At 42.9% G+C, this 57,671-nt stretch carries 54 protein-coding genes and 1 tRNA gene (2 of these 55 running past the window's edge); 29 read left to right on the top strand and 26 right to left on the bottom strand.

Annotated features, from left to right (window positions below; all coding sequences use genetic code 11):
• Positions 1-470: the 3' portion of a fumarylacetoacetate hydrolase family protein gene (locus tag MNR06_RS10510; RefSeq protein WP_243535803.1), read on the top strand. It extends 511 nt beyond the left edge of the window; 470 of the gene's 981 nt are visible here — the last part of the coding sequence; its start codon lies beyond the left edge, outside the window; it ends in the stop codon at positions 468-470.
• 73 nt (positions 471-543) lie between these two features.
• Here the strand turns inward: MNR06_RS10510 and MNR06_RS10505 are convergent, their stop codons facing one another.
• Positions 544-1,092: a superoxide dismutase family protein gene (locus tag MNR06_RS10505; RefSeq protein WP_243535801.1), complete on the bottom strand. Its 549-nt coding sequence runs from the start codon at positions 1,090-1,092 to the stop codon at positions 544-546.
• Between the two features lie 316 nt (positions 1,093-1,408).
• Between MNR06_RS10505 and MNR06_RS10500 the strand changes: the two genes are divergently transcribed.
• The 3 genes from MNR06_RS10500 to pbpC are packed head-to-tail and all read left to right on the top strand — an operon-like array spanning position 1,409 to position 9,376.
• Entirely contained in the window at positions 1,409-1,870 is a 462-nt protein-coding gene (locus MNR06_RS10500) for a Dps family protein (protein ID WP_243535799.1), read from the top strand.
• A 58-nt stretch (positions 1,871-1,928) separates the two neighbouring features.
• On the top strand, positions 1,929-7,361 hold the full coding sequence (locus MNR06_RS10495; protein WP_243535797.1) for an alpha-2-macroglobulin family protein: 5,433 nt from the start codon (positions 1,929-1,931) through the stop codon (positions 7,359-7,361).
• Positions 7,358-9,376: a penicillin-binding protein 1C gene (pbpC, locus tag MNR06_RS10490; protein ID WP_243535795.1), complete on the top strand. Its 2,019-nt coding sequence runs from the start codon at positions 7,358-7,360 to the stop codon at positions 9,374-9,376. The genes MNR06_RS10495 and pbpC overlap by 4 nt, the downstream gene beginning before the upstream one ends.
• Here pbpC and MNR06_RS10485 read toward each other — a convergent pair whose 3' ends face one another.
• The 5 genes from MNR06_RS10485 to MNR06_RS10465 all read right to left on the bottom strand — a co-directional run bounded on the left by MNR06_RS10485 (position 9,377) and on the right by MNR06_RS10465 (position 14,585).
• The gene (locus MNR06_RS10485) at positions 9,377-9,784 is read right to left on the bottom strand and encodes an OsmC family protein (RefSeq protein WP_243535793.1); all 408 of its coding nucleotides are present in this window, start codon (positions 9,782-9,784) and stop codon (positions 9,377-9,379) included.
• A gap of 16 nt (positions 9,785-9,800) precedes the next feature.
• Positions 9,801-10,301 carry a response regulator gene (locus MNR06_RS10480; protein ID WP_243535790.1) on the bottom strand — a complete coding sequence of 167 codons (501 nt, stop codon included), beginning with the start codon at positions 10,299-10,301 and terminating at the stop codon, positions 9,801-9,803.
• A gap of 14 nt (positions 10,302-10,315) precedes the next feature.
• Complete coding sequence (locus MNR06_RS10475) at positions 10,316-13,708, bottom strand: hybrid sensor histidine kinase/response regulator (RefSeq protein ID WP_243535788.1); 3,393 nt, start codon at positions 13,706-13,708, stop codon at positions 10,316-10,318.
• 10 nt (positions 13,709-13,718) lie between these two features.
• Positions 13,719-14,024: an Hpt domain-containing protein gene (locus MNR06_RS10470; protein WP_243535786.1), complete on the bottom strand. Its 306-nt coding sequence runs from the start codon at positions 14,022-14,024 to the stop codon at positions 13,719-13,721.
• A gap of 177 nt (positions 14,025-14,201) precedes the next feature.
• Positions 14,202-14,585 (bottom strand): cell wall hydrolase, encoded by a 384-nt coding sequence (locus MNR06_RS10465; protein WP_243535784.1) that lies wholly within the window; start codon positions 14,583-14,585, stop codon positions 14,202-14,204.
• 133 nt (positions 14,586-14,718) lie between these two features.
• Between MNR06_RS10465 and MNR06_RS10460 the strand changes: the two genes are divergently transcribed.
• From MNR06_RS10460 to MNR06_RS10440, 5 genes are all read left to right on the top strand, one after another.
• Positions 14,719-15,702: an NAD(P)H-quinone oxidoreductase gene (locus tag MNR06_RS10460; protein ID WP_243535782.1), complete on the top strand. Its 984-nt coding sequence runs from the start codon at positions 14,719-14,721 to the stop codon at positions 15,700-15,702.
• A gap of 77 nt (positions 15,703-15,779) precedes the next feature.
• Complete coding sequence (locus tag MNR06_RS10455; protein WP_243535779.1) at positions 15,780-16,280, top strand: redoxin domain-containing protein; 501 nt, start codon at positions 15,780-15,782, stop codon at positions 16,278-16,280.
• Positions 16,281-16,297: 17 nt separating this feature from the next.
• Positions 16,298-16,840 (top strand): DsbA family protein, encoded by a 543-nt coding sequence (locus MNR06_RS10450; protein ID WP_243535777.1) that lies wholly within the window; start codon positions 16,298-16,300, stop codon positions 16,838-16,840.
• Between the two features lie 128 nt (positions 16,841-16,968).
• Positions 16,969-17,661 (top strand): hypothetical protein, encoded by a 693-nt coding sequence (locus tag MNR06_RS10445; protein WP_243535774.1) that lies wholly within the window; start codon positions 16,969-16,971, stop codon positions 17,659-17,661.
• A 221-nt stretch (positions 17,662-17,882) separates the two neighbouring features.
• Complete coding sequence (locus tag MNR06_RS10440; protein ID WP_243535773.1) at positions 17,883-19,235, top strand: DEAD/DEAH box helicase; 1,353 nt, start codon at positions 17,883-17,885, stop codon at positions 19,233-19,235.
• Between the two features lie 34 nt (positions 19,236-19,269).
• On the opposite strand, the gene MNR06_RS10435 is transcribed toward MNR06_RS10440, so the two are convergent.
• From MNR06_RS10435 to MNR06_RS10420, 4 genes are all read right to left on the bottom strand, one after another.
• On the bottom strand, positions 19,270-20,184 hold the full coding sequence (locus MNR06_RS10435; protein WP_243535771.1) for an acyltransferase domain-containing protein: 915 nt from the start codon (positions 20,182-20,184) through the stop codon (positions 19,270-19,272).
• A complete protein-coding gene (locus MNR06_RS10430) occupies positions 20,184-21,521 on the bottom strand; it encodes a ferritin-like domain-containing protein (RefSeq protein ID WP_243535769.1) in 1,338 nt (445 codons plus the stop codon). The genes MNR06_RS10435 and MNR06_RS10430 overlap by 1 nt, the downstream gene beginning before the upstream one ends.
• Before the next feature lie 172 nt (positions 21,522-21,693).
• Positions 21,694-22,710: a hypothetical protein gene (locus tag MNR06_RS10425; protein ID WP_243535767.1), complete on the bottom strand. Its 1,017-nt coding sequence runs from the start codon at positions 22,708-22,710 to the stop codon at positions 21,694-21,696.
• A 79-nt stretch (positions 22,711-22,789) separates the two neighbouring features.
• Positions 22,790-23,353 (bottom strand): dihydrofolate reductase family protein, encoded by a 564-nt coding sequence (locus MNR06_RS10420; protein WP_243535765.1) that lies wholly within the window; start codon positions 23,351-23,353, stop codon positions 22,790-22,792.
• Positions 23,354-23,690: 337 nt separating this feature from the next.
• Between MNR06_RS10420 and MNR06_RS10415 the strand changes: the two genes are divergently transcribed.
• Positions 23,691-24,119 (top strand): Hsp20/alpha crystallin family protein, encoded by a 429-nt coding sequence (locus MNR06_RS10415; RefSeq protein ID WP_243535763.1) that lies wholly within the window; start codon positions 23,691-23,693, stop codon positions 24,117-24,119.
• 84 nt (positions 24,120-24,203) lie between these two features.
• On the opposite strand, the gene MNR06_RS10410 is transcribed toward MNR06_RS10415, so the two are convergent.
• The gene (locus MNR06_RS10410) at positions 24,204-24,482 is read right to left on the bottom strand and encodes a hypothetical protein (protein WP_243535761.1); all 279 of its coding nucleotides are present in this window, start codon (positions 24,480-24,482) and stop codon (positions 24,204-24,206) included.
• Complete coding sequence (locus MNR06_RS10405) at positions 24,466-24,603, bottom strand: SRPBCC family protein (protein ID WP_243535759.1); 138 nt, start codon at positions 24,601-24,603, stop codon at positions 24,466-24,468. The genes MNR06_RS10410 and MNR06_RS10405 overlap by 17 nt, the downstream gene beginning before the upstream one ends.
• Before the next feature lie 206 nt (positions 24,604-24,809).
• Between MNR06_RS10405 and MNR06_RS10400 the strand changes: the two genes are divergently transcribed.
• Both MNR06_RS10400 and MNR06_RS10395 read left to right on the top strand, forming a co-directional pair.
• Positions 24,810-25,436 carry a hypothetical protein gene (locus tag MNR06_RS10400; RefSeq protein ID WP_243535758.1) on the top strand — a complete coding sequence of 209 codons (627 nt, stop codon included), beginning with the start codon at positions 24,810-24,812 and terminating at the stop codon, positions 25,434-25,436.
• 66 nt (positions 25,437-25,502) lie between these two features.
• Positions 25,503-25,592: transfer RNA gene (locus tag MNR06_RS10395), tRNA-Ser, on the top strand.
• A 66-nt stretch (positions 25,593-25,658) separates the two neighbouring features.
• Here the strand turns inward: MNR06_RS10395 and MNR06_RS10390 are convergent.
• Positions 25,659-27,032 (bottom strand): cellulase family glycosylhydrolase, encoded by a 1,374-nt coding sequence (locus MNR06_RS10390; protein WP_243535756.1) that lies wholly within the window; start codon positions 27,030-27,032, stop codon positions 25,659-25,661.
• Positions 27,033-27,204: 172 nt separating this feature from the next.
• Between MNR06_RS10390 and MNR06_RS10385 the strand changes: the two genes are divergently transcribed.
• A complete protein-coding gene (locus MNR06_RS10385) occupies positions 27,205-27,558 on the top strand; it encodes an ArsC/Spx/MgsR family protein (protein ID WP_243535754.1) in 354 nt (117 codons plus the stop codon).
• On the opposite strand, the gene MNR06_RS10380 is transcribed toward MNR06_RS10385, so the two are convergent.
• Positions 27,555-28,310 (bottom strand): substrate-binding periplasmic protein, encoded by a 756-nt coding sequence (locus MNR06_RS10380; protein ID WP_243535753.1) that lies wholly within the window; start codon positions 28,308-28,310, stop codon positions 27,555-27,557. The two genes, MNR06_RS10385 and MNR06_RS10380, sit on opposite strands and share 4 nt — an antisense overlap.
• A gap of 6 nt (positions 28,311-28,316) precedes the next feature.
• The gene (locus tag MNR06_RS10375) at positions 28,317-29,546 is read right to left on the bottom strand and encodes a DEAD/DEAH box helicase (protein ID WP_243535751.1); all 1,230 of its coding nucleotides are present in this window, start codon (positions 29,544-29,546) and stop codon (positions 28,317-28,319) included.
• Between the two features lie 183 nt (positions 29,547-29,729).
• Here MNR06_RS10375 and MNR06_RS10370 point away from each other — a divergent pair, with 183 nt between their 5' ends.
• Positions 29,730-31,025, top strand: a complete 1,296-nt coding sequence (locus MNR06_RS10370; RefSeq protein ID WP_243535749.1) for a DEAD/DEAH box helicase — start codon at positions 29,730-29,732, stop codon at positions 31,023-31,025.
• Here MNR06_RS10370 and MNR06_RS10365 read toward each other — a convergent pair.
• The 6 genes from MNR06_RS10365 to MNR06_RS16750 form a co-directional block, all read right to left on the bottom strand.
• Positions 31,014-31,514 (bottom strand): hypothetical protein, encoded by a 501-nt coding sequence (locus MNR06_RS10365; protein ID WP_243535747.1) that lies wholly within the window; start codon positions 31,512-31,514, stop codon positions 31,014-31,016. The two genes, MNR06_RS10370 and MNR06_RS10365, sit on opposite strands and share 12 nt — an antisense overlap.
• On the bottom strand, positions 31,511-32,620 hold the full coding sequence (locus MNR06_RS10360) for a 3-oxoacyl-[acyl-carrier-protein] synthase III C-terminal domain-containing protein (protein ID WP_243535745.1): 1,110 nt from the start codon (positions 32,618-32,620) through the stop codon (positions 31,511-31,513). Before MNR06_RS10360 ends, MNR06_RS10365 begins: the two co-directional genes overlap by 4 nt.
• A 114-nt stretch (positions 32,621-32,734) precedes the next feature.
• The gene (locus MNR06_RS10355) at positions 32,735-34,042 is read right to left on the bottom strand and encodes an AmpG family muropeptide MFS transporter (protein ID WP_407933221.1); all 1,308 of its coding nucleotides are present in this window, start codon (positions 34,040-34,042) and stop codon (positions 32,735-32,737) included.
• Between the two features lie 35 nt (positions 34,043-34,077).
• A complete protein-coding gene (locus MNR06_RS10350) occupies positions 34,078-35,715 on the bottom strand; it encodes an amidohydrolase family protein (RefSeq protein WP_243535742.1) in 1,638 nt (545 codons plus the stop codon).
• A gap of 21 nt (positions 35,716-35,736) precedes the next feature.
• Positions 35,737-36,192 (bottom strand): GNAT family N-acetyltransferase, encoded by a 456-nt coding sequence (locus tag MNR06_RS10345; protein WP_243535740.1) that lies wholly within the window; start codon positions 36,190-36,192, stop codon positions 35,737-35,739.
• Positions 36,189-36,674: an HNH endonuclease gene (locus MNR06_RS16750; RefSeq protein WP_407933220.1), complete on the bottom strand. Its 486-nt coding sequence runs from the start codon at positions 36,672-36,674 to the stop codon at positions 36,189-36,191. Before MNR06_RS16750 ends, MNR06_RS10345 begins: the two co-directional genes overlap by 4 nt.
• 214 nt (positions 36,675-36,888) lie before the next feature.
• Between MNR06_RS16750 and MNR06_RS10340 the strand changes: the two genes are divergently transcribed.
• From MNR06_RS10340 to MNR06_RS10305, 8 genes are all read left to right on the top strand, one after another.
• The gene (locus MNR06_RS10340; protein WP_243535738.1) at positions 36,889-37,362 is read left to right on the top strand and encodes an FKBP-type peptidyl-prolyl cis-trans isomerase; all 474 of its coding nucleotides are present in this window, start codon (positions 36,889-36,891) and stop codon (positions 37,360-37,362) included.
• A 174-nt stretch (positions 37,363-37,536) separates the two neighbouring features.
• Complete coding sequence (locus tag MNR06_RS10335; RefSeq protein WP_243535736.1) at positions 37,537-38,022, top strand: YajQ family cyclic di-GMP-binding protein; 486 nt, start codon at positions 37,537-37,539, stop codon at positions 38,020-38,022.
• Positions 38,023-38,155: 133 nt separating this feature from the next.
• Positions 38,156-38,512 (top strand): RNA recognition motif domain-containing protein, encoded by a 357-nt coding sequence (locus tag MNR06_RS10330; RefSeq protein WP_243535734.1) that lies wholly within the window; start codon positions 38,156-38,158, stop codon positions 38,510-38,512.
• An 81-nt stretch (positions 38,513-38,593) separates the two neighbouring features.
• On the top strand, positions 38,594-39,193 hold the full coding sequence (locus MNR06_RS10325; RefSeq protein ID WP_243535732.1) for an arylesterase: 600 nt from the start codon (positions 38,594-38,596) through the stop codon (positions 39,191-39,193).
• Positions 39,190-39,855, top strand: coding sequence for an ABC transporter ATP-binding protein (locus MNR06_RS10320; protein ID WP_243535730.1), 666 nt, complete (start codon positions 39,190-39,192; stop codon positions 39,853-39,855). The genes MNR06_RS10325 and MNR06_RS10320 overlap by 4 nt, the downstream gene beginning before the upstream one ends.
• Positions 39,855-42,398, top strand: a complete 2,544-nt coding sequence (locus tag MNR06_RS10315) for an ABC transporter permease (protein ID WP_243535727.1) — start codon at positions 39,855-39,857, stop codon at positions 42,396-42,398. Before MNR06_RS10320 ends, MNR06_RS10315 begins: the two co-directional genes overlap by 1 nt.
• Positions 42,398-43,411: an L-threonylcarbamoyladenylate synthase gene (locus tag MNR06_RS10310; RefSeq protein WP_243535725.1), complete on the top strand. Its 1,014-nt coding sequence runs from the start codon at positions 42,398-42,400 to the stop codon at positions 43,409-43,411. Before MNR06_RS10315 ends, MNR06_RS10310 begins: the two co-directional genes overlap by 1 nt.
• A 102-nt stretch (positions 43,412-43,513) precedes the next feature.
• Positions 43,514-44,389 carry a GNAT family N-acetyltransferase gene (locus MNR06_RS10305; protein ID WP_243535723.1) on the top strand — a complete coding sequence of 292 codons (876 nt, stop codon included), beginning with the start codon at positions 43,514-43,516 and terminating at the stop codon, positions 44,387-44,389.
• Between the two features lie 37 nt (positions 44,390-44,426).
• Here the strand turns inward: MNR06_RS10305 and MNR06_RS10300 are convergent, their stop codons facing one another.
• Together MNR06_RS10300 and MNR06_RS10295 are read right to left on the bottom strand one after the other, a co-directional pair.
• Positions 44,427-47,207, bottom strand: coding sequence for a hypothetical protein (locus MNR06_RS10300; RefSeq protein WP_243535721.1), 2,781 nt, complete (start codon positions 47,205-47,207; stop codon positions 44,427-44,429).
• A gap of 9 nt (positions 47,208-47,216) precedes the next feature.
• Positions 47,217-48,548 (bottom strand): hypothetical protein, encoded by a 1,332-nt coding sequence (locus MNR06_RS10295; protein WP_243535719.1) that lies wholly within the window; start codon positions 48,546-48,548, stop codon positions 47,217-47,219.
• A 254-nt stretch (positions 48,549-48,802) separates the two neighbouring features.
• Here MNR06_RS10295 and ku point away from each other — a divergent pair, with 254 nt between their 5' ends.
• The 5 genes from ku (at position 48,803) to dinB (ending at position 54,899) form a co-directional block, all read left to right on the top strand.
• Entirely contained in the window at positions 48,803-49,702 is a 900-nt protein-coding gene (gene ku / locus MNR06_RS10290; RefSeq protein ID WP_243535717.1) for a non-homologous end joining protein Ku, read from the top strand.
• The gene (ligD, locus tag MNR06_RS10285; protein ID WP_243535715.1) at positions 49,702-52,194 is read left to right on the top strand and encodes a DNA ligase D; all 2,493 of its coding nucleotides are present in this window, start codon (positions 49,702-49,704) and stop codon (positions 52,192-52,194) included. Before ku ends, ligD begins: the two co-directional genes overlap by 1 nt.
• A gap of 167 nt (positions 52,195-52,361) precedes the next feature.
• Positions 52,362-52,919, top strand: a complete 558-nt coding sequence (locus MNR06_RS10280; protein WP_243535713.1) for a hypothetical protein — start codon at positions 52,362-52,364, stop codon at positions 52,917-52,919.
• Between the two features lie 205 nt (positions 52,920-53,124).
• Positions 53,125-53,796 carry a lysophospholipid acyltransferase family protein gene (locus MNR06_RS10275; RefSeq protein ID WP_243535711.1) on the top strand — a complete coding sequence of 224 codons (672 nt, stop codon included), beginning with the start codon at positions 53,125-53,127 and terminating at the stop codon, positions 53,794-53,796.
• Between the two features lie 32 nt (positions 53,797-53,828).
• Positions 53,829-54,899 carry a DNA polymerase IV gene (gene dinB / locus MNR06_RS10270; RefSeq protein WP_243535709.1) on the top strand — a complete coding sequence of 357 codons (1,071 nt, stop codon included), beginning with the start codon at positions 53,829-53,831 and terminating at the stop codon, positions 54,897-54,899.
• A 342-nt stretch (positions 54,900-55,241) separates the two neighbouring features.
• Here the strand turns inward: dinB and MNR06_RS10265 are convergent, their stop codons facing one another.
• Positions 55,242-56,081, bottom strand: a complete 840-nt coding sequence (locus MNR06_RS10265) for a substrate-binding periplasmic protein (RefSeq protein WP_243535707.1) — start codon at positions 56,079-56,081, stop codon at positions 55,242-55,244.
• 214 nt (positions 56,082-56,295) lie between these two features.
• On the opposite strand from MNR06_RS10265, the gene MNR06_RS10260 reads away from it, so the two are divergent.
• On the top strand, positions 56,296-56,511 hold the full coding sequence (locus MNR06_RS10260; protein ID WP_243535706.1) for a hypothetical protein: 216 nt from the start codon (positions 56,296-56,298) through the stop codon (positions 56,509-56,511).
• Entirely contained in the window at positions 56,492-56,773 is a 282-nt protein-coding gene (locus MNR06_RS10255) for a hypothetical protein (protein WP_243535704.1), read from the top strand. Before MNR06_RS10260 ends, MNR06_RS10255 begins: the two co-directional genes overlap by 20 nt.
• Here MNR06_RS10255 and MNR06_RS10250 read toward each other — a convergent pair.
• Positions 56,770-57,129, bottom strand: a complete 360-nt coding sequence (locus MNR06_RS10250; protein ID WP_243535702.1) for an arsenate reductase family protein — start codon at positions 57,127-57,129, stop codon at positions 56,770-56,772. The two genes, MNR06_RS10255 and MNR06_RS10250, sit on opposite strands and share 4 nt — an antisense overlap.
• Positions 57,122-57,671 carry the 3' portion of an agmatinase family protein gene (locus MNR06_RS10245; RefSeq protein ID WP_243535701.1) on the bottom strand. It continues 506 nt past the right edge of the window, so 550 of the gene's 1,056 nt are visible here — the last part of the coding sequence; the start codon falls outside the window, past its right edge; its stop codon occupies positions 57,122-57,124. Before MNR06_RS10245 ends, MNR06_RS10250 begins: the two co-directional genes overlap by 8 nt.

The following is a 57,671-nucleotide window of genomic DNA, read 5'->3' as shown; positions in this document are numbered from 1 at the left end:
ATGACGTTTCTTTACGTGGCTTGATTCCTGAAGAATTGGCGGCAGGCTTTGGTTTCTTTCAAAGTAAACCGGCTTCAGCACTTTCACCATTTGCAGTGACTAGTGATGAATTAGGTGATGCGCTTAAAGAAGGAAGAATTCATTTACCATTGCACGTGAAATACAACGGAGAATTCTTTGGTAAAGCCAACGCAGGTGCGATGCACTTTCACTTTGGCCATTTGATTTCCCACGCAGCTAAAACTAGAAACTTAGCAGCGGGTTCGATCATTGGTAGCGGAACTGTTTCAAATGACAAACATGAAAACGGATCAAGCTGCTTAGCTGAAAAACGCATGATTGAACAAATCGAAACTGGCGCTATTAAAACTCCATTTATGAAAAACGGGGACACCGTTGAAATGGAAATGTTTAATATTCAGGGGCAAAGCATCTTTGGAAGAATCTTCCAGAAGGTGAAGTCGGTTTAAAGGTTTCTTGAGATTTTAAAAAAAAAGGCGGTGCTAGTTGCTCCGCCTTTTTTATTTTCTGTGTTATCGCAAATTAAAGTGCTTCGATCACACCGCAAGCGATTCTTGCGCCAGAGTTTCCAGCTGGCTGAGATTTCAAATCATCTTTATCTTTATGGATGACTATTGCTTTTCCAATGATGCTATTAGCGCCTGACATAGAAAGACCTTCTGCTGTCATATTAGTTTTAGCTTTCTTCTTTGTATCCGCGACGATATTTCCTAGGTCGCCAACGTGGCGATTATCACCGTGAACGTCACCATGATTAGCTGAAGTCGGATTAAAGTGGCCACCCGCAGATGAAAAATCTGGCTTTGAGCAATCGCCCACTTCATGGATATGGAAACCATGGGGACCCGCTTTTAGACCTTCAATATTTGTCTCAATCTTTGTGGAATTATTTTCAGTCGTAAAGTGAACAATACCTTTTACTTTGTATCCTGGTGCCGGTTTTAAAACAGCTTGAGCTTTGGTTGGAACAACAGCAGCAGGTTCAACGGGTGCAGGTTCCGCTGATTGTTTTTTCATTTGCGCGCAACCAACACTTAACAAAACCAGGGCCGATAAAATCAACTTCTTCATACGTACTCCTTGATGTGGATTGTGATTTTCTACACACGAGTATCCGGGAAGCTTTAGTGTTTGTCAGGAACTTATTAGTCACCTAGATAATCGAATAGTCCCACAATGATAAAAGTGATCAGGTAAAAATAAAGGACTACGCGGCCAACGCGTATTTTTGCGGCTAGTAGGGCTCGGGTCGCTAACGTCGTCACAACTACCTCCTTATGGGGGCAACTGATTAGAGCTGCAAGATATGTTAATTATCTCACAGCTAGCCAGACCTCACTAATAGATTTTAACTATTTCTTATATAGCTTAATCCTGTGGAGGACAGATGCAAACCAGCTTCAACAATAGTTTTGATAAAACTGTGCAAACGCTTAGCCGAACTCTTTCTGAAGAATATGTTCTTATGTTAAAAACCCAAAATTTTCATTGGAACATCGAAGGTCCATTGTTCTTTTCTATGCACAGCTTGTTAGGTCACCAGTACAAGAGTCTAGGTGAAAAAGTAGATAGCATTGCTGAAACCATTCGCTCTTATGGAAGTAAGGCTCCGGGCAGTTTCAGGGATTTTTTAAAAACAGCATTGATCGATGAAGCTCCGTCAGACCCAATTACGCCTCATCAAATGATTGAAATTTTGAATAAAGACCACTTAGCACTAGCTACTCGAATTAAAGAACATCGGGAAGAGGCCGAAAAAACTGGCGACGTACATGCCATTGTTATTTACGAAGACCTTATCTCGTTCCACGAGAAGGCTTCGTGGATGATCCGAAGTCATAGGGCATAAAGAGATGACATATCGCTAGCAGGCCGAGGAAGCTTGAAGGTATTAAAGGAGTTTCTTCATGCTTCACTTTCTTGGCCTTCTTTTTATTGCGCCGTTATTTGCTCAAGAAAAAATTCAAGTCAGAAACTTTAGTCCACAGGGCTACGTCAAGTCAGTAGAGCAGGTACGTATTGAGTTTGCGCAGCCCATGGTTCAATTTGGTGATCTGCAGCTTGCAGCACCGGCGCAAAGTGAATGCTTTAAAAAAGGCCAAGGCCGTTGGTTAGATACAAAAAATTGGGTTTTCGATTTTACCGATGCTTTGCCGGGTGGGCTTCTGTGCAGTGTTAAAGTTGCAGGACAAACTTACCAATTTAACACCGGTGGTCCGAGTGTTAAGGATACCTTTCCTCGCCAATATCGCGCTGTTGAAACTGATCAAAGTTTTATCTTGATGGTCGATGCTGCCGCTAAAGAAGATTCCATCAAAGACAATGTTTACTTTGTTATCGAAGGACTGGGTGACAAAATCCCTGTCGAAGTGATTGATGGTCGGGAAAAAGAAAAGATCGTCGAAGCAGCAAAAGAAGAATTCAAATACGATAGCGAAGCCTTGGTCGGCGAAACGGTCGTTGTGAAAGCCAAAAGGACTTTTCCTGCTGGCGGCCGCGTAAGTCTTGTATGGGGAAAAGGTGTCCAGGCGCAAAGTGGTGCGGCAAGCCCGAAGGATGAAACTTTTGAATTTGAAGTCGCTGAAGCCTTTAAAGCTGAATTTTCTTGCCAACGGGAAGCTGTGGGAAAGCCGTGCATTCCGCTATTAGATATGAGCTTTCAGTTTAATTCTTCAGTTGCTTTGACAGAGGCACAAAAGATTTATCTTCAAGCATCTGATGGCAAGAAATTTCCAGCACAGATCAGTCCTGATGAAGTGAAGGTTTCTTATTTAACATTTAAGGGGCCTTTTGCAGCCAACTCTAGTTACGTTTTGCATATTCCAGGTAAATTGAAAGATGAAGATGGCAGAGCACTTACTAATCAGAATCAGTTTCCTTTAAAGGTTAAAACGGGTGTGAATCCGCCGCTACTGAAGTTTGCTGCGAACTTTGGTGTTGTCGAAGCTGGACCAGAAGCCGCCCTAGCTGTGACCTTAAGAAGAGTCGAAAAAAGTTTAATTAATAAATTCACCGGTGTTACTGGGAAATTTGATGCTTCTAAATTTAAGAACATCGTAAAGATTCTGAATGAAGTGCAAAGATCACCGGATAGCTCCGTTCGTTCAGAGATTCTAAAGACTGCTAAGGCTCAATCCATAGTTATTCAAAAACCGTTGAATCCTTCAGAAACTGAAGTCGTCGGCATCCCTTTAAAGCAAAATGGTTTTTATTTCTTAGAAGTGCAAAGCCCCGTATTGGGAACTGCGCTGCTTGATGAAAAGAAACCGTACTTCGTAAGAACCACGGCTTTAGTTTCCTCGATGGCGGTCCATTTAAAGTATTCTGAAAATGAGGCCTGGGTTTGGGTTACTAAACTTAAGACAGCAGAGGTCGTGCCGAATTCTACAGTGCGTATTTTTGATGTGAATGGCAGTGAAGTTCTTAAAGGTACAACCAATTCCCAGGGTTTAGCATACTTTCGGTTTAAGCAGCCGCTAAAGGATTGGAAGCGCAAGGATGATGCTTATTACTATGACGGCTTCTTTGCGGTCGCGGAAAAAGAAAATGATTTTAGTTTTGCCCATTCATCATGGACCCAAGGGATCGAAACATGGCGCTATCAATTGGGCTATGCTGAAAGTACAGATAAATATATCGCCCATGGAATTTTAGATCGTACTTTATTTAAACCTGAAGAAACTTTGTCGGCAAAATTAGTATTGCGCAGATCCGACAGGGCTCAACTACAAATACCTTCATCAAAAGAATATCCTGGCACTATTAATATTTCCCACGATTCAGGTCTGCAAAGTTTTAAGCAGCCATTAAAATGGAATGAAAAAAATGGCACCGCGGTTTTCAGCTTCCAGTTACCAGCAGGCGCAAAGATGGGCCGTTGGAGTTTATCTTTGCAAAAGGATAAAAACGAATCGATCCCCGTGGGTGGGTTTTCTGTAGAAAGCTTCCGAGTTCCTTTAATTCAAATAAGCCTTCTTTCACAGAAACCCCTTTTTGTCTTAGATAAATCTGTCCCGCTAGAAGTGACTGGAAAATATTTTGCTGGCGGACCTGCATCGGATCTAAAAGCCAAATTGCGCTGGAGTGTAGAGCCTAGTTATTTTGAACCTGAATCTGACGACTATGTTGAATATAGCTTCGCCAATGGTGTTGTAAAAGAAGGTTTATTCAGAACCGGTGAAGACGAAAGTGCCCGCTATATCGTACAAAGTGGAACGCAAGAGTTAAAACTTTCTGACACAGGTTCGGCAAAGGTAAACCTTAAAGATCTAAAGTATGGTTCTAGCCCACAAAGATTACGCAGCGAGATTGAATATAAAGATCCTAATGGCGAAATTCAAAATGTGATTCGCTCTTTTATGATGTGGCCATCAAGTGTGGTTTTGGGCATCAAAGCTAAATCGTGGTGGACTCGACCGGACAATGTTGAGTTCGGTATTGTGGCCATGGATCTGCAGCAAAAACCTTTAGCGAAGCAAAAGGTTGCAGTGGATCTTTTCACCAGTCGTTATTACTCCCACAGAAAAAGATTGGTCGGTGGGTTTTACGCTTTTGAAGACTTTAGAGAGTTTAAAAAAGTAGGCGAGCTTTGTGAAGGTGAAACAGATTCCAAGGGTGTCTTTAACTGCGTCGGTAAATCCAAAGTGGCTGGTTCTGTTATTGCGGTTGTTCGATCTAAGGATAAAGAAGGTCGTGATAGTTATGCGAATGTGAATCATTGGATCATTAAAGAAGGAAGCCCGCAGTGGTTTGGATCTGATGACCATGACCGTGCGGATCTAATTCCGTTTAAAAAATCCTATGAAGCAGGGGAAGTTGCTGAGTTTCAACTGCGAACACCATTTGCTAAAAGTAAAGTACTTGTGACCATTGAGCGGGAAGGTGTGCTGCATACCCAGATTGTGGACGTAAAAGGTGATAAACCGGTTATCAAAGTTCCTATCAAGGCAGAATATGCACCGAATGTGGTGGTTTCCGCCTTTGCCATTCGTGAAAGAATTGATGAACCCCTGCCAACGGCTTTGGTTGATTTAGGCAAACCCGCTTTAAAATTAGGGATGGCGGCAATCAAGGTGGGGACAAAAGATAACACCTTAAGCGTTCAAGTTCAGACGGATAAGAAAGCTTACAAGGTCAGGGAAAAAGTTTCTGTTACAATCTCAGTAAAAGACTCTTTGAACAAACCTGCAACAGGTGAAGTTGCCGTTGTCGCGGTTGATGAAGGACTCTTGGAACTTCGTGATAACCAAAGTTGGGATTTATTAACAGCGATGATGAAACCTCGTCCTCATCAAGTGACTACGGCTTCTGGCCAAACTCTGGTGATCGGTAAACGCCACTTCGGATTAAAGGCACTACCCATCGGCGGTGACGGCGGTGGAGCATTAAGAAGAGAACTTTTTGATACTCTTCTTTATTGGAATCCCCAAGTGAAGCTAGATAAAAATGGACAAGTCCAAGTCGTAGTTCCGCTAAATGATTCAACGACAAGTTTTAGATTCGTAGCTGTGGCTTTAGATGGCGCTGATAAATTCGGACATGGTTTTACTTCAATTCAATCTTCCCAAGACATCATGATTGTCCCTGGGTTAGGAGGAATAGCAAGATTAGGAGATGTTTTTAAAGCCGGATTTGCCGTGCGCAATAATACCGCGCAAATTCATAGCATAAATCTAAAGTTAAAAGTAAATGGTGCTGAGACTTCATATCCTGCTCAGAAAGTCGACCTTAAATCCGGTGAATCCAAAGAAATCTTCTGGGAAATCAAGGTGAATACAAATCGTCTTGAGTATGTTGTTAGCGCAGTAGGTACTAATGGCAAAACTCTGGATGAGGTAAAAAAAGTTCAGAAGGTTTTACCGGTCTATATACCGCGTGTGTTACAGACCCAGATGGGATTATGGCCGGAATTTACGTCGCTTAATATTGAAGAGCCTGCGAAGGCTGTGACGGGGCAGTCATCAGTGTTGGTAGAGCTACAAAACTCAATCGGACTTAGCAAGGAATCCCAGAAGGATTTCTGGAAAAACTATCCTTACACTTGCTTAGAACAACAAGTTTCAAAATCTGTGTCCCTAGCAGATAAAAAGCTGTGGCAGAAAATCGAGGATAAGCTTAGCACCTATATAGACGCTAACGGACTTCTTCGCTATTTCCCTAACGATCAAACCATGGGGAGTGTCGCTTTAACTTCATATATTTTAGCAATTAGTCACGAAGCAGGATTTAAACTAAGTCAGGAAAACGAAACCCGTCTGCTTGACGGTATTTCCGCTTACGCCCAAGGCCGAACCCGCGAAGAGGTAAAAGCAGTTTCGTTAGACGAACCACTAAAAAAGGTTTCTGCGTTTGAGGTCTTATCAAGATATGGGAAGTTAAAACCTGACTTGCTGACTTCTATCAATGAACAACTGGGACAGTGGCCTCTATACACATTGATAGAATGGTATCAAATCCACTTAAGAGAAAAATCAATACAGAACAGAGGGAAAAAACTTAACGATATCACTCAACAAATTCGTAGCCGACTTATTGTTACCTCGAAAAAAGTTCAGATTAAAAATGATAAGCGTGAAGCGATGGCCTGGTTGATGCGTGATTCGCAATCAGCCCTGTTAAGACTGATACTTGCTGCTGACTTAGAACAATGGAAAACCGACTTGCCTCGCCTTTACACGGCAGCGTTGTCTGAACAGAAACAAGGGGCGTGGTTATTAACAACTTCAAATGCCTGGGGAGTTCTAGCCAATAAACGGTTCCAAACAGCATTCGCAAAAGAAAAAGTGGAAGGTGCCGTTATCGTACAACTAGGAAGTGAAACAAAAACTCACGCTTGGACTGAACCGATGGGGACGTTTGAACTTCCGTTAAAAGAAAAGAAATCAAATCTTGTTCTGGCTCAGAAGGGACCAGGGGCACCATGGATTACCGTCTCGATGAAGGCCGCTGTTCCTATATCTGAAAAAGTATTCGCAGGACTGCAATTAGAAAAAACCATAACCGCAATAGAACAAAAAAGGCCAGGCTCATGGAGCATCGGTGATGTTGCCCAAGTGAAAATCAAGGTGAAGTCCGCAACCACCCATCCTTGGTTAGTGCTTGAAGATCCGATTCCAGCAGGTGCTAGTGTCCTGACTTCTTCGCTAGCTTCGGCGGTGGAAAGAATGGAAACAGGTGTGCGGTTTTATGAAGAATGGTTTAGCGGTGAGCAAGTTTACGAATACACTTTGCGCTTTAACCAATCAGGCATGTACCAACTGCCAGCCACCCATGCTGAGGTTATGTATAGCCCAGATATTTTTGCGGATCTGCCAGAAACAACATGGACGGTGAGTGAGTGAAATTAAGAACAAAGTGGGTGCTTAGCTTTATAATTCCGTCGCTGATTTTTTCAGCGGGGGTTTTTGTTGCCCAGGCACCCGCAGTTCCTGAATATGACCTCATCAAAACTCGCCATAAAGGTTCAGAGTTATGGTTAAAGGATCGCAACGGTCATTTATTGCATCAGATGCGAGTTGATAACCAGGAGCGTTCATTCACGTGGATGTCTTTAAAGCAAGCATCCCCTGCGTTGATAAATTCAGTTTTTGAGTCAGAAGACAAAAATTTTATCCACCATAGCGGCGTTGATTACAAAGCTCTAGTGGCCAGTCTTTATCAAAGAGTGTTTAAACGCTCGTCCCGCGGTGGTAGTACGATTTCAATGCAGCTTCTAAAGCTGCTATCTAAAAACCGAAACTATTATTCAGGGATTACAGGCAAGATTCGTCAGGTTCGAGATGCTTATAACCTTGAACAGTCTTGGTCTAAAGACGAAATCCTGGAAGCCTATTTAAATCTAATTCCATTAAGAGGAGAAAATCGTGGGATCGCTGCGACTTCATGGGCTTTATATCAAAAATCTCCAGGCTCATTAACTTTGACGGAGGCTACTGCCCTTGCCGTGCTTATCAGATCGCCAAACGCTGATCAAACAGTATGGGTGCGCAGGGCATGTCAGCAACGCCCGACAAACTGTGAGCAATTTAAAAATGTTATTCCAGAATTGGTTCGAAAAAGTTCTGCAGGAAGCAAGTACCAATCTGCTCTGCACTTAGCACAAAGACTTAATAAGACCTTCCAAGCCGGAGAAGTCAAAACAACCATCCACGGTGATCTGCAAACCTACATTCAAGAATTAATTCAATCCCATGTCTCATCGCTTAAAAAACAAAACGTGAATGAAGCCGCAGCTATTGTTATTGAAAATGAAACCGGTGAAGTGTGGGCCTATGTCGGTGGCAGTGGTCTTTCCCCTGAACACAAATACGTCGATGGCATTCAAGCATTACGGCAAGCAGGTTCGACGCTAAAGCCTTTCCTGTACGCCACTGCTTTCGAAAAAGGTTTAATTACGCCGGACTCTTGGATTGAAGATTCAGCTGTCGATATCGTTTTTGAACGCGGAGTTTATAAACCGCAAAATCACGATCGCAAATATTATGGCTGGGTGAAGGCAAAAGTCGCTTTAGCCTCATCTCTGAATGTCCCGGCAGTGAAAGTCTTTAAACTTTTAAATGACGAAAGCTTTTGGGAAAATCTAAAGGCTTTAAACTTTCGGTCATTGCAGAATCCCGATTATTACGGCCCCGCTTTAGCGTTAGGCGTAGCGGATATCACTTTAGAAGATTTAGCCCAAGCCTATAGAGCCCTTGCCCGTAACGGTCTTTACAGCGATCTTAAATTTACAAGCTCTGCAGAAAAGAACGTTTCTTCTAGGGTCTTCACCGAAAGTACAACCAGTCAGGTAACAGAGATCCTAAGCCATTCAGAAAATCGCGTTCTAGGTTTTGGATTAGATTCAAGTCTGTCAGCTAACGGGGCCGCAGTAAAAACCGGAACTAGTAAAGACATGCGTGATAATTGGTGTGTTGGTTACAACCCACGCTTCACCGTGGCTGTATGGGTAGGTAACTTTACAGGTGAGCCTATGTGGAACGTCATGGGTGTTACCGGCGCGGCACCCATTTGGCAAAAGATCATGCAGCATCTGGATGAAAGGTTTCCTTCCACTGAAAAGAATCTTTCGTTTCAGCAGAAACCTTCAGAGACAAATCCACAGACTTATCCTCGCGCCAAAATCCTATATCCCCAAGATGGAATGATCTTAGCTTTAGATCCTGGAATACCAAATGAAAACCAAAAAGTCCCTTTAGTGATTGAATCCGTAGGAAAAGAAAAACTGTTCTGGAAAATCAACGGGAAGAAAATTTCAGCAAACTCAAGGCAGTTGTGGGAGCCCCAAAAGGGGCGACACGTATTTGAACTTATCAAAGACAATCAAACTTTAGAAAGCGTGACTGTCCTGGTGAAGTGATTAGATGTCGTAGTGGAACAAAACCGGCATTTGCAGGTCTGGATGCAGACTTAATTTCACCGGGCAGTTTAAAGCAATGTCCTCTAATTTTTTGCGATAATCCTGAGGAATGGATTGGGGCATGTGCAGAACCACGTTAAGCTTTGCAACTTTGCGTGGAGCCGTGCTCATTTCTTTTTCTACAGTCACCCAAGCGTTCTTAAGATTCACGCCATCTTTTTCCGCAGCAATCGCCATCACGGTAAGCATACAACTGCCAGTAGCAGCCCCTAAAAGATCTGTCGGAGAAAACGCTTCACCCTTACCATTATTATCTTTAGGTGCATCTGTTGAGATTTGCGCATTAGAAGGGCCATGGGTGAGTTCGCAGTGCTTTTCACCCTGATATACTGCAGTCATTTTAACCATTAATTAGCTCCGGAGACTAAGAGGACATTTCCTCGATGATTTTACGTAATCTCATCTCGGAAGATTTAGACATATCCGCATAGATTTTACGTAAGTGAGTGGATCGAACAGGATCGTTTTTGGAAGCTTTCATTTCGCGACCAAATTTCAAAGCCGCACAAACGCTTTCAATAACTAACTTTCTTTTTGAGTCTTTAGTGATGAAGTCAAAGGCGCCAAGAGAAAGAGCTTCTAATGCTCTAGAGTGGTCACCATGGGCCGTTAACACCACAAACGGAGTCATCTGCCCCAAAGAGCGAACGTAAGCTAAAAACTTAAGTCCATTCATTTGTGGCATTTCAATGTCAGATAAGATGGTATCAAATTCTTGATTCTTTACGATCTCAAGTGCGGCGGCTCCGTTTTCGGCTTCAACGATTTCGTCTACGAACTCTTTTAGGAAATGTTTTAACAGCTCGCGGATATCAGAATCGTCTTCTACGATAAGTAGTCGGCTTTTCTCTTCTGGGGCTGCCATAAAACTCCTTAGGGTTAGGCAAAATTATTGATCACTTTTAACAGTGTATCCTTTTTAAAAGGCTTCGCAATATGATCGTCACAGCCTGCTCTTAAAGATTTTTGTCGATCTTCAGAAAGTGCATGGGCAGTAAGGGCAACAATTGGAATCGGCGGTTTGTTATTTGCTTTTTCCCAATTGCGGATCGCTTCCGTTGCCGCATAACCGTCCATTTCAGGCATTTGTACGTCCATAAAGACAATATCAAACTGCTCTGACTTTACCTTATCAACCGCCATAAGTCCATTTTCTGCTTCAACTATTTCAAACGGCTCGTTCTTTAAATAATGAATGAAAAGAGTGCGGTTGTCCTCGGTATCGTCTGCCACAAGGATGCGAATTTTTTTGCCTGGGGTACGGATTTTTTTAGGCGGTGGAGTTTCCGTTTCTGGCTTTTCCTGATGCAGAGGCTTATTAGTCACAGGGTGATAAACTTGTTCGCGGTATGGAATAGTCAGGAAGAACGTCGTTCCGGCGCTCTCTTGGCTTTTAAACCAGATCTGGCCACCCATAAGTTCCACGAGGCTCTTAGAAATCGCCAACCCCAAGCCTGTTCCGCCAAAGCGACGTGTAATGGAACTGTCGGCCTGACTGAATTTCTGGAAGATCAACTGCTGTTTATTTGCCGGGATACCCACGCCCGAATCGCTCACGCTGATAAGCAGACTGTCTTTGCGTGATGGGCTTTTTTCCACGGCCACGCGAATATAGCCGCTTTCCGTGAATTTTAACGAGTTTCCGACGATATTAATTAAAACCTGACGCAGTTTTGTAGGGTCACCCATTAGGAAAGGAGTTAAATTCGGCGCGATAGAGAAAGAATAATTGAGTCCTTTTTCTAGCGCTCTAGGTTTCATCATTTCTTCCACATCGAACATAAGTTTCTTAAGATCGAATGGAATGTTTTCAATAGATACTTCGCCGGCCTCAATTTTTGATAGGTCCAAAATGTCATTGATAAGCGCCATCAGTACTTCACCAGCTTTACAGAAAATGGTGACGTAATACTGTTGGTCGGCGTCTAGCTTTGTTTCTTTTAAAAGTTCCGCCATACCCATGATGGCATTCATCGGCGTTCTGATTTCGTGACTCATGCGAGCCAGGAATTCAGACTTCGCTTGCGATGATTTCAATGCATCATTCTTCGCTGCTACCAGGGCTTGTTCCACGCGGCGAATGTCGTTGATATTTTGAATGGTACCGTAAGTTGAAATCGGATTTCCGTATTCATCATATTCAGTACGCGCCAGCATTCGCACCCAGATCACTTCACCGTTGGCTTTACGGCGAATTCGGAAGTCTAAACTCATGTGCGTGCGATTTTTCTGGGCCTCCTTAAATGCAATATCTAGTAAAGGAAGATCATCAGAATAAACTAAGCTGCGGAATAAATCGTAGGTGGCCTGCTTGTTTTGATTTACACCTAAAATGTTATAAGTCTCTTCGGTCCAGAAGGATTTATCCGCCATAATATTCCAGCGGAAAGAACCCGTCTTAGAAAGTTCCTGGGATTGTTTAAGCAATTGTTCATTAAGCTCAATAGTATGTTCTAACTGCTTTTTCCAAGTCACATCGCGGCCGGCAATAACAATGTATTTAGAATTCTTATCGCCGATCATCGACCAGTGAATCTCAAAGGGAAGTCTTTCCCCAGAAAGTTTTTTGAATTCACCTTCGAAGGGTTGCGAACTTACTTCTTCGCCTTTTAAGGCTGAAATGAAAGAAACAAAATCAGCATCGATCCATAATTTCAAATCTGAATTTTTCAAAAGGTTCTGGGGCATTTCTAAAACTTTTGCCGCCGAAGAATTCACTTCAGAGATCTGCAATAACGGCTCACCTGAAGATTCAACATCCGATTGTGCCGCAGTCACAATCAATACTGGCACGTCGACATTTTGAAACACGGTGCGCAGGAATTCCATTGTTTGGTGGGTGTTTTTAAAATCTTCAAGGGACGTGTTGTAGTTGGAAATGATATTCTTGAATCTGCCTTTTTTAGGAACTTCAAGGCGAGCACTAAAGTCTTTGTTTTTAAATTTTTCTAAAGCTTCATTAAGGCTTAGCATCGGCGCAAACATTCTGCGCGACATTTGCACCGCGACCACTACTGAAATACCCAGCAAGGCGATTCCCAGAGCCATGACCGGATAGATTTTTTCGCGCACGGGATTTAAATATTCACTTTGGTTGATCTTGGCAATAACCACCCAAGAGGTGCCGCCGGGAAGATCAATTTTCTTGGCTGAAAGCTCTACGCGGTTATTCAAATAATCGTTGTCGATTTCTTCAGCGCTGCCTTTGCTTAGGTAGCGGTCGATTTTCTGACGGGGATGACTCATAAGCAGCGCTGTTGTTTTCGCTTTACGAATTGCAGCCGCAGACGCTGTTTGGTCAGAAAGCTTCGGATATTTTTTAAAGAAACTTTGGGAGTTTTCTATGAACAGGCGCGAAGTGTTTCGCATCAAACCTTCTGGGCCGTAGACAACAACCTCTCCGCTTTTTTGCAGGCCTAAAGTTTTCCAAACTTCTTCGTTGCTAAGAACTCCATCAATGCGGCTGACAGAGATTTGAAAAAGAAGTGTTCCCAAAAATCGATTGGAAGAAAATATGGGTGCCGCAAGAAATGCTTCAGGCTTTGGCCAGAAATAAACCAGCGGAGCAAAATCAAAAAACTTAGTTTCACCTGGTTGTGCAGCCAGCGACCAACGGTAGGCCTGCGCCATTCTGGTATTTGCAAACAAGCCAGCCCCAAGATGAGCACCCAGATTCAAAGACTTCTTTACGGTGAACGCGACATTGCCTTCACGGTCTAAAAGAATCAGATCAGAAATTTTAGTTTTTTCAGTCAGGCCGTTTAGAAAACCTTGGATGTCAGCCACATTTCTAAAATAAGAAAGCGCCGGAGCGCCTTTAGGGAGTGAAACTTTATTGATCGGAATACTTTCCACCGTTGCCGCACGGATGTATTGGGACTGCAGGAAAAGCGAAAGGTTCGACATTTGCGCCGTCGCTTTATTAAGCTCGGCATAATTCAAGGCTTGATAGTTATTTAAAACATTCGCGCGCCAGTCACTTTCACGGCTGTGTTTGCTTAACCAGTTCTTAATTTCCAACTGAGCAGAAGGATATCTTTCTAAAAAATTCTTGATGACTGGGGATTCAGTGAAGGTGATTAAAGTCGAATTTAGGTAATCAACGTCTTTAAGAATCTCTTGAGCTTTAATATTTCTGGCGCGGCGCAGACGTTCAATGGAGTTTTCTTCGAGGGTCGAAGCACCGATCTGGAATCCAATTGCTGAAGCTAGGAGGAGCGTGCCTAGCACCAATGTGGCAGTAAATAGAAAAAGGCGGCTCCGTTGTGACATGAACAGTTATTTACATAGTAACGTAGTGAATATCGACACTTAAAAAGTGAATGCGCATCTTTTTCACTAGGTCTTTTAGAGGAGAGCTGTCGCCAGCTTTCGCAGACTGTTCCATTTGCGCAGCAAGGTCGCTAAGCTCGTTAAAACCGTAGCCAGCCGCTGCGCCTTTAATCTTGTGTGCTAGTTGAGAAATAGCGGTCAGGTCGTTCTTCTCAACGAGTTCTTCAAGGGTCGCGATATCTTTTTTGCGATTCTCGACGAACTGGGGAATTAGATCCTGCAAGTCAGCATCGATTTCAACTTTCACTCTAGACATTTCCATGCACTCCTTATGCTTGAAATCTACTGGAGTTTACAATTCATTTTAGTTTATTGAAGTATTTATTGCATACTTTTAATCGGACTGGGAAGTCCTCGTCATTTTTTGGTTTTTTTCACTTATTTTTAACAAACCTGAAGCTTAAATGTTCTTAAAAACCGTGGAAAAGATCAGCTATTTAAGTTCGACACACACTAGGGCAAATTTATCGGACCCTTTGCTATAGGTGGCAGAAAACTCCGCCAGGCCTTGCGAATGGGAAAGCTGGGCATCAACCCGCACTGTGGGGGAATACCACATCTGAATAAAAGTATCTCGTTCCCATAAGGGAATTTGGTAAATCTTGGTTGCGGTGCTTTCGACGACAATAAAGTTTTGGATTAGATCAACTTTGCCTAACTCCATATTGTCGGTGGGACTAAAAAACTTTTTCATGCGCACCGATGAAAAACCATGGCTGTCATTGGCAAAACGGCAGGTGTAGACAGAGCTTTCATCACTCCATGCATTTACGGCAAAAAATAAAATTGAAATACTTAAACGTCTCCACAGTGCCATCTATTCCTTATCGCTGATTAGCACAGAGACTTAAGGTTTTCTTGCTGGTCATTGGACTAGAACTATGTAGAAGTATTCGTTGAATGACCCAAGGGTTCCATGAACCATAAAGTCTCGTCGTGAAGGAGTCAGTATGTTAGCAGTTGAAGTCAGTTCGCCCGGAGGACCCGAGGTTTTAAAAATCGTCGAACGTCCTCGTCCCGAACCCGGTCCTAAAGAAGTTGTGATTGAAGTTCATGCTGCTGGCGTTAACCGTCCTGACTGCGCGCAAAGGCAAGGTACTTATCCTCCGCCACCGGGCGCTTCAGACATTCTTGGCTTAGAAGTTTCAGGAAGGATTGTGGCGATAGGAAAAGAAGTGAAGCGCTGGAAGGTCGGCGATTTCATTTGTGCATTAGTAAATGGCGGAGGTTATGCCGAATACGTCGCCGTTCCTGAGGGACAATGTTTGCCGATTCCTGATGATATGGATCTTGTGCAAGCAGCTGCCTTGCCGGAAACTTTTTTCACTGTGTGGACCAATGTTTTTGAAAGTGCCGGATTAAAAAACGGAGAAAGCATTTTGATTCATGGTGGTTCTGGAGGAATTGGCACTACGGCGATTCAACTTGCCCATGCTTTTGGTGCAAAAGTTTTTACGACGGTAGGAAAAGAAGAGTCTGTGGCGCAATGTAAAGAGTTGGGCGCCAATGTCGTCATCGAATACAAAAAAGAAGATTTCGTCACCGTTATTAAAGACCAAACTGCCGGTAAAGGGGTCGACGTTATCCTTGATATGGTGGGTGGGGAATACTTTCGCCGCAACCTAACTTGTTTAAGTCTTAAGGGTCGCCTGGTGCAAATTGCAACGATTCAAGGCGCTGCGGTGGAACTTGATTTAAGAGTGATGATGGCAAAGCGTTTGACCTTGATGGGTTCAACTTTGCGCCCACGATCTTCCGAAGAAAAAACAAAAATCGCGGATTCACTTCTGCAAAGAGTGTGGCCCCTGTTAAATGATGGAAGATTACAACCAGTGATATACAAAACCTTTCCCCTTAGTCAGGTAAAAGAGGCCCATGAACTGATGGAATCCAGTGCACACACTGGAAAGATTGTATTATTAGTGAAGAAATAATTTCTTATTCTTCGCTCTGTAATGAACATTTAAACTTCCAACATCGGTTCACAAAAATCTAAAACTGGAATGTGCACATGCATACCGCCGAAAGATACGGTCACGGATATACCACTATTCTTTCTCCAGGAAATCAGGCACCGGATTTCTGTTTAGCCTCTGCTCCGGATCAGAAGCTCTGCTTGAAAGATCTTTTAGGCAAACCTTTGGTGTTGGTTTTTTATCCCGCAGATTGGAGTCCTCAGTGCGAGGACTTGGATGTATGTGAAAACATTCTTCAGCAACTTCAAGAGTGCGACTCTGCACTGGTGGCTATTTCACTCGATGCACCTTGGTCCCACTTAGCATTTAGTAATGAAAGGAAACTACACTTTCCGCTACTGGCTGATTTTCAGCCTAAAGGAGAGGTTGCGAGAAAATACGGGATTTACGACGAGAATAATGGCGTTTGTGACCGGGCAATCTTTGTGATTGATCAAGAAGGTGTGATTTCGTGGAGCTATTTGGCACCTGAAGGCATTAAAATCAAAGCTGATGCAATTTTGAATGCGGTGGATGCCCTGAACCGTCGAGATTAAATTCGAAGGAGAAACTCATGAGATTGAATTCTTCAGTGAGCGAAAAAGATCATTATCGCGGCCCCCTTCATGCTCCTATTATCTTGGTCGAATATGGTGATTTCCAATGTCCCTATAGTGCTAAAGCCTTTTATGAAATTGAAAATGTTTTAAAGGAACTTAAGGGCAGCATTTGTTATTCGTTTCGGTATTTTCCGGTTCAAGGTTTACATCGTCACGCAATCATCGGGGCTATGGCTGCTGAAGCGGCTAGCCGCCAAGGAATGTTTTGGCCAATGCACCATATGTTGTTTCAAAACTTCGATACCATTGATGAACAAAGTATAAATAAATTCGCGCAAATGATTGGCCTTGATATGGAACTGTTTCAAGGGGACATGGCCAACCCTGATTTAATGAAACGAATTGAACGTGATTACAGGGACGGCGTAAAAAGCGGAGTCATCAATACGCCCACGCTATTTTTAAATGGTGACTGGTTTGACCATCCCACCAACCATCATGAGCTCGTATTAGCTGCAGAAGAGCTGATGCAGACATCCAGAAGAAAGCATTTTTAGCACATCCGTGCTGTCGATCTTTTTGACATCCATGAAAACCTTTTCGAGCCGTGTGATTTGTTCAACGGCGTCCGAACAAAATCTGTTATACCTGGTTTCATTCAGATTTAACTTAACAAGGAACGGGTATGAAAGCGAATAAGTCGGCTCTTGCTTTAGCGGTTTGTGTGGCGGTTCTTTCTTTAGGTACAGTGGCTAACGCCAAAGCGGTAAAAACCCGCACTGAAAAAGTAAATTGTTCGTTTAAAACTACCAGCGATATCGTTCTTGAAGACGGCACTTCTTATACAGAAATCAATGACAGTAAAACCACGGTTCGCAGAACAGTTGTAGAGCTTGGTGAAGGTAAAGAAAAGGTTTCGACTTCGGGTGAAACGACTGTTGTGATTTATAAAGCCCAAGGAGAAAACAAGGAACTGAGTGGTAAGTACGCTTATAGCTACACAAGTTTAACGGATAAAAAAGTTTCCAAGTTGGGTGAAGGCTATAAGAAAACTTCTGTGAAAGTAAAAACCATTCAAACCGGTAAAGACGGCTATCAATTTGAAAGTGCCGACGGAAAAAGTGACACTCGCACCAGTGAATTTTCAAACGTAAAAATTGAAGAAGTTAAAGGTAAAGAGTCCCGCGAAGTATCAGTAAAACATAATAACTCTTACCTGCCGATCCGTGATTACGTGACTGTTGAAGAAAAACGTAAAGACGGCGTGACAGTGACGACGACGACTTTGAAAACTCCGTACACGGATGATTACGGCGTTAAGTACACTGTTAAAGAAGACGTACAAGTGTGCGAGACGGTCGTAGAACTTCGCAACTAGAATTACCCTTGTTCTAGCGAAAAGCCCTGCCTATGGCGGGGCTTTTTTATTTCTGCATGACAACCAAAAGATTCCTCACTAGATTATGTAAATATGAACCGATTTATAGCAGAATCCTGGCGCTGGTTGTTTTTGATTTCCACGTTTGCTTTAGCGATATTTCTTATCATTCGTTCGTAAAAGGCTTACCTCGATAGGGTGGATGTGTTAGATCCTTCCCTATGAAATTTCAAACCTCTACTTTACGTCAGAATAGCTTTCAGGAAATGTCATTAGCTCCGGTGCTGTTAACAGCTCTTGGAAAAATGGCTATAAAAAAACCAACGCCGGTTCAGGCAGAGGTTATTCCCGTCAGCTTACAAGGATCTGACCTAGTGGCTGTTGCGCAAACGGGAAGTGGCAAGACGTTGGCTTTTGCGCTTTCGTTGCTTACCACACTTCATAAAAAGCCTGAGGCACGCGCTTTGGTGCTAGCACCTAGTCGCGAGATGGCTCAGCAGATCTATAAGGTTTTCCTAGAGCTTTGTGTTGAGATGCCGGTTTCAGTTTGTCTTGCTATTGGCGGTAGTACGGGTTCAAAACAAGCAAATCAGCTTAAGAAAAATCCTCGTCTTATTGTAGCAACTCCCGGTCGTCTGAATGATCACCTGACAGGAAATAAACTTTTACTTCAAGGTGTTGAGATCGTTGTGATCGATGAAGCAGACCGTATGTTGGATATGGGTTTTGCCCCACAACTTAAATTCATTCAAAATACTTTGCGTGGGAATACTCAGACATTGATGTTTTCAGCAAGTTTCGGCCAGGCTGTCGAATCTATTGCCCAGTTATTTATGAAATCCAATGCTTTTATGATTCGTTCAGGAAAAGCAGAAGAGCCAGTTACGAGTCTTAAGCAAAAAGTAGTGTTCCTAGATCGGACGATGAAAAACGATCACATCCTAGATGAGCTTAATGCTACTAAAGGTGGAGTTATCGTTTTCACTGGAAGCCAGGAAAGTTGTGAAGGTCTTGGGGCTCATTTAAAAGAATACGGTTATGAAACTGATTTGATTCATGGCGGACTTTCGCAAGGACAACGCAACCGCGTGGTGCGTGAGTTTCGCGAAGGCGATATTCGCGTCTTAGTTGCGACGGATCTTTTAGCTCGGGGACTTGATGTGCCTCACGTTGATCACGTTATTAACTTTGATTTACCTTTTCAGTCAGAAGACTTCCTTCACAGAATCGGAAGAACAGCGCGCGCGGGCCGTTCAGGCCAGGCAATTACATTTGTAACTCCTTCTGATCATCGCATGTATCAAAAGATTAAAGCTTATTTGCAAGGCGCTGATGAAGTTAAGCTTGATGCTAAGTTCACCTTTATTGATCGTTCAAAGAAGTTTGCTCGTGGTGGTAAACCTGAAGATAAAAAAGACTTTCGAAAAGGTTCTGCTCCTAAAGCGGGTAAGCCAGAATACAAACCCAAATCTGGTAAATCTCCGTTAGCAGGAAAGACATTCGCTAAAAATAGTCCCCACAAAAAATCGAGTGGGCACGGTAAATCCGGATCTGGGTTTTTAAAGAAAAGATAAAGAAAAGGCTCTAGCGAAACTAGAGCCTTTTTTATTACGCTAAAATTTCAAAAGCTTCTTTTGTTTCAACTTGCACAGGAATATCGCGCATTAAGCCCGACAAACTTCGGCAAGGGCCGATGTTAATGAACTGTTTAATGTTCTTATCATTTACTAACTGTTGCACCGCTTGTGACCAATGAATAGGGCGAGTGATGCTTAATAGGAATTCCTGCTTAATAAGTTCGGGATCTTCCAATGGTTGGGTGCTTAGGCTTGAGAAAACCGAAATCTTCGGTTTAAACGCTTTCACTTCATGAAAATCACTTTCAACCGCTTGCACGTAAGGCAAGATGTAACGAGAGTGCGCAGGGTATTCTAGAATAGTGATAACATTCCAGTTCTTTTCCTTCGCGCGCTCTTCAACCTTGTTAAGGTCAGCATAGCGGCCACCAATGTTTAAAAATCTTGGTGTAAGACAAGAAACATCCACAGCGGTTTCATCAAACCACGCAAAGTCCTCTGCACCGAAAACTTCGCCCTTTGGTGCTAGAACACCGATGTTTTTACCGATTTGGTCGATACCATCGATTCTTTGCGTGAACCAGATGTGATTAAAAACGGCGTCTTCAAAAGCATATGCTCCTGCGAATACAGCGCGAGCTAGGTCACCCAGTGAACAACCCATAACCCAATCAGGTTCACCGACTTTATCTTTTAATCTTTGCGCTACGCCTGACTGAATAGAACAGATAGCCACAGCAGCTAAACTGATGTTTTTTAAAGAATAGATTTCTTCAGCGGGCAGCTCTAGGAATTCTTTAAAATCAAATTTCTTATTAAAGCGGTCACTAATGACGTTTTCAGCGCGGGCAAAGTAATCCTGCACCTCTGGAAGGTGAAGGAATCGCGCGCGATCTGATTTTCGCATCAACGAATTTAACCCAGGAAAAATAAAAGCAACGGACATTATTGCAGCTCCATAACTGGGGAAGATGCCAAAGTCGGTGTTGAGTTTACTTGGTTTTCTACAACTTTATATGGAGGAACGAAACTTCCTGCTGCCTCGGCTTCAACAATTAAATGAACGCCTTGCGCGCAGAATTTTTCAAACTGTTCTTCTTCGATCTGTTTTACGAACTTCAGAATTTCAGGATCGAAGTAGTTTTTCTCTGTCAGGTTGTTATTCACCATTTTTGTATGTTCAGCTTCATCGTTAAGGATGACAGCGATGGTGTGGGCTAGGCTCATGTTATCAGTAGTGCGTTGAATTTCAGAGTAGTGTTTAAATACTCTCATCTCTAAGCCCCAAGCGCCGTAAAGATAAAGCATTTCAGGCTCTTTGATTTCTTTCATAAGCGCACTGAAATAACCTAGCAGATATCTGTTGGAAGCGCGGATCATCGACTTTTCAAGCTGTTTATAGACGTCCGTTTTTGAATACACGCGGCGATCCAAAAGGATGCAACGTTGTAACATCTGTGTATGACGGATTTCATCATCAACGTGTTCTTGCATAGAAGGCGGTTGCGGGATGTTGCGATCGTTGAAGATTCTTTGCATGTGTCGTGCAGCGGTTTCTTCGCCGTTAGCTAAAGCATAAGTCCAAGCGTATGTTGCATAAGGACGGTCCGAGATCATCGCTACTAGCTGCGAACTTGGTTTTAGATCAGCTAAGTTCTTTTCATCGGCGTCGATGAATTCTTGTACCAAGTCAGTCATTCTAAGAACCATTTTTAAGCACATGTCTTTTTCAATGGCTTGAAGCTGTTGCAAAGAAATTTGATCTTCAGCTGGTAAAGAATCGCGGAACTTTCTTCCTAAAGCGATATGGGCATTTTCTTCAGACAAAACTTGTTTCATGGCCTCGCGGATTTTTGGATCGCGGGTGCCATCGATATACACTGAATAAATTTGGAAAGGGAACTGTTCGATAGTGATAGCGCCGTGAACATAAGCTGTGAATCGAGATGAAGCTTGAACCAATACTGGATTGGCGAAATATCCCATCACGAAGGACTCAGCGATGTTGCTAAGTCTTTGGCGAAGCAGGCGATAAGATTCGTTTAACGGCTCTGCATGGGGACGTAAGTTTAAGATCACATCACGGTGACGGTATTCATCATCAGCGTGGTTTTGAATCTCTGGAATGTATTCTTTTGGGGTCGACTTAGAGATGTTACCCATGATTTGTTCTGCCGCTAAATGCTCCATATGTGAAAGCGTATTTAACCATGCAGATTCCAAGTGGGGAGTTTGAACTACGAGCGAAATAAGATTTGCGATTGAATCAGTAAAGCTTGCCATGGCATATACCTAGCACGCCTAAATAGGTCCTCAAAGAAGGGCCTGCGAATTACCGTAAAATTCAAAAAAGACAGCGAAATCACTGTAAAATTGACATAAAAATCGGTGCCTGTGTGTTAATCGCAAAGTGGTTAACCGGCTCAGGATTCATGAACTGTCGCGGAATACGGTATTAAAAGTACAGCGTCGTTGAAAGAGAAAACTCTCGTAACAGGTAGTAATTGTAAAGTGCGCCAAGCATGATGTTCTTCGTAACGCCGAAACGGACTCCGCCAAAGTATTCAATTTTGACGCTTTTATTCTCCATCTGTTTGGTTTCATAGTTATAAGCCATGGTTGGAGATTCCTCCACTCGTTGAGACAGAGTGAAGATGGCTCTTTTCGTAGATAAAGTCGCAGTGTAAGTTTGCACTGTTGCAAACGCCGGTTCGACATAATCTGGAACTAGGACTTTTAGATTTGAATAATCTAAAGACAATGAATGCAGGAATAAACCCAGATTGTAAGTGTGAACCTGGTACTTGACGACGTCATAAGCATTTCCGCCAAAGCCATCATCATAGGACATTGCACTTTGATCGTTATAAACTGAATATCCAAACGAGAAAGCCCCAAGCGAACCATTCAGACCACCACCGCCCGTAGTACCGTAGCTGATCTTATTGTAGCGAGCCATCACACCAAGGTTTACAGAGTAATTGTTAAGACCTGAACCCGTTTTTTCTAAAAGATTGAAGGCTGTTGCCAAAGTGATCTTGTTATTTGGGAACTTTTCACGCTCTGTTTTGCGGTCTTGAGTTTGAAAGGAATATTCAAAACCCGGTTGGCCGAAAAAGGTATCTTCACTGTTTGACGGGGAAATTGCAGCACCGAAGCGCCCTGTCCCGCGAACGAACGAAAGGTCCCCTTCGCTTTTAAAAAAAATCGATTCGATACCATAACCTTTTTCCGTGGGAACTGCCGCAGGATTGATCTTAACTTTCGATCCAGTGCTTGGGGCTCCACCGTCTCCGCCACTGCTTCCGCGAGATGAGCTGTCACATTGATTGATCAACTGACAACGTACATCTGGAATACCAGCTTTTGCCGATAACGGAGTGATAGAAAAAAAGAAAGCCAGCACCGCCAGCCCAAGAATGGATTTTTTATGGTGAATCACAAAGAAAGGATAACTAGAATTTGATAACAAGAAAACTCTGGGCTGCTAACTTTAAAAATTCTGTCAAAAGAGCCGGATTTTGGGCCAAGCCCTAAGTCCGGGTTGGCGTTTACGATGGGGAATAAGACAGAAAAACATTCCCATTCTTGAATGTGCGCGAGTTTGTCAGCTTTAGATTAAGGATTTTTTGTAAACCTTCAAACTGAGTTCTTCCTGAGCCTAAAACAACGGGTATAACTACGACTGAGTAGTCATCGATTAAGCCAGCTTCAGAAAGTTGGGAAATAATCGAGCCGCTTCCTAGAATTGTTATATCAATTCCATCTTGGTTTTTAAGTTTGCGAACTTCCTCAACCAAATCACCTTTTACAAGTCGGCTGTTATTCCATGTGACATCAGAAAGAGTTTTAGAGAAAACTATTTTCTCCATTCTATTCATTCCATCAGCTATTTCCGGCATCATTTTTTTTGCTTCTTCTGTAGGCCAAAAACTTTCCATCATCTGAAAAGTTTTTCTTCCGAATAATAGTGTGCCACCGCCTCCAGCATTCCCTTTTACAAAGTTATCAAAGTCTTCATCAGGGGGTGCACAGTGGGCCCAACTCATGTCCGAATTTTTGTCAGTAAAATAGCCATCTAAAGAAATTGAATTGAAAGCAGAGACTTTGCGCATCAGGACCTTCCTATGGGGTTAGTATCAAATTTAAACGGACCGTTGTCCACGCTCTGCAAAAAAAGCAAAGAAGAAAATTTTTAAAAAAAATTTTTGACGTCGCCTTGACACTTTTTATTTCGAACAGATCTTTAGATCATGAAAGGGGACGTACATATGAAGTACAGGCGTAATTCACTGCAATCAAAAGTTGCCAATACTCTTCATAGGTTCATCGTTATGATGGGTTTTATGGCTCTTTTCACTCTGTTCATAAGAAGTTAAATCAGAAGTAACATTGACAATTTAAATAAAGATAACAAGTTCAATTATGAAATCTCATTGAAGGAGGTTTGAAATGAGAACATTAGCAACCTATTGGCCAACAAGAACTCTGTCTTCTAATCTTTTAGGAGAAATGGACAGACTCTTCACACAGCCGGTCTATGATGAAAGATCATTCTCTCCGGTTTGTGAAATTTCCGAAGCAGAAGAGCACTATTTATTAAGTGTTGATTTGCCGGGAATGAAAAAAAGCGACATTAAAATTGAGTTGGTAGATAAACTTTTAACCATCTCAGGAGAACGTAAGCGCGAAGTTTCTGAAAAAAAAGAAACAGTACAACGTTACGAAAAATCCTATGGCTTCTTCAAACGCAGCTTCACAATTCCGTCTTCAGTAGACGCAGAAAAAGTCGAAGCCCGTTATGAAGATGGAGTGTTAGAACTATTTATTCCAAAAGCTGCTTCCGCAAAACCCCGCCAAATTGAAATTCAAACTGCCTAACCTTTCCCGTCCTAAAATTGTGACTCTCCTCCAGAAAGCCCCGTGCCGTCCCGCCGGGGCTTTCGCCTTTTTTGGCTGAGAGCTTTATTTTTCTAGAATTGATTTTAGCTTCTGCAAGTCTGCTTTCACTGCCGAGGCATCTTTTTCATAATCGATATCAGAAACTTTTGGCAGGCGGTAAAGTGTAAAGATAACTTCGCTACCATCGCCATTTTTTACGACCCGTAGGGGGTTGTGATTTACGTCGCCATTTGGAAGAGTCACATCGTGATCAAGCACGCCGAACTTATTTTTCTCTGTGAACTTTACTTTAACACTTCCCATCGGTGAATCTGCTATCCAGTAATCACCAGATTTGGTCATTTTTAGATTTGCTTAAGCCCTCAGCCCATTTCGGCATGTTTTCAGGATTGGCAGTGAATTCATAAACTTCGCTTGGCGAGCGGTTGATGGAAGTTGTGATTTGCCGGGAAGGGTAAGTCATAGTCTGTCCTTTGCGCGCAGAGGCACCGGCCAAGTTAAACAGTATTAAGAAAGGTAAGATTAAAAATGATTTCACAGCATGAGGCTGGAGTGTTTTGAAGATTCAGTCAAGGTGGCGCGTGTTCTGTTGTCTTTTCATTGATCTGTTGAAATTGGATTATTGCTATCGGCAAATCTGTGTATCATCAAAAAAACGGGAGTACGTAAGTGAAAAAATTGATCAGCTTCGTTTTTATTTTAGTTTTGCTTTTTCAAAGTGTAAGTAGCGCCAATTTTTCTGATGAGGGTATGAGCCGCGAAACACTTGTTGATTCTTTAAAAAAGAACACCAGCTTGAATCAGGAACAAATCGATCAACTCATTCTATCTTTGCAACAAGCTTTCAAAGTTGAACCTGGCGAAAAAATTCCCGTAAGAGGTTATCTTTACGCTGCCGGAATGAACGGAGCTTTATTATTCGATCACGACGTCTGGCTTTTCGATGCGGTCTTGTCCATTCCTGGAGTCAGCGAGCCCGTAAAAGTTCCAGAACTTTTCCTATGTGATTTTCATAACGGCGGTCTTAAGTTCGAAGTTGCCTACAAGTGGATGTTTTCATTCATCCCTAGTGGCGTAACCGTGAATGAACTGCACGGCGCCTTGTATGGACGGGGACTGGGGTTAGTGGCAGAAGCCTTCTTAGGTCTTGAAGGCTCATGGTTACCAGCAAAGAATCGTCCCCACGATCTTTTCCACATCGCCATTAAATTAGGTTTCGGCGGCGGAGTCGTCTTCCCAAAAATGGAATTCAAACTGCGAAACATCACTGGAAACGCCTCCACGGTCCGTTACTGAAGGACTGCTTGATTTGCCACAATGCACTATGCTATGTTGGCTGTTCTTTAAAACGTTCCTGTTTGCGGAGAGGTGGCCGAGTGGCTGATGGCGCACGCTTGGAAAGCGTGTTTAGGTTAATCCCTAACGAGAGTTCGAATCTCTCTCTCTCCGCCAATTTCCAAAAAAAAGTGCCAAAGCTTTCGCCTTGGCACCTAGTTGATTGTCTCTGATTAACTTAATTTACTGAGCTAGCAAATCCCTAACAAATACACCCATGCCGCCAGGGCCGGGTTTTAGTGTCCAATCGGAATTGAACATTCGCGGGCCCCACAGGATATCGAAGCTCCATACTGTCCAACTTAATCCACGGTTTCTCATCCACGTTTCGAAGTTTTGACCGTAAGTGATGTCGCCACCTTCTGTACCGCCTGATTCAAATCCCCACTCTGTGATGAATAAAGGATATTTATCAGCAACGGCACCGTAACGAGAATCCCACATCGAAATTGTTTGATTCGCATACACGTGCGCTACGTAAACAATGTTTTTACCTAGAACCGGATCAGTAGCAGCTCCTGCGATGTGTGATGACCAGTATGGACCACCAACAAGTAACAAGTTGTTTGGTGCATAACTGCGGATCAAGTTCGCGATTGGCTGAGCAATCGTTGTACGCCAAGTAGACCAGTTGTCTGGATAGATTGGCTCATTGAACATTTCGTAAATCACGTAAGGATTGTTCGCAAACTTCGGCGCCATGTATTTCCAGAATGCTTCCACTTTGGAATAAAGCGTGTCGTAGTTGCTAACATAGTGAAGGTCGATGATAACGTAGATGCCTTTGTTAGTAAGCTCAGTCACCAACGGCGCGATATGGTTATTGAAGTATTTATCCCAACCATTCGTAGCACTGAAGAAACCTTCGTTTGGATACGCTGGATCCCCAGGAAGAATCGGCAAACGAATAACTTTAGCTTTGTATGTGTCTGTAGCTAAGTTCGCAACACTGCGAGCAGAAACTCCAGGACGCTCCCACGTTTTTAAATTTAAGTGCTCTGGATCGGCGATGTTCACACCTTTCAGAATCACTGTCTGTCCATTTGCATTTACGATTTTGTTGCCAACAACATTCAACCAGCCTGTTGCGGGAACAGGAGTCGGTGTCGGTGTTGGTGTTGGTGTTGGATTAACAACGACAGGATTTGCGCCAGTACCAGTGTAGGAAATTGAGTTTTCTTCCCAAGTCCATCCAGATCCTAAGTAGTAACCGAAAGTGAACTTTCCAGAAACTGCTCCTGCAACCTGCGGAGCATATTTAATTAAAACAGTGCACGATTTGCCGCGCTTTAAAGTCCATCCACTTGTCGTGTTGAACCCGCAAGTACCGCCAACTTTAGAAAATTCAGTTGAGCCCGAAAACCAGTGGCTATCCAAACGCACATTCTGACTGCCGATATTTTTAATAGTGAAAGTTGTGGTCTTTGACTGGCCGATGGTGACCTGACCGTAGTTTGTCGTGCCGCTCACTGAAGTTACACCAGCATTTACTAATGCAGGCGATAAGAATCCAAACAGCATTAGTGCCGTAAAATATTTCTTCGACCATTTTGACATGTGAAGCCCTCCATGGGTTTTAAAAAAAACACCTTAGCAAGGGCGGAACTGAACAAGGTTCAGATGAACTTTAAACTCGACTAAATAAAGACCTTCGCTTTAACATCGCGAATGAAAAGTCGACATCGGTCTAGTAAAATACGATCATAAATAGGATGTCGTGAGGTACAAAATGAATCAATGGAAGCTTTACCACAACCCCAATTGTAGCAAGAGTCGCGAAGCTTTAACTCTGTTAGAAACAACAGGAGTGAACTTTCACATCATCAACTATATTAAAAATCCACTTACACAAGAAGAGCTTACAGGATTAATTTCCGAACTGAATTGCTCGCTATCTTCGTTAGTGCGAACAAAGGAACATGATTTTACTGAAGCTCCGTTTGATGTTAATTCTGCAGAAGAAGTGGCATATAGACTCTCTAAAGAACCGCATTTAATGGAACGTCCCATTCTGCAAGGAAAGGGCGTGGCAGTTATAGGACGTCCATTAGAGAACTTCAAAGTGCTTTTAGATAACAATTAATCTTGTAGGTTATAGCGAGCGTTGAAATCCTTCAGGATTCGCTCGTAGGTGCCGTCTGCAATAATTTTCCCCAGACCTTTTTCTAAAATGTCTGCGTATTTTGCGCCGTCTTTATGTTTTTTAGAGAAACTTAAATACAGATTCGTGGAAGAGATGACTCCCAAAGGTTTTACTTTCAAAGCTAAATCAGGACGTTCTTTTAATAGATGCATGCCAGTAAGGCCCCATAAAACCGCATATTGGATTCTGCCGTTCGCTACTTTTTCTACCTGTGACTTTTCGGTAGGACCGGGAGCATGAATGATTTTTTTGTTGGTGATGAGTTCCGTAGGATAAGTGTAGCCGTTAGTAATCCCAACAGTTTTTCCTTCAAGATCTTTGTAAGTGAAGGACCGAGGATTTTCGCTTAACGGGCCATAAACGACAATGTCGGCCTTAAAAAGCGGAGTCGGATGAAAGATGAATTTATCCTTGGTTTCACTACTAATAACAGTGTCAAAACAACCGACGGCTTTTCCTTGGTCGACTTCATGTAGGCATCGAGCAAAAGGAACGGGACGAATCACTGCAGTGACACCTTGGGCTTTAAAGGCTGCTCGCACTATTTGAGGAGCCAGACCTTCAACGCTTTTATAATCCTTTGAGGCAAACGAATACGGAGCCCAGTCGTCCTCGCCATTTATAACAACCGTTCTGGCGAATGCTGAACATAGAATTAAATTTGCAATTAAGAATAAAGCTAACTGCAACATAGGATGTTACTTCTTTTTCTTACCCTTCGAAAAACGAGCCTCTTCCGCTAACACCATTTCTTGTAAGCTTAATCCTAAATCGGGTTGAGCTACAATGGCTTGATAAGAATTTTTGCTAACTTTGATTTCTTCAATTTTTTTCGTAAGCAAAGTCTCAACATCCTCTAGCAAAGGTTTTTCTTCTTGGCTGCAGAAGGACACAGCAATCCCTTTGTTGAAACCGCGTCCCGTTCGTCCGATGCGATGAACATAGTTTTCTGGCTTTTCAGGAAGGTCATAGTTAATCACATGCGTAACATCAGGAATATCGATACCGCGAGCACTCACGTCAGTAGCAATCAAAACTTTGCAGTCACCATTGCGGAAGGCCTTCATAACTTCAGCGCGGTCTGCTTGATCATTGCCTCCGTGAATTGTCAGACTTTGAATCTCTGCACGTTCTAATGCCTTAGCGACGCGTTCAGCGCGGACTCTGGTGCGAACGAAGATGATAAACTTTCCTTCTTCGTTTTGCTTAAGATATTCCGCCAAGAAAAAGCGCTTATCATCCATTTCCACAAACATCACAAAGTGCGCGACATTTTTAGAAACTGGATCTTCAGGGGAAACCTGAATACGAATGGCATTACTGCGTACTTGGGAAAAAGCTAATTTTTTAATTTCAGGATTGATCGTCGCAGAAAAGAATAAAGTCTGATGGCGACGAGTGATTTTACGCTTAATAGATTCGATGTCTTCAATGAATCCCAAATCCAACATGTGATCGGCTTCATCAAGAACCAAGGTTTCAATATGGCTGATATCGATGAAACCCTGGCTGATCAAATCAAACATACGCCCTGGGGTGGCGATAAGAATATCAATACCGTCTTCCAGTTTTTTGATTTGCGCATCTTGTTCAACCCCGCCGAATACAGCGAAGGGTTTTACTTTTGTGTGTTTAGAAAGGCGATTAAATACTTCACCAATTTGCTGAGCTAGCTCACGGGTTGGCACCATCACTAGGCACTTAATTCCTAAAGACCGCTTGCTGCTTTTGTTGCTATGAATTTCATTAATAATCGGAATCGCAAAGGCTGCAGTTTTACCAGTACCGGTTTGGGCGATCGCGAGAACATCTTCGCCCTTCATGATCGATGGAATTGCCTTGTACTGAATATCCGTTGTTCTAAAAAAACCATTGTCGTTGAGGTTACGGACTAAATCTTCAGATAGATGGAATTTTTCGAACTTCACGGCGAACCTCTTCGTTTTTTGGGAAAAATGGATGAGCAGGTTTACCATGGGGGCCCTTCGAGCGAAACTAGAAAGAAAAAAATGCCTATCGGGGCTGTCTTGAGATTGGTCACTACCTGCCTTTTTTACACCCTGAAGGGTAAGTGGGTGCTGGGGAGGTGAAATCAGATATACTCCGGGCCTATGAATACATTTCCTGATTTTGGCTTATTGCCATCCCTAATTAAGACCTTAAAAACCCTTAAAATTTATACTCCTACCGAGATTCAACGAAACGCTATCCCGTTGTTGATGTCAGGCCAGTCCGTAGTTGGGGTTTCTGAAACAGGCAGTGGTAAAACCCTGACTTATGCTCTTCCGATCTTACATCTTTTAAAATCGTTCGAAAACGAAGGTAATTCGGTAACAGAAGCGGCCATGCCACGCGCGATAGTTCTTGTACCTTCAAGAGATTTGGGTGAACAAGTTTCTAAAGTATTTAAGCAATATACCCACGACACCCGTTTAAGAGTTCGCCCGGTACTGGGTGGAACAACCTTTGAACAAAGTCGCCGCAGTATCGAGGGTGCCTTTGAAATTCTATTAGCTACCCCAGGCCGCCTTACCCAGTTAATGGAAAAGGACCTGATTAACTTTTCTGACGTGCGCATGATCGTATTTGATGAAGCCGATCAGATGCTGGACGACGGGTTTTTAACCGAATCAGAAATGATCGTAAAAGCTTGTCCAGACGACATCCCTCTAGCTCTTTTTTCTGCAACTGTTTCTAAACGTGTGCAAGAGCTTATGACTTCTCTTTTTGAAAAGGCGGAAGTGGTTCGCTCTAGCGGAGCTGGTAAAGTTGTTAAAACTTTAAAAACAAAAAATGAAACTGTGATCGACGGTCTTCGCTGGCCTATTTTTGAAAAGCTTCTAAAGCAAAAACCAGAAGGCGGGACGATCGTGTTCACAAACACCCGTGAGCAATGCGATAAACTTGCCGCTGAAATTGAAAAAAAGGGTTTTGCTTGCGTAGTTTATCGCGGCGAAATGGACAAGGGACAGCGTCGCAGCAACTTAAATAGTTTCAGAAAAGGTGAAGTGAATCTTCTTGTATCCACAGATCTTGCCGCCCGCGGTCTAGATTTGGATCATGTGGGACGAGTTATTAACTTCCATTTACCACAAGACATGGAAAACTATCTTCACCGTGCAGGTCGTACGGCGCGTGCGGGCAAAGAAGGTTTAGTCGTAAATTTGGTAACAGAGCGAGATCTGAACTTAATCGCAAAGCTTGAAGGTAAAGGCGTAAAGGAATTAAAAACGCGTTTTAAGGATAAAAACGGCAAGCGCCTGCATGCACCCGAAGAACTGCGAAAGCCAAAAGTAGCCAAAGCTAAGACAAAGTCCGCTAAACCTGCACAGGAAAATGGCGCAAAGGCCAAACCTGGTTTTAAACCAAAGTTTAAACCAAAAAGCCAAGCCCGTTCATTCACTTAAGTATTCATACATTTCATCAGATTGTCGTTTCATAAGGGCCGCTTCTTCTGCGGCCTTTTTTACGCGGTAATATCTAAAATTCCAATAGACGAGTTGGTAAATTAAGAAACAAAAAATACCACCGGCAACCGCTAGGAATGTCGGACGTAAATCTTCCCACTCACGATAGCCTAAATACAGAGCTAGGGGATGCATCATAAATAAAACCGCATGCAGCCACATTTCCTCAGCACTGCAGTACTTGCGATGAATCCATTCATCCTTAGTCACACAGATGCTTGAGCCCACAGCCATGGCAAAAAATATTTTTTCATTTGTTGGGGTTTTATCGGCGAATGCTAAGAATAGCAAACAAGCTATCACGGTCATCGTGTCGATGGGGTGGCCAATGACTTCCCACTTAGGCAGCCCACGTTTGCGATGAAAAAAGAATTCATCAAACAAAATGGCTGCCCCTTGAATCGCAGAGGCCACAATAAAAAGGCTCATACCTTCTCCATCAACCCACCACAGATTGTTAGACCTGGTCCGAATGCATAACTGATAATCGGTGTGCCCGATGGAATACTGTCATCGTTAAGCAGTTTTTCCCAAAGATGCGGAAGTGTCGCTGAAGACATGTTGCCACGCTCTTTAAGAATAGATCTGCTGCCTTTGACTTGATCTTCATTAAGCTCAAGTTGCGCTACGACCTGGTCGATGATTTTTGGTCCACCTGGGTGCACGGCAAAGATCGCATGTTTTCTGATGTAGTTCATGTCGATGTCGCGACCACTGAGCCAACGATAAGTAAAGTCTTTAATTTTCTTGCCAACCATCATGGGCACATCTTTAGAAAGGGTCATCTTCATGCCCCAATCCGCAACCATCCATTCCATGGCTTCAGTTGTGTCTGGGACTAATTCCTCGTGTAAAGAAATCAGTTTGAAACCCTTCTTAGGTTTTTCCGCAGTCATCGAATAAGCAATCACGCCATCGGCAAAAAGACTTTGAATAACCATTTGTTCTAGGGTTGGATCCTGCGGATTTAAATGCAGGCTGCATAGTTCGGTGTGCACTAGGTCCACCGACTTCTTTTTACCTAAGACGTCGTGACTGCTTAAAAAGCCCGAGGCCATGCGCAGGGCAGGAAAGGCACCGTAACATCCCATGTGATAAGAATGGGTGACGGTTACGGTCTTAGGCGCTTTAACCGCCACACGTTGTGCAGCACTTGGGGAAATATAACCTGTGCAGCTGACGTGAATGATGTCATCAGGAAACTTTCTTGTTTCATAAAGGTTATCAAAAATTTCCCTGACGGTCTTGTGATAGAACTCATGCCTTTGCAACATCGTCGCGCCACGGGGACTATCCTTGATCGGATAGATCTCGTGCTTTTCCCATTCGGTGTGTTGCGAATCTGGCAGGAAAAATCTGCGGGTCGCTATTTGCGATTCAGAACAAGCCACTCTTTGCAGAAGTTTTGCGTAGTCTTCTTCAGAGTAGTTTTGATCCTTCTGCGCAACTTTGTAAGCGGCAGCGAGCCACTTAAGGCCCTCAGACTGGTTATTATGAAACGGCGGTTGTATTGAATTAAAGTTTTCTAAGTACATGAAAAAAGGCTAAAGGCCCTATCATGTCCCTGAGTAGATCCAGTGTTATGAATCATCAGGTATTCAAAGCATCCGACAGGAAAGTGGGACCGGATAAAGTTTTCCGGTCCAGGGTTAATTAACAGCTGCTGTTGTACCAACGGATTTGTAGCTGCGAACTAAAAGAATACACAGGAGCAAAGCTGGTATACCAACGAGGGCGGTGCTTATGAAGAATAAAGCGTACCCTTCCATTAGCGTGCGACCTTCAGAGAAATTCTGAACCATAACGCCGGAAAAACCTTTAAGAACTTTTCCAAGAAGAGCGTAGAAGGAACTTAATAATGCGTACTGGGTAGCGGTATAACCAAATGTAGTTAAGCTCGACATGTAACCCACAAGCGCAGTTCCAGCAAAACCAGAAGCAAAGTTATCAATGATCATCGCTGTCGTGAAAACTTCATTGCTCGGACCGACGATTGCCAAAAGCGAAAAACCTAAATTAGAAGCGGGTCCGATCACCGCACCGACTAAAAGAGTCGTGATAAAACCAAAGCGCACAGCTGATAGACCGCCAGCTGCGATTCCCACCACAGAGGCAATCAACCCCACAGAACCGCGCACAGCTCCGACAGTTTCCTTGGTGATGCCAATATCTGCATAAAACGGATTAGCCATGGGGCCCATCATGAAATCTGAAAGGCGATACAAACTAACAGCTGCTAAAATCAATAAAGCTTTCGAACCATGTTGTTTAAAAAAGGCAATGAATGGTCCAGCAACCGCATCAAAGACAGCGCGAGCGCTCCATTTGTGTTCAGTGACTTGTGCAGCTAGGTTGCGACCTGGTTCCACGGCTAAGAACGTTGCCACAAGACCCACAGCCATTAAAGCACCCATCACGCTGTATGAAACGGCCCAGCCCACAGAAGCTGCAACGATCAAGATCAAGGCATCAGTAACTAACAAGGAAGCACGGTAACCCAGTTGGTAAGCTGAAGAAAGTAAGGCCATATCTTCACTGGCATCAGAGACTTCAATCCTCCAAGCATCAACAACGATATCTTGGGTCGCAGAAGCAAAAGCCGCTAAAGCAGCAAGACCTGTAAAGAGCATCAAACCACCTTCGGGTTTGACGATGGACATGCCGATCAAAGCACCTGCAATTAGAACTTGCGATACCACCATCCAACCGCGGCGACGCCCTAACATCTTTCCTAAAATCGGAGCATTCACTTTATCAATCAGTGGCGCCCACAAAAATTTTAAGGAGTAAGCAAGTCCCACCCAAGAAAGAAAGCCGATAGTAGCTAAAGTAATCCCTGCTTCGCGAAGCCAGAATCCCAAAGTGTTTCCGACCAGCATGAAAGGAAGGCCCGAAGAGAAACCTAAAGCTAACATGATGGCTACTTTAGGGCGGGTTACAGCACGAAGAGTTTGCATCCAAGAAGGCTTCGATTTTTTAGCAGATGTGGTCACTAGTTGCTCTTTCCAAGTTTCTTTCTCATCGTCCACAATAGATGGCTAATGTACGGACGGCGGGTTTCCCCAGTTGTTACCATTAATAATTTTGTGATCTTAAGGTTTACACAATCAGTGTAAAGCAAGATTAACATTTCATAAATAAAATTGGTGTTCAATGTCACGTAGTTATCAGTGCCGACACCAAGTTGCACTCCCTTTTTTTCCCACCACGAAAAAGGATGATCTTTGTAATCTTCAAACTTACCCGTAAGCTTATTATTTGAAGAGGGCAAGGACACCAATGTCACACCTTTTTGAATCATGCGATTCAAAACGTCGTGCTGATAATGTTCAACTTCGCGAGCGGTGTGGAACTTTGCCTTAACGAACAAAATATCTTCTTCCGCACTAAGAACAGTACCTGCTTTGATCTTTTCTAGAACGTGGCGGTTAAAGCCCCAATCAAGTTCGGAAAGTTCACGGTAAAGAGGATCCTTTTCGGTGATTGCTAAACCTTTTTGGTTCTTAGCGTGGATGTCCTGGTAAATGCGGTGAAAATATTTATTTGGATTAATCCCTAAACTGATTCCATGTTCAAGCGTATCGATATGCCAAATATTCATAGCATTATCCACAGCTTGAATTCCTTTTTTCAAAGTGTACCAAGTTTCACCATGATGGGATCTGATTTTGAAGCCGCGGTATTGCAGTTTTCTAAAGCCGCCTTGCATTTCATTGAAATGCTCTTTGCGGTAAAGTTCACGCTCATCACCCACGGTATCTACATCCGTAAGATGTCTGATTAAAAACGGGTACTGATCTAAAAGGGCGATGATCTGGTTAATCTGCTCAATGAAATGCGCCTGGCGATTCGGAAACTTTTCTGCATCAAAGTGATTTGATTCCTTACGGAATGACGGGGATAAAATAAAATCAAAGTCAGGATGTTTTACCTGAAACTTTTTAAAGCCATCATATAATCCCAACACGACATCTTCAGAAGTCACATCATCAATGCCAGGAATTTGTTCTGAAGAACTTGCCGTCGAACGCGACAATGAAAACTTAAGACGGATTTTCCCAACGTTGTATTTGTGATAAAGCTCTTCAGCCATGTGATAGGCGGCTTCCTCATGGGCCTCACGGGAAATAAAGATCAACTTTGGTAAATATAAAATTTTAAGATAGCGCGAAAAGCCTTCGTTTTCCTGCAGGCGAATTAGTTTATCAACGTCAGCAACTGATCGGATTGGTAAAGCATTTTCCCCATACACTTCTTTGATTTTTTCTTCATAGATGGCTTTGTGGGGACCTTCTAAAAGTTTTTTCAGGCGGGGGTAAATAAATTCAGCGTTGATGGCACCCGTTAAGTGGATGTGTTCTTCATTGTATTTCAGCGGAAAGTGACTGAAGAATTCAGCTAAAGCCGCTGATAAAGGATGTTTTAGCAAAGAACTGATTGTGACTTGATTGATCTGAAACTGATTTAACAATTCACGAAAGTTTGCAACTTGCTGGTAAGCTTCTGGGTGTCGTTGCTGAAGATCAGAGGATAATAACAGGTCGATAGTATCTGACAGCGAAATGCCATTTGTTTCGCTGATAACTTTTGTCAATGCTGACGTGAGTTGAGAGTGAACTGCCGTATTCACCAGTCCTCCTGTCAGCAGAGGTTATCTAGGAATCAAAGGCTTGTACATGACTTTATGGGGGCCGATGTCTTTCATCTCAAACAGTGGACCGAAATATTGATAACCCTGTTTTTCATAAAACGGAAAAGCTTTGATGCGCGCATTAAACCAAACAAGGTCACAACGTTTTTGGCGAAGATACTCGACACCATAGCGTAAAAGAATTTGGCCAAAGCCCTGGCCGCGATATTTTTCGTCAGTAGCCATGCCACGCAAGCGATAGGGAAATCCGGAACTTAACGAAGGATGAGGTTCTAAAATAAAAGTGGCGATGCAAACAAGTTTGCATTCGTGAAACAGGCCAAAATGTTTGGTGGTTATTAAATCATCGCCCGGATTAATACATTCATCTTTGGAAAGAAAAGGTTTCAGAACGCGCTGACGTAAATCTAAAGTTTCAGCGGTGGAAATCTTTCGAATGTCGTACTGTAAACTCATCCCGTGTTAAGCCTTAAATTTAAATACGGAGCCCAGTCAGGTGGAACATGATCTGCGCTGATCTCCAGTGCTAATGTTGGTAACCATGATGGAGCGCGCGGCTCTGTGAGTAAAGGCATATTTGCAGTTCGTGGTGTGCGATTGGCTTTTCGTTGATTGCAGTCTCTGCAGGCAGAAACAACATTTGTCCAATTTTTAGGTCCGTTATGAGATGCCGGCACGACGTGATCAAGAGTAAGTGCTTTGGCAGGAAGTTTGGTGGCGCAGTATTGGCAGGTATAATTATCGCGGATATAAACATTTTCTCGGCAAAACCGTATGGCGTGCGAGGTTCGAGGCTTAACATAGCTCTTTAACCTCAGAACACTCGGCAGCTGAAACCGATGATGTACTGATCGGGCAAAGGCAGAATGATACTCAAGTATCTCTACCTTGTTTTGAAACCACAGAACCAAGGCCTTCTGCCAACTCACAACCCGCATAGGTTCATAACTTGAGTTGAGCAATAAAGACCGTATCGAGGACATCTGCATCATGCTTCCCCCTCAAAGGTGCGATCTACTAATAATTATAGCGAAAAGCCGAGGACGATTTCAAGCCCCCGTCTTAAATATTGAAAAGAACAGGCCTTTTTATTTGCTAAACGCAATTAATAATGGGATACCCGCCCCCATAGCCACTTTAGGAGGTATCACAATGAGAAGAGTATTGGCGTTTAACTACGTTTTAAAAGGACCTGATGGAAATGTTTTGGATGCTTCTGAGCGTGGACAACCACTTCCTTTCTTAGAAGGTGCTGGTCAAATCATCCCAAAATTGGAAGAAGAAATTAAAGACCTTAAAGAGGGTGATAAAAAAACAGTTAAGATTGCTGCGAAGGATGCTTACGGCGAAGTTCGCGACAATATGTTCATGGATGTTCCTAAAGAAGAGCTAGCTCACTTGCCGCAACTTGAAATCGGCAGCCACTTGCGTTTGGAATTGGGCCAAGGCGCGCACATCGTTCGCGTAACTAAAATCACAGACTCCCATGTAACTTTAGATGGAAATCATCCTCTTGCTGGTCAAGATCTTGAGTTCAGCGTTGAGATGGCGTTGATTCGTGAAGCAACTACTGAAGAAGTGTTGCATGGGCATCCACACGGCCTACACGGTAACTCTGGTCACTAAGCGGGCGAGTGAAAAAGGCCCGGCTGACTGCGTTGTCGGGCTTTTTCCTTCTCTCCGACGTGCTAGCAGCACGCCTCCGTTGCGGAAAAAACCCTCCGCCTTGCATCCGAACCTTTTTGACTCACCCTTGATTTTCGGTTTATTTTTTCTCAAAAATATTTAGGATTTTTTGATATGCCATCGTTTGATATTGTTTCTGAGATTGATGTTCAAGAAGTTGATAATGCCGTTAACCAAGCCCGCAAAGAGGTTGAAGGGCGTTATGACTTCAAAGGCAGCAAAGCTGAAATTCAATGGGATAAAAAAGAAATTATCCTAACAGCTGAAGATGATTATAAAGTTGAAGCGATGGGTGGGATTCTACAAACGAAACTTCATCGTCGCGGCATCGATATCAAAGCCATCAAATTTGAGAAAAAAGAAGAGGCCGGCGGCAGAATGCTGCGCCAAAAAGTTCTTTTAGTTCAAGGTATTGAGAAAGAAGTCGCGAAAGACATCATTAAATTAATTAAAGATTCTAAGCTAAAGGTACAGCCTGCAATTGCGGACGATAAAATCAAAGTGTCCTCAAAAAGCATTGATGAGCTGCAGGAATGTATCAGCCTTGTACGTGGTGGGAACTTTTCTATTCCTTTACAATATAATAATATGCGCCCGTAAAAATGGGCTTGCACACTATTTAGGCCGTTGCTAGCCTAAATTCAGTAAAAAGTTTTCCCGTGCGAGTGTTCTCGATTTTATGTTGTTCGAAGGCTTCCTCGGGTTTTTAAAAGAAATTCCACAGGAGGTCTTTGTGGCAAAGAAATTATACGTAGGCAACTTGCCTTATTCAGTAGACGATGAAGCTCTTCATCAACACTTCGCTCAATTCGGAGCGGTAGACTCTGCGAAAGTAATCATGGACAGAGAAACAGGTCGTTCTAAAGGCTTCGGCTTTGTAGAAATGGCTGATGATTCTGCGGCTGATCAAGCTATCGAAAGAGCTAACGGCGTTGAATTGAACGGTCGTCCAATCAATGTATCTGAAGCTCGCCCACAGGCTCCTCGTGAAGGTGGCCCACGTCGTGGTGGTTTCGGTGGCGATCGCAATGGCGGTGGTCCTCGTCGCGGTGGTTTCGGCGGCGATCGTGGTCCTCGCGGCCCGCGCTAATTACATTGTTCGGACTCCGCAGATTTTTGTGACGAGTTCAGACTTGTTTTAGAAAACAACAAAAGGTCTCATAGTAACCCTATGAGACCTTTTTTATTTTTCATACTTCTTACTTTCTCCTCATTAGCATTCGCTGAAAAAAAATTGATCGTGTTGGGTGATTCCATTACGGAGGGCTACGGTGTCGCCAAGGATGCTGCCTACCCATCACTTTTAGAAAAAAAGCTTCATGAAATCGGCAAAAAAGAATGGAAAGTCGTGAACTCTGGCGTTAGCGGTTCAACCACTGCATCTGGCGTTACGCGAATGAAGTGGCTGTTTAAATCGAAACCTGATGTCGTGCTTTTAGCGTTAGGTGCCAACGACGGACTGCGCGGTTTAAAGATCGAAGACAGTCAGAAAAATCTGGCAGCGGCGATTGAATACGCACAAAAAGAAAAGGTTCGTGTGATTCTTTGCGGTCTGTATATGCCACCGAATTATGGAAAAGCTTATACTGATCAATTCAAAAAGATGTATGAATCTTTGGCGTCCAAGTACAAGCTTGTTTTCATTCCATTCATTTTAGAAAAAGTCGGTGGCAATCCAAAATACAATTTGGCTGATGGCATTCATCCCAATGAAGAAGGCCATAAGATCATCGCTGAAACTATTTTTTCAACCTTGAAGAGTGCCCTATGAGTTTAATCCTAAAAAATGTTCGTAAAAGTTTTCAGCAAGGTGATTCGCAAATTGAAGTTCTAAAGGGACTGCAAACCAATATTGAACCAGGACAAATTGTCGCGATCGTCGGTCAGTCAGGCAGCGGGAAATCCACGCTGCTATCGCTTTTAGCGGGATTAGAGCGTGCTGACTCTGGGGAAATTCTTGTGGATAACGTAAATCTTGTGGGCTTAAGTGAAAAAGAAATCACAAGCTTCAGAGCGCAAAACATCGCCATCGTTTTTCAACAGTACCATCTGATTGCGCATTTAACCGCGCTTGAAAACGTCATGCTGTCTTTAGAAATTCTAAAGATGGATGACACACGGGAAAAAGCTGAAGCCGCATTAAAAGAATTAGGCTTAGGACATCGCTTGGATCATTTTCCAAGCCAATTAAGCGGCGGGGAATGTCAGCGTGTCGCTATTGCTAGAGCTTTAGTGGTAAAACCTAAAATTCTTTTAGCCGATGAACCAAGTGGGAACTTAGATACACACACCGGTGATAAAGTGATGGATGTGTTTTTCGAGATCGTGCGCAAACATGAAATCACCACCATTCTTGTGACCCATAGTGAAGCTTTAGCGCAACGTTGCCAACGAAACTTACGCCTTGAAGAAGGTCAGTTGAGGGAAATCTAATGCTATTGCGACTGGCCTTACGTGAACTTCGCCGCAGCTGGAGTTTTGGTTTATTTTTTATATTTAACTTAAGCTTGGGTTTAACTGGCTTTGTTACTTTAGAGGCTTTTAATCAGGCTTTAGAAAATCAGATTAAAGCAAATGCCCAGGCCATCTTATCAGCGGATTTAGCCGTGTCGGCGCGACGTGAGCTGAATGAAGATGAAGTGGCTAAGATGAAGGCGGCCGTTCCTGCTGGAACTCAAGATTCTAAGGTCTATGAATTCTTTGCGATGATGAATTCTAGCAAAGGGTCGCGACTTGTTTTAGTGAAGGCCATTGATAAGGGTTATCCCTTTTATGGCGAAATGGAGCTGCAATCCGGAAAAACCATTCATGCACAATCTGAAAAAGAAATTCTGACTTCTGAAACAGCATGGATTTATCCAGAATTAAAATCCCAAGTTGGAATCGATGTAGGCGATGAAATTAAAATTGGAAACCTGAATTTAAAAGTTGCGGATCTGGTAAAAAAGGATGCCACGCAAACTTTCCGTGCTTTGACCCTGGCTCCGCGAGTATTTGTGAACCGCGAGCTATTGCCCCAGTCAGGTCTAATTCAATTTGGCAGTACCTTTACGGCGGCTCACTTATTCAAACTTCCAGAACAAGGCCAATCAGATGTAGTTCGCGAAGACCTTTATAAGGTGTTGCCTGATCCTGCGATCAATATTGATACCCCATCTTCAGCAGGAGAGGACTCGGGCCGCCAGCTAGGTTATCTATCTGACTATTTAGGTTTAGTGGCTATCATTGCGTTATTCATGTCGGCTTTGGGGGCTGCTTACCTATATAGATTGTTCTTATCAACCCGGATGAAAGAAATTGCGATCCTTCGTACGTTAGGCCTGCAAAGTGTGCAGGCAGTAAGTGTCTATATTATTCAAGCATCGCTTTTAGGTTTGTTAGCCACAATTCCTACAGTGGTGTTTAGCTATTTGTTACTGCCGTTTTTAAGCAAACTTCTAAATTCTTTCACACCATTTGATTTGCAACCACAGATCAGCGCAGAAGCTTTATTAATTTGTATCATCACCGCAGTGTTCGGCAGCTTCGTGGTTAGTCTTCCGTTCCTGGTTAAGATATTCGACTTAAAAGCGGCAAAACTATTTAGCGAAGAAAAGTTTTCAGTGGGTGAGGGACCAAAACGTATTTGGCCATTCCTTCCCTCATTACTTCTATTTTACTTCTTAGCTATCAATCAGGCTAATTCCATTAAGACAGGAAGCATCTTCACAGCATCAATGATCGCTGTGATCTTAAGTCTTCTGGCGATTGGATATTTAACCGTGAAGTTGGCTGGATTGATAAAAGGGTTTAACCGCTGGTTTTTTAAATTTAGCTTCTTAAGTCTTTCCCGCAGAGCCGGGGCAAGTCTTGCCATTTTTGTTGCCTTAGGCTTGGGAGCGCTATTAATCAATATCCTTCCGCAATTAAAAAATTCCCTGCAGGCGGAATTCCAAACCGAAGGCAGAAGTAAAATTCCATCGCTATTTATGTTTGATATTCAAAGCGAGCAGATGGATGGGGTCCAGCAAACCCTTGCGAAAAACCAGGTTCAACCTTTAGCAGTTTCGCCTTTGATTCGTGCGCGAATTTTAAAAGTGAACGGCATGGACTATGAAAGAAAGATTGAAACTCAAGGCTTCAAAACCCGTGAAGAAGAACGCGAAGCGCGCTTCCGCAATCGCGGTGTGAATCTTTCGTACCGTACGGATCTTTCGACTTCAGAAACAATCACCGATGGCAGGCCGATCAGCGGTCCTTACGCCGATCCCGATAAGCCTGCCGAACTTTCAGTTGAATACAGATTTGCTGAACGCATGGGATTTAAGATCGGCGATCGCATTGTGTTTGATGTGCAAGGTGTTGAAGTTGAAGGCGAGATCGTGAACCTTCGTAAAGTAAAGTGGACAAGCTTTCAGCCCAATTTCTTTATCTTGGTTCAGCCGGGCGTCTTGGACGAAGCGCCGAAAACATTTATCACAGCTATTCCATCCTTACCGGATGCTAAAAGAACCCAGTTACAGAACGAAATCGCATCACAGTTTTCAAACATATCTGTTGTCGATGTAGTTCGAACTGTGGATGAAGTTCTAAAAACTGCAGAAAAAATGAGTTGGTCCCTTGAATTAATGGCAGCGTTAGCTTTGGTGACTGGCTATATCGTGCTGTTTTCGATCGTGCGCAGTCAGATTAAGTTGCGTCGTTGGGAACTGAACATGCTAAAAATCCTGGGTGCATCTTGGAGTGAAGTCGCAAGCTTCATTCTTGCTGAATTCGCTTTCTTAGCTTTTTTAGCTGCTTTAACCGGGTCGTTACTTAGCATTATTGTGAGTTTTTCGCTGAATACCTTTATTTTTGAAAGTGACTTTAAGCTTTCTTGGGCTCAACCACTGGTATCAGTTCTTATCATCACTGCATTTAGTTTATTGATTTCTTTCCTTGCAAGCCTGGATATTGTAAAAGAAAGTGCATTGGGTGTTCTGCGCGAGGAAAAATAATGACGGTGAACGAGGCCTTAACAAAAGCCAAAAACATTCTGGATGAAGGGGGAGTCATTGGCTTCCCTACAGAAACAGTTTATGGCCTGGCGGCTCGTATCGATATACCCGCAGCCATTGAAAAGATTTTTATCACTAAAGAACGCCCGTTCTTTGATCCATTGATTGTCCATGTGGCTTCTATTGAACAAGCTAAGAAAGTCACTGCGTACTGGGGACCGGCGTCCCAAGCTTTAGCAGAAACATTCTGGCCAGGCCCATTGACTTTGATCTTACCAAGAGATCCCTCAATAAATTTGATGATCACCTCAGGATTAGACAATGTGGGAATCAGGATGCCCAATCATCCGTTGGCATTAGAAATCCTTCAGCAAGTTGGGGTTCCACTAGCAGCACCAAGTGCTAACAAGTTCGGAAGAACCTCGCCAACTTCAGCTTCCCACGTGCGCACCGAATTTAAAAAAGAAGATGTGTTTGTGGTTGATGGTGGGGACTGTGATATTGGTATTGAATCAACTGTGTTGTTGGTTCGTCACCGCCCAGAAAAGGTCGAGCTATCAATCCTAAGACGCGGCTTCGTTCTTAAGTCTGATATCGAAAGAGTCCTTTCAGATAAGGGTTTCACGTTTGAATTTATCGAAAAGATAGATAAACGCGAATCTCCAGGCCATATGAAACATCATTATATGCCACCGGTCCCATTGATCGTTTGTACAGAAGAACACCGTTCTGCTGAAAGCATTCTTAAAGAAGTAAATGAAAAGCTTGGCGAGCTTCCAGATGAAATTGAAAGTATCAAAATTATCAAACCTGCCGGGGGCATTCATAGCCATTCTGTTCTCAAGCTTTCAAACGATCCTTTATTAGCGACCCGCGAGTTTTATGGAAAACTTCGCGAAGTTGCCTTGCAAGGAAAAGACTGCATCTTATTTTACCGCACCTCCCAGCAAGTGGGCGAACGCTGGGAATCTTTATTTGATCGCTTGAATAAAGCGGCCTCTTTAATCGTTTAAGTTCGTTTTTTGTTAAGACGGCAAAACAATATCTTAAGAAGCTTCTAACAACCTTAACACGGGGTTCCCGATAGAATCTTAACTATCAAGGGGGGACCGCTTATGATTAGCTCCTTAGCAGCCGCTGTAAGTCTTGAACGAGTTTCAATGAACCTTCAGTCTTTCTATCAACTTCGTCTTAACCGCATCCATAAGTTTAAAGCGAAGATTGATATAAAGCTTGAGGTCGGCCCCTTTGAACTAAAAACTGTTTCTGACAGCGAAGAACTAAAAGAAGCTTTAGCCTTAAGGTACGAAGTTTTTCATCGCGAGATGATGGGAAAAACAAATCCAGAAGGTATTGATGTCGACGAGTTCGATTTTGCCTGCGACCACTTAGTCATCAAAGAAAAGCGCAGTAACCGCATCGTCGGTACTTATCGTTTGAACTGTTCTTTATTCACAGAAAAGTTTTATTCTGGAAAAGAGTTTATGATCGGTAAACTTTTCGCTCAACCAGGGGTCAAATTAGAACTTGGCAGAGCTTGTATTCATAAGGATTTCCGCCGTGGTATTCTGATTTCTTTACTATGGCGTGGAATTGCTGAATATATGGCAGCTTCAGATGCGAAACTTGTTTTCGGTTGTGCGACGGTCATGACAGCAGATCCGCGCAAGGCCGCACTGTTAACACGTTACTTTGAAGAAGAAGGTCGTATTCTGCAAGAGTTCAGAACAAGGCCAACACTTTTATTTACAATGCCTTTATTACATCAGTTTATGGACGAAATACGCGACCCTCTCACGGAGACTCAGAGAGCGGAAGCGGAAAGTCTTGTCCCGCCTTTATGTCGCGCTTATTTGAAAGCGGGTGCTTCCATCAGCGGGGAACCAGCTTGGGACCAAGAATTTAACTGCATCGATTTCTTAACCATCTTGCAAAGAGATGATTTGAATCGCAGTTTATGGCGAAAATATAAAATGGATGAAAACCAATAAAAAAAGGCCAAGTTTTAACTTGGCCTTTTTAATTTTGTTAATTTTTAAGGAATAAACTGATCGCAAGTTTGTCTTGCAGACTTTTTTGGTAACTGTTCGGTGAAATTTTCAGAAGTTCATCAGCAACTTTATGCTCTAAACGCACCATTCGCGCCATCGCCTCTGTATACTGAATTTTTCCTGATGCCACTGTTTCAAAATCAGGCAGTAGTACTTTAGTTCTTTCGCCGAAGCTTAAAATATAACGTCCGTTTTGATCTTTGGTTACCTTTTCAGCAGCAACGCCTAATACTTGTGCCAAGCGTTTTTGATCGTCATAAATCGCTTTAAGCTCTGATTTACGCGCCTCTTGCCCTTTAGCAAGCGGAGTTTCTAAACGCTTAAATAGAACATAGCTAATCAAGTTATCCATCATTAAGTTGTTCATTTTCACAAAACAGAATTTCGGCTTTTGCTCTACATCACATTCGCCTTTTTCTGCAGTGATGTTTTGCCAATTTTCATAAAGATTCGGCAACAACGGTTCACCTGCCAATAAAGCTTCCTGAGCAATTGCCATACGCACGCGCTCAAACGCATTACTTAGCCATTGGCGAGCCCTTTCATGGGTTTCATCAGAGACTGCCGACACATACACTTTATCAAGACCCGAAGTCCAATCTTCCATATCGATAGTAAGGAAGGGATATAGAATCAATAAACCTGTCACATAGTGTTCAAGTTTATGGGTCGCAGTTAATTGGTTTAGCTCTTCAAGATTACTTTCATCGCCGGATTGATTAAGATAGAAAGCCTTTTTGCCAGAAAGTGTCTTCATGTCTAGTACCGGAAGATGCAATGCTAGTTCCTGCCAGCGCCCTTCTTTTTCTTCAACAATGGAAGATAAATATTCTAAGGCTGGCATATAGTAATTGGTGGCGATGGTTCCGCCGTTTCTAGAACTGCCCTTGGTTGCCCTATCGCTCCATAGAGCACGGTTGAACTTTCCATTTTCTGTCGTCATGAAAACCATACTGATTTCACGCTGGCAGGTTCTAAAATGTTCACTTGAACCGTTTTTAATAAATGCTGTAAGAGCACGAGGACTTGTATTCACCTCACGAATAGTAGACTTAATTAAATCCATGTTCGAAGCATTGAACTGTTCGTACTTCTTTTTATTTAACAATGTAAACTGCGGCGACTTTTTAAGAGCAAATGAAGTCATCGCCTGGCAAGAACGGAAAGCTTCTTCATTAATTTCAGAAATACCGTCTCTTACATTTAAGACTTCTTCACGAATATCCACTAAGGCCATCATTTCTTCGCGATGGTATTGCTCAATCATGAGTGCCAAGTCTTTAATCATGACCATCGTTCTTTTTTGATTTTCCAAAATTTCTCGTTGCATGGCTTTGATTTCTTCAAGGCTTTGCTTAATAGCTGCAAGTTCCGCCATGATCGCAGGATCGGGCCCACCACCGCCAAGGCCGCCACCGAAGGCCGCTAGTGCCATGGTTGCTGGTCCGCCAGAGAATGCTGTCAATGCGCCAACAAAACCACCTGATTTAAACGCGTTAGCGACAGCACCTACGACTTGAATACCTTGACTGATTTTAACAGCCGTATTCATCGCTTTTTGAACGCCCGGATCAAGTTTAACACCAAGTGCATTGGTGATGTTGAATGTTGCAGTCACGATGTTTTCTAATGACTTCGAGGCGCTGCTAGCGCTGTTAATGAAAGTGTTTACGTTAGTCTCGATTTCACGGCTGCGCTGAAAGAAGCCCGTTTTTTTCAGCTGTTCTTCCACTTCCGGAGGGAGATCTTTAGGAATGTCAGTAGGAGCGCGACCATTTAAAATATCATCAAGCACTTGGCGTGCTTTCTGTTTGCCGTCAGCACTTAAAGAAGTATTAATTTCTACGTTCAGTTTAGAAAGTTGATCAAAAACACCTTTGGCAGACTTACCCATGTCATCGGCATCTTTTTTAAGTTGTTTGCCGTACTCTTCAATAGACTTAGCTAAAGAGATAACTTTTTTTGCTTTTTCATGCAGCTCTTGTAAGTCTTTTCCCACCTTAATCATATTCTGAACGGTGGGATGTTTGGATAAATGTAAAGCGATGGCTCCAGCAGCTGCTGTATAAATGACCATCTTCGTTTGATCGTCTTTGGCAAAGTCATACTTTAGCAGGACATAATCTGCTTGTTTTAGATATTTAATAATGTCCTGAATTTTATTCGAATAGTCTTCTTCAGATTGGGTTGAATTAATCTTCTCAAGAACTTTAGGATCTTTTTTTGCGATCTGATCAATCATGTCAGAAGCGATATCGCCGCCATCTTTCTTGATCTGTTCGTCAAATGTTTGCAGCAGGTGTTGCATCGCCAACGATTGCGCAATGCCTGCGACCTTAATATTAATTTGATTATTAAAAGCGTTGCTACGCTGAACCTCATCCAAATTTAAGTTCAATGAATTAGCTAAAAGTTCGCCATCAGCAATGGCTGTGGCGCCTTCTGTGATCATGCTTTGTTTGGCTATAATCCATTCATCGTTCACTTCTTTTGGAATTAACAGATCACCTTCAGCAACTTTTTTGCGGAGGGCAACAGCAAGCTCGGAATTTTGTTCCTGCATTAGAATGGTTAAGGCTTCAGCCAGGGCGATATTTGGATTTTCTGATTTAATCAAAGATTGAAATTGAATCCAGTCTTTCGATTCAAAGCTTGCGGCGTTAGCTTTCGCAACTTTTCCTTCGCGACTGTTTTGCGGAGAACAAGCCGAAGTAACCATTGCCAGAATTGTCGAATATGTTATTAGCTGTTTTTTCATTTTCGTCTCCTACAGAATTTCTTTTCCATCAACAATGACGCTGCTAGTGTTATCTAGTTCAATGACGTCACCACTGTCGCCTTTAGGTCCTTGATCCCCGGTTGGTCCTGTAGCTCCAGCCGAAGCAGCTTTACAGCTTCTCGGCTGAGATCCTGCAGCACCTCCAGCGCCACCACTACCGCCTTTACCACCTTCGCCACCTTCGCCGCCTTCGCCAGGGATGCGGTTCACAGTGATCTGAACATTGGGTTGGGCTTTATTAACTAGAATGTTGATAGTTCCAGAGCTTCCTCCCGTACCGCCTTTTTTTCCTTTGCCACCTGTTGGACCTTTGCCACCTTGGCCACCGGAACCAGGATTACGTTCGCACCAACTATAACAGCGTTGAGTCTCGATAGGTCTATTCACCATCATAAGAACATCAGACTCGCGAGGAACTGAAACGGCGAATCTTGGATGAGGTTCACATTCAGTGTAAGCAACTCCATCAGCTCCCGTACCTCCAGTTGTGCCCGTGCCCGAAGCATTATCACCAATGGCGCCTTTTCCACCTTTAGTTCCACGCATTTCTACATGTAAAGAGCCCGTTCCAGTTTTAGCTTGAAGGTAAATTGCGCCGCCACTGCGACCGTTATCAAGATCATCTGCGGCTTTAATAGCTTCTTCATGGCTGAACGTTTCTATTCTTGCTTGATCAGAAATAAGGCGATTAGTGAATAATTGGATTTCTGCGCCTTGAGTGAAAAGAACAGCATCCCGTTCTAAAATAAGGTTGCCAAATTCGTACTTGCCGCTTGCCATTCCAAGCGCATCAAGGGTCAGCGCTTTATCTGTCACTTTTGGAACTACAAGGTCCGGCAGCAAGATGACAGTGTTCCCGGCAGCAGCCTTTTCATCGACGTAGACCTTATAGGCGACCGAAGACTTTACTAAACTTCTTTCGAATAAACGAAAGGTGTCAGTAACAACGTAATAACCATCCTTATATTCAGCGGAAGCTTTTGGCACTACTTCATAGCCTGGGTTTACAGCATCTGCTTTGTGGGATCGTCTAATTTCAGTGGAAGCTTTATAAAGAGTTTCAGGAATAGAAATTCGCGCCTGAAAAACATTGAGATTTTCTTTGAACTCTGGAAAATTCGATTGATCTTCTCGCAGCTCAACGAGTTTTGCGATATCGATCATGATTCCATTCGGGAACACTTTGGTGGTTTGTCCTTCAGGGGCGCCACCAGTGGGTGCTTCTTTTTTTTCGCCGGATGAACTTCCTTGGCATCCCAAATTCATGGCTAGAAAAAGCGAAACCAATATAAGTGTCAAACGGTACATATTTTTGGACATGAAAATCTCCTTTTCTAATAATCCATCAGGGCAATAAGCAATCCCATTGCCAGGCTTAAAGTCGGTTTAATTCGACTTAGTCCGATTAATGAATATGAAATTCCAGCATTTTGGATTTCACATTTTAAATCTAGGAACCGACCCAAGTACTGAGGGTATGTGCTGGGTCATTTTTTCATCCTGAGTTTTACCAAGACATTGCCTTTTCATTTATGTCCCCGGTGAACGCGATTACCTTAGTGGTAGGGGGGAATATGCGATCAAATATTTGGAAAGGGAGCATCAGTTTTGGCCTTTTGAACATTCCCGTATCTTTACAAAGCGCCCAACAATCCAAAGACCTTAGTTTTTCAATGTTGGATGAAAAAGATTTAGCGCATATCAAATACAAAAAAATAAATGCTAAAACCGGTAAAGAGGTTCCCTATGATCGCATCGTAAAAGGGTTTCAATACAAACCCGGCCAGTTTGTTATCATGGAAGATAAAGATTTCGAACGTGCGAATGTTAAAGCTACAAAAACCATTGATATCGAAGATTTCGTCCCACAAGAAGATCTTGATACGATGCTGTTTGAAAAGCCGTATTATCTGGCTCCGCAAAAGGGTGCTGAAAAAGGATATTTCTTACTTAAACAAGCCTTAGAAAATACAGGTAAAGTAGCAATTGCAAAAATCGTGATTCGCACTAAACAACATCTTTGCATGATAATGCCCAAATCAGATTACCTTATTTTAGAAATTCTTCGCTTTGCCCACGAGGTCAAAGAAATCGATGAAGTTAATTATCTTGAAGAAGTAAACCCCAACGTCAAATTCTCTGACCGAGAATTAAAGATGGCCGAAGACCTTATCAAGGGTATGTCAGCGAAATGGAAACCAGAAAAATACAAAGATACTTTTTATGACGACATCATGAAAAGAATCGAAGCTAAGGTTAAAGCCGGCAAAGGCAAATTTGTCGAAGAACCAGTTAAAGAAGAACGCGTCGAAGAATCATCTAACGTGGTCGATCTTTTGCCACTATTAAGAAAAAGCTTAGAAGCAAAAGGCAAGAAAACCAAAGAGCCCAAAGAAGAGAAAATACCAAAAATGTCTAGACCGCCAACAAAGAAAGCGGCCAATGGTCGATCTGCTTCTAGGAGACATCACTAATGCCGTTGCGCGAGTATAATAAAAAAAGAAATTTTAGGGAAACGCCAGAACCAAAACATGCTCCTAAGAAATCAAAATCCAAGGATCATCCTTTGATGTTTGTGGTGCAAGAACATCATGCCTCTAGGTTGCATTATGATTTTCGCCTTGAATACAACGGTGTTTTAAAAAGCTGGGCTGTGCCCAAAGGTCCTTCCAATGACCCGACAGTAAAACGTTTGGCCGTTGAAACAGAAGATCACCCCTTATCCTATGGAAATTTTGAAGGCGTGATTCCTGAAGGCAACTACGGTGCGGGCCGAGTTTACATTTGGGACACTGGCACTTGGGAGCCGATAGGGAATCCCCGTGAGGGTTTAAAGAAAGGGCATTTGGAATTTAAACTTAAAGGTAAGCATCTGCATGGTCAGTGGATGCTTATCAAAACAAGTCGCCCAGCTTCCGGCGACAAGTCGCAGTGGTTGCTTGTTAAAAGGACCGATGCTTATGCCAACACAGAACCGTTAGTCCCCATTGAAGATCCTAATACTGGAAAAGTAAGTAAGCGCCGAAAAACCGCTGAACCCGCTGCTGCCGCGAAAAAGGTGACTTCAAAAAAAAAAGCCCGCGTAAAAAAGCTTCCAGGATTCATATCTCCTCAGCTAGCAGAGCTCGTCAAAGAGCCGCCTGAAGGAGAAAGTTGGGTGCATGAAACTAAGTTTGATGGTTATCGTACGCAAGCTCACATCGAAGGTGGAAAGGTAACTCTTTACACCCGTAATGGTCTTAACTGGAGTCAAAAATATCCAACCATCGCATCTGAATTAAAGGATCTGCCCGTGAGCAATGCCATCCTAGATGGTGAAGTCGTATGGTTAGACGATCAAGGGCGAAGTGATTTTCAAAAATTGCAGAATTCTTTGAAGGCCAAAGAATCAAGACGTTTGATTTACTATGTTTTTGATTTGTTATACGTGGATGGCGTCGATTGTAGGTCCTTTCCACTTAAAGAAAGAAAACATCGACTGGAAAAAATCCTGGCAGAGTTTGACAACAGGATCATTCGATATAGTGAGCACGTCGACGGAAGTGGTGCTGATCTTTTCGAAGCTGCATGTAATTATCAACTGGAAGGTCTTGTATCTAAAGATCTTGATGCTCCTTACCGCAGCAGCAGAAACAGTGGCTGGGTAAAAACAAAATGCAAACTTCATCAGGAGTTTGTGATCGGTGGTTATACGGTGGGTGAAGGCTCGCGCAATGGGGGATTTGGTGCCCTTTTGTTAGGAGCTTACGAGGATGGAAAGCTTCGTTATGTCGGAAAAGTCGGGACGGGTTTTACAGAACGTTCTTTAATGGACATACATAAGAAATTAAAGCCTCGGGAAATGACAAAAAGCCCGTTTGATATAGCTTCGCCAAAAGGGCGCGGCGTTCATTACATTAAGCCGGGACTTGTTGCGGAAGTAAGTTTTGGGCAGTGGACTTCAGATAAGATTTTACGGACCGCCGTGTTTCATGGTCTGCGTGAAGATAAACCTGCTAAAGAAATTCATATTGAGAATAAAAAATCGTTAAAGTCAGTAATAGTTCCGAAAAAGAAAGTCTCGCCAAAACAGAAAGCTGATAACGAGAAATTAGCGCTCACTAATCCGGATAAAATTTTATATAGAAAAGAAAAAATAACGAAACTGCAGATTGCTAGATATTATCAAGATTTTGCTGAAGTAATTTTGCCGCATATTGCGAATCGCCCCTTGGCATTGTTGCGATGCCCGGAAGGTTCAGAGAAAACTTGTTTCTTCCAAAAGCACATCGCTGGAAAAGTTCCTTTAGAATTTATTCCCGTCACCATCGTCGAAAGAAGCGGGCCGAAGGCGTATTTGACTATTGATTCTAAAGAAGGGTTGTTGTCTTTGTCGCAAATGAATGCTTTTGAACTTCACGCTTGGAACTGTCACAGTGATGCCATCGAAAATCCAGATCAGATCGTGATGGATTTCGACCCGGGTCCTGGTGTGCATTGGAAGCAAGTTATTGAAGCTGCATTTTCTTTAAAAGAAATTTTAGATGGTCTGCAGTTGAAAAGCTTTGTTAAGGTGTCTGGCGGAAAAGGGGTCCATGTTCACATTCCTGTGGCGCCGATATATTCCTGGGATCAGATTAAAACTTTTTCGCACACATTAGGTAAGGAAATGGCTTCGCGCAATCCTGACCGTTATACAGTGAACATGGCTAAGAAAGTTCGCGGGAAAAGAATCTTTGTGGACTATTTGCGAAACGGTCGCGGGGCAACAGCTGTCGTGCCTTATTCCTTGCGGGCACGGGCGAAGTCAGCAGTGGCGATGCCGATCACTTGGGAAGAGCTGAAAACCATTGAAGGGCCTGACGTCTTCACTTTGGAAAACGCTATTAAACATTTAAGTAAAAGAAAAGTGGACCCATGGAAGGACTTCTTCAAAAAAGAGCAGCGAATCAATATTCTTAAGCCCGTAGTTTCATCGGCAGCATAGTGTTGTGTTGCAGATTACTTGTGATGTGATTGAAAAAAAATTTCGATATTACTATCTTTCCAGGCGGTGCAAATCGCCTGGTTTTTTATTGGCACTTTTTTTGAAACTGAAAAATATATCGAAGAATCTGGTGGCAAAAAGCTTCCAGAAAACCACAAGGGGGAGTTATGGGTAAGAGCGTTATGATTTTAGCAGCTAGTGTTCTCTTTGTTTTACAAGCCGAGGCAGCTCAACTTGGTTATGTAGAAATCGCAGGCAGTGCCTGTCAAGCATCAGTGGGAACCCACGAGCTGACTGAAGTGGGACAAAATCGTTATTTAATTCCAAACAGCATATATGTGAAAAAAGAAGAAGATAAAAAAGTAGCACGCGGAGCCTGCACCTTTGCAGTGACTCTTCAAGCAGCCGCCGGAAAGAAAATCATCGTTGCAAACAGCCATCAGCTTACAAGTTTACGAGCATACCCCTCCCAAACAAAGGCTCGTGTTGATTTAGAACTTTTCAAAGCCGGTGAGCAAGGTGAGCGACAAGTTGTTGAGACCGAATCAACCGATCGTACGTCACGAATCAGCAAGTCTTTGCAGCAAGCAGCGATTCTTGAAACTGAGTGCGGTGGTTCGGCTATCTTAAGAGGAAATTTGGCTGCCACACTAATTGGTACTGGCAAAGCGCGCGCATATACGCGAAGCCTTTATTTAGATATCGTCGAAGTCGATTGTAATTAAAGTTCATTGTCAAAGCCCGGTTGCTGGATTCTAATAAGGTGTGGAAGAAATCCGTACCGGGCTGCGCGGCGGCTATAGACTTATATTATTTGTTTTAATCATTTCTAGCTTTCTGATTTGGTCGTTCTTTTGCCATCTCTTTATTCGCGATCCCGATAAAAGAATTCGTACATTTTCAAACAACAGCCGTTTTACTAGCGGAATCATGCTTAAAGTCTTTAACTGCAGAGTTAAGTACACCAACCGTCCAGGTGATTCAGAAAAATTCTTAGCCGTAAGTAATCACATGGGATTTGTTGATATCTTGATGTTGGCTTCCTGTTTTCCGGTGGTCTTTGTAACTTCAAATGAAATGAAAGAAACGCCATTCCTAGGATTATTGACCGAAATGGCAGGCTGCATGTACGTCGAGCGCCGCAGTCGCACGAAGATTTTAGAAGAAATGAAATCCATCGGCGCCGTTTTAAAGCGTGGCTACCGAGTTGTGCTTTATCCCGAAGCGACATCAACTAATGGCGAAAAGGTTTTGCCGTTTAAGAAAACATTGATCATGGCTGCCGCTTACGCGGGAGTTCCAATTCAACCCATCGTTATTAATTTCCGTAAGATTAATGACGAAGAGTTTTCCTTAAAGTGGCGTGACCATGTTTGTTGGTACGGCGATATTCCGTTTGTGACAGCGATGTGGAAATCTCTCACGTTAAAATCGGTGGATGCTGAAGTTGAATTCTTGGAAAAAATCTTCTGCACAACTGAAGATGACCGTGGCCTGATTGCTGACAAGGCTCACGCTTTGATTTCGGCTAAATTTGTTCCCGTAAAAGGCGCTCCCCAAGAGGACTCCGCAGCCATCGAGTTTGAAACAGAATCTACTTGATTTGCCTTAGTTGATATGTAAATAATATGTAAATGAGGAAGATTATCCACATAGACATGGATTGTTTTTATGCGGCCGTAGAGGTGAAATACCACCCAGAGCTGCGAGGCAAACCATTAGGTATCGGTGGACCTCCAAATTCACGAAGTGTTCTGTGTACTGCTAGTTATGAAGCTCGTAAGTTCGGTGTGCGGTCGGCAATGCCGTCTTCACAAGCCGTGCGGTTATGTCCTCAGCTTATTTTAGTTCCTCCAAATTTCGACTTATACAAACTTGAAAGTCGAAAAGTGCGCGAAATATTTGAAAGATTCACAAACAAAATCGAACCATTGTCGTTGGACGAAGCTTACCTTGACGTGACTGAATGCGAACAATTCGGTGGCAGTGCTACGTTGATCGCACAAGAAATCCGTCGACTTATTTTCACCGAACTTCAATTAACGGCTTCAGCCGGAATTGCGCCAAATAAGTTCTTAGCCAAGGTAGCAAGTGATTGGAAAAAGCCTAACGGGCAGTTTGTAATTCGTCCTCAAGACGTTGCTGGCTTCGTCAAAGACCTGCCGGTGGAAAAAATCTTCGGGGTTGGCAAAGTCACTGCTCAAAAGATGCATGATTTGGGATTACATACGTGCGGTGACATTCAAAAATACAGTGTCTTAGAGTTGCATCATTGGTTTGGTTCAAGGGCTCAAGAGCTTTCGGATTTCTCTGTGGGTAAGGATGATCGCCAAGTCGTTACTGAATGGGAAAGAAAATCTTTAACCGTCGAAGAAACCTTTAACAAGGATCGCCAAAGTTTGGATGAGTGTCTTAAAGAAATTCCAGCACTCTATGAAGATTTCATGCGCCGTCTTGAAAAAGGTCAGTATCAGGATCGCGTAAAAGGTATCGTGGTGAAATTAAAGTTCCATGACTTTAAACAAACCACCCATGAAGAAGTTATTCACGGCATTCCAAAAATTCAGGATTTTCAAAGACTGTTAAGCCGTGCCTGGGAACGTCGCGGCGTTCCCGTGCGTTTGATTGGACTTGGTGTTCGTCTGGCTACACAAAATAAGGAATCTAGGAACAAAGACGATTCACAATTGCGCTTCGCAATTTAAGCAAATCCTTTCCTACATTGAGTTTCCTGCCCATGGTCCTTTTTTGTCCTGGCATTAACATTGCTCTTTATCTTTACGGGAACAAACGTGGTGTCAAAGATGACCGCTTTTGGGAAAGGAACGCTATGAAGAAAACTGTTCTAACAGGTCTTCTGATCGCAACATTGTTTCGTAATACAAGCAGTTGTCATTAGTTTACTGCAAAAAGGGGAATTAGGAAGACTTCCTCCAGCAATGGCATTGGCCCCTACTGGCATGGCGTTTTTAACTATCATGATCGTGGTTTTGCAATTCGTTGTTAATTCCGACGATATCTGTGCGAAGCCTTGTTCTTTCAAAATTTTAAAAACTCGGTTGATTCAATGGTGGGCGAAGATCAGAAATGACTGACGGTGCAAAATCGTCAGTCTTTAAATTTTTTTTCAAAATTTCTATGACCGTTCTGTTTGCGCGCAACTGTTTGATGGAATCCTTGAGCTGCTTACGTTCTTCAGCTGAAAGGGTCTTAGTAGACAAAATAATTCCGATAGGTGCTGGATTCACATCTTCCCTAAAGAAAACGATTTCATTTTCAAGTTTAAACTTATCTCTAAAAAAACGAGTGATAAGTGGGGTTGCGACAACGGCATCAATTCTTTTTTCAGCCATCAGTTTAAAAATTCCTTCAGCGTCAGGCATTTTGACTAGACGTTTTTCTTTAATAAGAATTGCTTCGTCCTCGGGTTTCATCATGGCTGTGCTGCCGATAAGATTTCCAAACTTTAGATCTTTTTGGTTATAAACTTCTTTAAAAGAGGCGAAGGGATTTTTTACTTTTTCTTTTCTAACGGCGATTTCGCGATAGATCTCGAACAATAAAACAAACTCGCCATTCACTTCATAGACTGGCTGCTTTGAAACGGTAAGCGCAATATCAATGCGACCACGATTTAAAAGACTTGCTAATTCGGGACGGGTCAACGATCGCATGGAAAAACGACATCCTGAGTTTTTCAATATCGCCGTAATTAGGTCATTATCAATGCCAATGGGTTTGCCATATTGGTCGCGACTAAAAAGAGGAGGAAAGTTGCTAACACCTATTTGATAAACACGACTGCAAGTCTGCTTTTTTTTCGCTTCAGCAGTCTCAGGGCTGGCTAGACCTATAATGAGGAAAATCGATACAAGACCTTTAAGCATTCTTAGATTTTGAATCAGCTCTGATATTAATCCCAGTTACATTCATAGACTTTGCCGCCTGGCAAGCGGTGAGAAATCGCAATAGGGGAGGCGAATAATCTAGAGTAAAATAACTGGTGACAGGAGGCTTTTATGGTCAGTTTAACCGTAACCATCCTAATATTTGCTTTGGTCTTTGCAGGGCTGTACTTCGTTTACAGGATGAATCGAGAACGTGCATTACATCGTGGAGCACGCACTCAACAACATGCTCAAGCCACCCAACGTCGTCCTTACACCAGTAATAGTGAAAACCAAGGTCGTCCTAGAAATCCTGAAAACAACCGACAGCTATGAAAAGCCTGCTGGTTTTTCAATCGGTATTTTATTTGATAACGGGTCTTTGGCCCGTTATTCACCTGAAATCATTTTTGAAACTCACTGGCTCTAAAACTGATAAGTGGCTGGTGGTCACTGTAGGATGGCTTATCACAATCAGTGCGATTGTTATGCTGATGGCAGCCTTTGGTAGTATCACAAAAGAAATTATCGCACTAGCGGTGCTGGATGCTTTTATCTTAGGAATTATCGATGTGTACTATGTCTCAAAAAAAGTTATTTCTAAGGTTTACTTGGGGGATGCTGTCGTTGAATTTCTTTTGGTACTAGCTTGGGGCTTTGTTTTTATTCAAAGCCCGCAAGGATTAATTTAGAAAACCTTTTTCCATTCATCTTCTTTAAAACCCACAAGGTGAGTGTTATCTCCAATCACAAACGGACGCTTCACTAACTTTCCATGCTCAGACAAAAGTTTGATAGCTTCTGCCTCTGACATAGACGGCAGCTTTTCGCTCATCTTCAGTTCTTTGTACATAACACCAGAAGTATTAAAAAGATTTTTAATGCTGCCACCTTTATCTTTTAAAGCGGCAAGCATTTCTTTTAATTCTTTTTGTGATGGTGCCTTATCGACGATCGGAAGTTTTTCGTACTTCACTTTTTTTGCGTCTAAATATTTAAGCGCCTTCACACAAGTAGAACACTTCGCGTACTCGTAAACCTTAAGCATGGCTTTTTACCAACCATCCGCACATTTTATAAAGAATGCGCGCGCCGACGTTTCCATCCCATTCCACTTCATGTGGATCAAGTCCGCCGGTTGATACTTCGTTCAAGTCAAAAGCAATGATCTTGCGACCTGAATTATGCACTTCGCGGAATAAGAAGAAGATCTGATCAACTGTCAAACCACCTGGCACTGGAGTTCCAGTGTGCGGGCAGTAAACTGGATCAAGACCATCGATATCAAAAGAGATATAAACATTTTGTGGAAGTTCTTTGATGATGTCTTGGCAAACTTTTTCCCACGTTTCACCTTTAAGCAGGCGGCGCTTAAGTTCTAGATCATAAAAAGTTTTGATGTCTTCGCGTGATTCGCTGAAGTCATATTCTTCTTCGCAGAAATCACGGATACCGACTTGAACCAACTTCTTAGGTTTCTTAGCATCCGTCATGACGTTGTACATGATCGATGCGTGGGATTGTTTAAAGCCTTGATAAGCAACACGCAAATCTGCATGGGCATCAATGTGCAATACGCCGAACTCGCCC

Origin of the sequence: Bdellovibrio reynosensis (genome assembly GCF_022814725.1) — a bacterium.
Taxonomy (GTDB): domain Bacteria; phylum Bdellovibrionota; class Bdellovibrionia; order Bdellovibrionales; family Bdellovibrionaceae; genus Bdellovibrio; species Bdellovibrio reynosensis.
This window is presented reverse-complemented; position numbering and strand designations above follow the sequence as displayed.

Bases quoted from the DNA above. Each gene is read 5' to 3' on its own strand.
- MNR06_RS10505 (WP_243535801.1), bottom strand. From the start codon at position 1,092: ATGAAGAAGTTGATTTTATCGGCCCTGGTTTTGTTAAGTGTTGGTTGC.
- MNR06_RS10500 (WP_243535799.1), top strand. From the start codon at position 1,409: ATGCAAACCAGCTTCAACAATAGTTTTGATAAAACTGTGCAAACGCTT.
- MNR06_RS10495 (WP_243535797.1), top strand. From the start codon at position 1,929: ATGCTTCACTTTCTTGGCCTTCTTTTTATTGCGCCGTTATTTGCTCAA.
- MNR06_RS10485 (WP_243535793.1), bottom strand. From the start codon at position 9,784: ATGGTTAAAATGACTGCAGTATATCAGGGTGAAAAGCACTGCGAACTC.
- MNR06_RS10480 (WP_243535790.1), bottom strand. From the start codon at position 10,301: ATGGCAGCCCCAGAAGAGAAAAGCCGACTACTTATCGTAGAAGACGAT.
- MNR06_RS10475 (WP_243535788.1), bottom strand. From the start codon at position 13,708: ATGTCACAACGGAGCCGCCTTTTTCTATTTACTGCCACATTGGTGCTA.
- MNR06_RS10470 (WP_243535786.1), bottom strand. From the start codon at position 14,024: ATGTCTAGAGTGAAAGTTGAAATCGATGCTGACTTGCAGGATCTAATT.
- MNR06_RS10465 (WP_243535784.1), bottom strand. From the start codon at position 14,585: ATGGCACTGTGGAGACGTTTAAGTATTTCAATTTTATTTTTTGCCGTA.
- MNR06_RS10460 (WP_243535782.1), top strand. From the start codon at position 14,719: ATGTTAGCAGTTGAAGTCAGTTCGCCCGGAGGACCCGAGGTTTTAAAA.
- MNR06_RS10455 (WP_243535779.1), top strand. From the start codon at position 15,780: ATGCATACCGCCGAAAGATACGGTCACGGATATACCACTATTCTTTCT.
- MNR06_RS10450 (WP_243535777.1), top strand. From the start codon at position 16,298: ATGAGATTGAATTCTTCAGTGAGCGAAAAAGATCATTATCGCGGCCCC.
- MNR06_RS10445 (WP_243535774.1), top strand. From the start codon at position 16,969: ATGAAAGCGAATAAGTCGGCTCTTGCTTTAGCGGTTTGTGTGGCGGTT.
- MNR06_RS10440 (WP_243535773.1), top strand. From the start codon at position 17,883: ATGAAATTTCAAACCTCTACTTTACGTCAGAATAGCTTTCAGGAAATG.
- MNR06_RS10435 (WP_243535771.1), bottom strand. From the start codon at position 20,184: ATGTCCGTTGCTTTTATTTTTCCTGGGTTAAATTCGTTGATGCGAAAA.
- MNR06_RS10430 (WP_243535769.1), bottom strand. From the start codon at position 21,521: ATGGCAAGCTTTACTGATTCAATCGCAAATCTTATTTCGCTCGTAGTT.
- MNR06_RS10420 (WP_243535765.1), bottom strand. From the start codon at position 23,353: ATGCGCAAAGTCTCTGCTTTCAATTCAATTTCTTTAGATGGCTATTTT.
- MNR06_RS10415 (WP_243535763.1), top strand. From the start codon at position 23,691: ATGAGAACATTAGCAACCTATTGGCCAACAAGAACTCTGTCTTCTAAT.
- MNR06_RS10410 (WP_243535761.1), bottom strand. From the start codon at position 24,482: ATGACCAAATCTGGTGATTACTGGATAGCAGATTCACCGATGGGAAGT.
- MNR06_RS10405 (WP_243535759.1), bottom strand. From the start codon at position 24,603: ATGACTTACCCTTCCCGGCAAATCACAACTTCCATCAACCGCTCGCCA.
- MNR06_RS10390 (WP_243535756.1), bottom strand. From the start codon at position 27,032: ATGTCAAAATGGTCGAAGAAATATTTTACGGCACTAATGCTGTTTGGA.
- MNR06_RS10385 (WP_243535754.1), top strand. From the start codon at position 27,205: ATGAATCAATGGAAGCTTTACCACAACCCCAATTGTAGCAAGAGTCGC.
- MNR06_RS10380 (WP_243535753.1), bottom strand. From the start codon at position 28,310: ATGTTGCAGTTAGCTTTATTCTTAATTGCAAATTTAATTCTATGTTCA.
- MNR06_RS10370 (WP_243535749.1), top strand. From the start codon at position 29,730: ATGAATACATTTCCTGATTTTGGCTTATTGCCATCCCTAATTAAGACC.
- MNR06_RS10365 (WP_243535747.1), bottom strand. From the start codon at position 31,514: ATGAGCCTTTTTATTGTGGCCTCTGCGATTCAAGGGGCAGCCATTTTG.
- MNR06_RS10360 (WP_243535745.1), bottom strand. From the start codon at position 32,620: ATGTACTTAGAAAACTTTAATTCAATACAACCGCCGTTTCATAATAAC.
- MNR06_RS10355 (WP_407933221.1), bottom strand. From the start codon at position 34,042: ATGCAAACTCTTCGTGCTGTAACCCGCCCTAAAGTAGCCATCATGTTA.
- MNR06_RS10345 (WP_243535740.1), bottom strand. From the start codon at position 36,192: ATGAGTTTACAGTACGACATTCGAAAGATTTCCACCGCTGAAACTTTA.
- MNR06_RS16750 (WP_407933220.1), bottom strand. From the start codon at position 36,674: ATGCGGGTTGTGAGTTGGCAGAAGGCCTTGGTTCTGTGGTTTCAAAAC.
- MNR06_RS10340 (WP_243535738.1), top strand. From the start codon at position 36,889: ATGAGAAGAGTATTGGCGTTTAACTACGTTTTAAAAGGACCTGATGGA.
- MNR06_RS10335 (WP_243535736.1), top strand. From the start codon at position 37,537: ATGCCATCGTTTGATATTGTTTCTGAGATTGATGTTCAAGAAGTTGAT.
- MNR06_RS10325 (WP_243535732.1), top strand. From the start codon at position 38,594: ATGAGACCTTTTTTATTTTTCATACTTCTTACTTTCTCCTCATTAGCA.
- MNR06_RS10320 (WP_243535730.1), top strand. From the start codon at position 39,190: ATGAGTTTAATCCTAAAAAATGTTCGTAAAAGTTTTCAGCAAGGTGAT.
- MNR06_RS10315 (WP_243535727.1), top strand. From the start codon at position 39,855: ATGCTATTGCGACTGGCCTTACGTGAACTTCGCCGCAGCTGGAGTTTT.
- MNR06_RS10310 (WP_243535725.1), top strand. From the start codon at position 42,398: ATGACGGTGAACGAGGCCTTAACAAAAGCCAAAAACATTCTGGATGAA.
- MNR06_RS10305 (WP_243535723.1), top strand. From the start codon at position 43,514: ATGATTAGCTCCTTAGCAGCCGCTGTAAGTCTTGAACGAGTTTCAATG.
- MNR06_RS10300 (WP_243535721.1), bottom strand. From the start codon at position 47,207: ATGAAAAAACAGCTAATAACATATTCGACAATTCTGGCAATGGTTACT.
- MNR06_RS10295 (WP_243535719.1), bottom strand. From the start codon at position 48,548: ATGTCCAAAAATATGTACCGTTTGACACTTATATTGGTTTCGCTTTTT.
- ku (WP_243535717.1), top strand. From the start codon at position 48,803: ATGCGATCAAATATTTGGAAAGGGAGCATCAGTTTTGGCCTTTTGAAC.
- ligD (WP_243535715.1), top strand. From the start codon at position 49,702: ATGCCGTTGCGCGAGTATAATAAAAAAAGAAATTTTAGGGAAACGCCA.
- MNR06_RS10280 (WP_243535713.1), top strand. From the start codon at position 52,362: ATGGGTAAGAGCGTTATGATTTTAGCAGCTAGTGTTCTCTTTGTTTTA.
- MNR06_RS10275 (WP_243535711.1), top strand. From the start codon at position 53,125: ATGCTTAAAGTCTTTAACTGCAGAGTTAAGTACACCAACCGTCCAGGT.
- dinB (WP_243535709.1), top strand. From the start codon at position 53,829: ATGAGGAAGATTATCCACATAGACATGGATTGTTTTTATGCGGCCGTA.
- MNR06_RS10265 (WP_243535707.1), bottom strand. From the start codon at position 56,081: ATGCTTAAAGGTCTTGTATCGATTTTCCTCATTATAGGTCTAGCCAGC.
- MNR06_RS10250 (WP_243535702.1), bottom strand. From the start codon at position 57,129: ATGCTTAAGGTTTACGAGTACGCGAAGTGTTCTACTTGTGTGAAGGCG.